Genomic DNA, 57384 nt, shown 5'->3' with positions numbered 1-57384 from the left:
GTACACCCTACTACTGCAATTTTCATAGATGATATCCCCCTTAGGATTATAGAAAATATATTATTGTGAAGTTTTTCACATATATTGTGAAATGTTTCACATATCTTTTACAATTCTTATTATACAAACATGTTTGTTCTTTTTCAAGAGATATGTGAAAAAAATCACATACTTTTTCAAAAAAATATGTTACAGGCTGATTCATATAGCTTCAACACTTGATATAACACGTTTTTTAGCTGCACTTTTCTTGCTTGTGAATATCACAACGTGCGTTTGCTGATGAGTTTTTTCATCAGCTTATTTTTTACGTAGAAACTCACTATCCAATGCATTCTCCAACAAAAAAATAAGACGGATAAAAGAGTTATCGCTAAAATAGATACAGAAATTCCACTCACAAGCAAGTCTGCTATATAAACCGCTAGAAAAGTAAAGAATATATCAACAAAAGCTACAAGTGTTACAAATAAGAGTTTATTCAGTCCAGCATTCTTTATTTAAAAAATAAGTGCCTTTGAAAAAAGCTCTGTGATAGAGCCAAAGATAAAAATAAAAAGTAGAAATAGACAAATAGCCCAGTAAGACTCATATTCGACTCCCATCACTCTAACAAAGCCTATAAAACCAAAAAAGTAGCTTCCCATTAAGATAGCTAAAATGATTAGTACCATTGCTCCTGTTATAAAAAATGCGATTAAACGATCCGTTCCCCTGCTTCTTTTTTTCATTGCTCCATGCCACCTTGTTTACTTATCGAACAAACCATATTATACCAAAAAGTGCGATACAGCGGTATCGCACTTTTCTACGTTACTTATCTTCTTTATCTTGGAGAGCTTGTTTCAAAGCATCACCCAAGCTTGAACCAAATGCTCCGTCATCGTTGTATTTGTTCAGAAGCTTTCGTTCCTCTCGTTTTGAAATCTTTTTCTTTTTGTCCTCAGCTTTTTCCGCTACTTGACATGAACGACATTGGAAATACATCCCTGCTTTTCCAGAGTGAATTTCCATTCGCTTATGACACTGCGGACAGCGTCGATTCGATAGTTTAGGGTCCTTCGCGCGTCTATAGCTGCACTCAAGGCTTGAACAAACAAGCACTCTTCCTTGCTTTGTTTTCTTTTCTTTCAAGAACGAACCGCATTCCGGACATTTAGAGCCCGTTAAATTATGGGGTTTGTACGTTTGATTACTTGTTTTTACTTGCCTAACAAGCTTTTCTGTTTGTTCGCGAATATTTGTTAAAAACTCTTTTGCATTTCCTTTGCCTTTGGCAATTGCTTCTAAGTCACGTTCCCACTTAGCCGTAAGCTCAGGCGACTTTAACTCATCCGCTACTAGGTCAATCAGCTGCTTTCCTTTTTTAGTTGCATGCAGACGGTTATTTTGGCGATCAATGGATTCATTTTGCAAAAGCTTTTCAATGATATCTGCACGTGTTGCCGGCGTACCTAAATTATGTTTTTCCATTTGTCCAAGAAGATCTGCTTCTGTGTAGCGCTGCGGTGGCTCTGTAAATGCACTTTTCATTGTTACATCCTGAATGAGCAGCTTGCTGCCTTCTTTGATATCAGGTAGCTTCACCGTTGCTTCTGATTCTCCACCAGAAACTTTTTTAAAGCCTGCATTTACGACTTGCTTTCCGCTTGCTACTAACTGTTCCCCATTTACTTCAAGCTCTGCTTTGACCACTTCATACTCATATGCAGGATAAAATAATGAAATAAATCGCTTTGCAATTAAGTCATACAGCTTTCGTTCATCTGCTGATAAGTCCTGTAAGAACACAGGCTGATCCGTTACGATAATAGCATGGTGATCACTTACTTTTTCGTTATTAACCACTCGCTTTGGCAGCTGCGCATTTCTTAAAATTGGACGAACCTCTTCTTTATATACAGCAGAGATACTTTCCAAACGCTCTTTCATTGTGGAAACCATATCTGTTGTTAAATAACGAGAATCTGTACGTGGATACGTTACTAACTTATGCTGTTCATATAACTTTTGAAGTACATTTAATGTCTTCTTAGCAGAGAAGTTAAAGCGTTTGTTAGCATCTCGCTGCAGTTCATTTAAGTCATAAGGAAGCGGCTGCGCTTCTTTATGCATTTTGCGCTTGATTGTTTTCACAACTGCTTCACCTGATAATTTTGAGTGCAGTTCTTTTGCACATTTTTCATCAAAAATGCGCTTTTCGTTGCCCTTTTGCCAAGCTGCTTCAAACGATGAAAACTGAGCTGTAAGCGTCCAATATTCACTAGGTTTGAATGTGTTGATTACCTGTTCACGCTCAATTATCATCGCAAGCGTCGGTGTTTGGACCCGTCCTGCCGATAATGGTTCTTCGTATTTAGTCGTTAACGCTCTCGTGACGTTTAAACCGATAAGCCAATCGGCTTCTGAACGGCAAACCGCTGAGTCATACAAACGATTAAACTCTTTTCCTGGTTTTAACTGTTTAAATCCATCACGAATTGCTTTGTCCGTTTGAGACGAAATCCAAAGGCGTTTAAACGGCTTGTTCCAGCGCACCTTTTCCATAATCCAGCGTGCAACAAGCTCTCCTTCACGCCCTGCATCAGTCGCAATAATTAATTCTCCAATATCCTTTCTTTTTGCTAGATCGGATACTGTGCGAAACTGAGAGCTCACTTTACGAATTACTTTTAATTTCATTTTCTCAGGCATGATTGGTAGATCTTCTAATCGCCATGTTTTATATTGGTTATCATAATCCTCTGGTGTTTGTAATTCAACTAAATGACCGAGTGCCCACGTTACGACATACTTTGGCCCTTCAATATACCCTTTTTTTGTTTGTGTGCTGCCAAGTACGCGCGCAAGATCACGTGCTACACTTGGCTTTTCTGCTAATACAAGTGATTTCATTTTATGTATACCTCCAATTCACTTGTTCCATTATACATGATTGTATACTTTTTGTACGACTTCAAGATCAAGTTTACATAATAATATTATAATAAATAAAGCTGAAGAATTTCTCTTCAGCTTCTAGCTACTTCTTTTTATAAAATAGTCGCGAGATAATTAAACCGATAGCTCCTAAGACGATAAATAACAAGGCCCGTATAGCCATTGGGATAAAAGGTAAATCATATAAAACGAGTTTAAAGAGTGTTAAGAACAAAATGCCCACGCCGATATACGTTGCTGTTTTAAACGTTTGAAGTGATCCTATTACGAATGCAGCAATGGATAGCCCTAACCAAACGGCCGTCATAATAAGCGTTTGTGGATTAGCGGAAAGATGATTGGTGCCAGCGGCCGTAACTTCCGTTGCGAAAATTAAGGAAAGAATAGAAAAAACAATACTCCCCCCAATTTTGAACGTATCATGCTCATCTTTTTCTGTTTTTTGAATGCTGATCCATATAAATACTAGAATAGAAGCTAACACAACAAGCCAATTTAATGTAGGAAGAGACACCACTCGTTCGATTGGTGTAACTAAGATATACGTTGCGCTCAGTATATAAATCGTATAAGAAAATAGTTGATGAAGTATATTTTTATACGTCATGGCTATATAGTAAACAGCAAGCCCTTGAATAACATATAAAATGACTCCTTCTCTTAAATCGATGAGCTGATGAATAAAAAACGCTACTACAACAATTAAATAGGTAATAAAAAATTCAAATTTCTCTTTAGAACTTCTTACTGCGTAAACACCTAATGCGTAAATAATAACTAACGCAAGCAGCACCATTGTGGTCGTACCATCGTCAAAAATGGCCAGTAGCCAGCCGTACGTAACCGCTAAACTCGATAGAAGGGTAAACGCATATACTTGCAGCACGGACTGTGATAGAAAAAAACTAGAAATTAAGCATAAATGCTGAATAAGAATCGCCATACCTAATAATTCTTTTACACCATTATCACCAACAAACGAGTAATAAATGAGTAGCGTAAGATTTAATAGTACCGCCGAAAGCACATATAAAATTGAATATTTTTGTTTGACTGCCACATATAAAAAGGCAATATACAGAAGCGTTTCATAGCCAATGAAAACCAGGGCATTAGGCGAATTACTTTCAATAAGAAAAGGAACTAGTACGCCTCCCACCGCGCTAATAATACCTAACGCCTGCGAACGATAAAAGACTGTCGCGATAATCCCCAGGATAATCCAACTCACATTTAGTATAAAAGCAAGCGTTGGTCCCGCTAAATGATACAGGCTATGCATCGCAAACGTCGTTAACATGAGAATAGGAATAGCTCCTCCTACAAGTACTTGCCCCAGCACCAACCTTCCCTTTTTAATTTGGAAATGACCTGTCACAGCAAAACCTATCGAAACAACAAAACCGAGAACAACTTTTGCTTTTTCATTCATTAACCCATAGTCAGAGGCTGCTTTAAATCCCCATAGCACGCCAATGATAAATACAAAAATAAAAATTCTTGGCAGCCATGTTTGAAAAAGGATTTTTTCCCAATCAACAGGTTCTTCTATCGTCTGTGAGCTTTTAGCTACTGTTTGAGCAGGACGTTTAGCGGTCTCCTGGCGCAGCTGAGAAGGAGCGTGAACTGCTTTTGGTCTAGGAGCATTCGTTTTATATACGAGCGACTTTAGCTTGGCTACGTCTTCTTCTAAACTGCTTATTTTTCGTTCAAGTTCTTCTATTCTTTCTCTTTCCATAGTTCCTCACCCTTTCTCTTTAAAGCATTTGTGATTTTTTTATATATAAATCTTACAATAACTAACTATTATACCATTAAAAGGAATAACTCTTAGAAGCATTCCATTTTTAGCAAAAAAAAATACAGCGCCCTTTTCAAAAGAAAAGTTCGTTGTATAGGATGTGCTGCATTTTTTATGTCACTTTCTCGCTGTATGTACTATGAAACCCCGCTTCGATGTGGGCTACTTGAAAACTGTGGTGACCAATTAAATATTTAACAATATCCACACGGTCAATTTTACCGGGCTTATTGTTCATTGCTTCTCGCACCATAGATTGAAATGTTTCTTTACAAAATTTCTTTTCATGAAGCAGAATCGTTTCACAATACTCTTCATGGTCTCCCTCTGAAATACGATAATAATGCATTTCTTTCACCCCTTTTTAGTGTTATACCTATTACATACCCCAAATATTGCTATTTTAACAAATTAATTTTATTATTCTTTCTTTTTCCACCTATATATTGTTTATAGGGCAACGTTCCGAAACTCATCGTTATAAATGCTAATTTGGAGCCGCTGAGAAAAACGTTCTTCTTCGATATATGTTTCAGGCATTAATCCAACTGGATATACCTTCGGGTTTTCGCCACTTCCTAATATGTATACATACATCTTTCCTTCGTTTGTATATCGAACCTTCGTCGAAATACCCCGTTGCCCTTGAAGAGGCGCATAAACAGCTCTTACGTTATCTCTTATTTCTTGTACAAATCCATGTAGTTCAATATCTGAATCATAATAATGGTTTGCTTCATACAAGCCGTAAATACGAGACTTATCGATATCACATAATATGTTCCAAAATTCAGATAAATCTGCATTGAACAATACGTGAATAAAATTTCGTGCAGCTTCTTGCTGTTCTTTTGTTAACTCTTTTGTTAGCACAAACTCTTCGTTTTTTAACATCTCAGTCACCTCCCTTATGTATGTAATACGACAAGAGATAAAAATAACCTCTTTTTTCAACTTATTAGCAAGCAATTTATTTTTCACATTAAAAATTGAAAAGCTATTTTGGCTAACGTATCAAAATAACTTTTCAATTACTGTAGAATAATCACGTAAAATACTCGATTTTCGCATTCGGAAAATATTGATCAATGTAATATTCCAATGTCTCTCTTAATTCTTGTTCTTCATCTTTCGCGTATACATACTTTCCAATTCCGTAACGCCCCCATTTGTAGCGGCGCTCTTCTTCATTCATCTCAAGCTTCGTTTTGGGATAGTTTTTTTCGATCACCCGTTTGGCTGGCTTGGTAAAGCGATGTTGAATCATTTCAAATGTAATATCATCTCTTGACTCCTCAGGTATAGAAGCATCAAGCTTTTCAAATAATTGACGATATCCCTCCTGCCATCCTTCATGAATATAAATAGGAGCAACAATAAAGCCAAGTGGATATCCAGCTTTTGCGACTTTATTAGCAGCTTCAATCCGATAATCAAGAGGAGATGTACCAGGTTCAAAGTTTTTAATAACATAATCGGCATTTATACTAAAGCGAAAGCGCGTGCGGCCATTATGCTTAGCATACAACAAATGATCCACGTGATGAAATTTAGTCACAAAGCGCAGTTGACCTAGTTCACTTTCCCCAAAATATTCAATAGCGCGCTTTAATGAATGCGTTAAATGATCAATTCCTACGATATCAGATGTACAAGCCGCTTCAAAACGCGTTATTTGAGGGGCTCTTTCCTGCATATATTGTTCTGCTTGATCTAATATTTCTTCAACATTCACGTATGTGCGAATATACGGTTTGCTTCCCATTGTTGTTTGCAAATAACAATAGTGACAGTGCCCCATACATCCTGTTGCAAACGGTATTGCATATTCCGCTGACGGTTTAGATGTATCAAATTTTAACGTTTTACGCACGCCAACCACTAAAGTCGATTTAGCGTTGCGGTATTTTTGTAAATCGTTTTTTCCCGGTATATTACGTACTTGATTATGAGAAGTTGTTTGACGAATCTCAATTCCCATCTTCTCAAACTTTTCTTTTAATTGAACACCAAGCGGATACTCCATTGCCCCTGGCTCAATGTATACTAACTGAGGTACAAAAGGTTTTATCATCATGTACACTTCCTTTTTTCTTATACTAATAGCGTTTGAAAAATAAAAAGACTATATCCTTGGTAATTATTTTTCAGACCAAAAAAGACTCTCCGTGTAGGAGAGCCTTGCGTCAATCATATTGTTCATAATCAAATATCTTGTTATACATTTTTTCGGCTTCTTCATACGTTGAATACACGGCATCATCTTCAGCTAACAAATGATAAGACTCATGTAAAAACAGCGCTTTTTCATCTTTATTTTCAGGATGTTCCACAATTTCAGCTTGATTAATATTAGCAACGTTTGCCGTATGAGGATTTCGGTAAATAACAAATACTTGATCTCCCACTTGATATTCTTTTTTCTCCACGATCATCATCCTTTTCTTCTTCCTTTACTCGTATGATGTCCGCTTTTGCTCATTTTATCCGGTAAAACCATGTGGTGAGACCCTCAAGAATTCATACACTTTCACGCTCAATAAATCGAAAAGGTAGCTCAACTTTCTGAGGCACCTTGTTTCCAACTAATGTAAAAAGCGTTTCGCCCATCTCCTTAAGAGGAAGTTCTATCGTTGTGATTTGTAAATAAGAAGAAAGTGGATGATTATCAAAACCAATGATAGCTAAATCGCCAGGAACTGAAATACCAGCTTGTTCGCACTGAGCTTTTATTCCGATAGCCACTTGATCGTTTGTGACTAAAAGCGCCTGAGGTCGATTTTTCATCTGCACCAATTTTTTTACCACTTTTTCACCATCTGTCACGTTCAAACAGTCTTGAAAAACCCATTCCGGCTGATAAGGCTGATTTATTCTTTTTACATATTCTTTGTATGCTTGTTGCCGCTGTTGACTATTTGTACCAGTCATTCTTCCAATACAATATCCAATATCCCTATATCCTTTTTCTTTTAAATACATAAGCGCCTGCTGAAAAGCTGCATAATGATCGACGTATACGGAGCGAATAGAACGATTCTGTACGTTTTCGCACACGGCTATCGGCCCGTACTGCTGATAATATTCAATTGTGCTCCAACTGCTTGCTCTAGAACAAATAATCACTCCATCAACTTGCTTTGTTTTTAGCATATGAAGCGCTTCTTCTTCTTTTTTTAAATCATAGTTCGTCTGACAAATAACAAGCTGATACTGCTTTTCTAACGCTTGAGAGGCCACTCCTTCTAAAAGCAGGCTGAAATACGGATGATTAATAAAGGGTAATACGACGGCAATCATATTCGTTTTTCCTTTTGATAAGTGAACCGCATTAATGTTTTGTTCATAATTAAGTTCTTGAATAACTTTTTCTACCAGCCGGCGCTTTTCTTCTTTTACATACGGATGATGATTTAGCACCCGGGATACAGTTGAAACAGATACACCAGCTTTTTTTGCGATATCTCGGATATTTGTCATGTTTTCACCTTTTTCTCTTGCGCTGAAACGCGTTTCATACTTTATTCTCATTATAAAGTGAAATAGCAATAAGCTAAACCCGTTACAATCGTGTTTTTATTCATTTACGTAAGGAGGTCATTTTATGGGTATTTTATTATTCATTTTATTATGCGGAATTGAGATTGGAGGAGCGGCTTATGCACTTAAACAAAATGAGACGCTTTGGAAGGAGTTAGACAAAGAAAAGCCAGCTGATTTTTTCAAACAGTAAAAAACCCTTAAAAAGAACATTCTTTTTAAGGGTTTGGCATTACGCAGCTTCTTTAGATGATTTTGATTTTTTATTTAACCGAGGAAAACCAATTACAATTGCAATGATACCGCAAACCGCTGTTAACATTGGATAGAATGTAAATGGAATAATCTCAATCGGTGACACTTTGGCAAATCCTGCTGCTAGAAGCATTTGTGCACCATAAGGGATAAGCCCTTGAACGCTGCATGAAAACAAGTCGAGCAGACTGGCTGATTTACGATTATCAATTGAATACTTATCAGAGATTTCTTTCGCTAACGGACCTGCCGTAATAATTGAAATCGTGTTATTAGCCGTTGCTAAATTTGTTAAACTTACTAATCCAGCGATACTGAATTCTCCGCCTTTTTTTGTTTGAATGCGCCGTGTTAATAAGTTCAATAAGAAATTAATACCGCCGTTATAGCGAATTAGCTCAACCATTCCGCCAATTAAAAGAGATAAAATAATTAATTCCGACATTCCGCCAATACCTTCTGTCACAGTTTTAGCAAGAGAAGAAAGCGTGTAGCTTCCGTCAGCTAATCCGATCACGCCGGCTAGTACAATGCCTCCGGTTAAAATGCTTAATACGTTTGCACCAAATATTGCCGCTGCTAGCACACCGATATAAGGCAAGATTTTAAACCAGCTAAAATCTTTAATTTCTACTGAAGACGTGTTGCCAAGCGTCATTACAAGCAATAAAATCACCGTAACGATCGCTGCAGGAAGTACAATAAAAAAGTTTACTTTTAATTTATCTGTCATATTTGTTTTTTGCGTACGAACTGCTGCAATGGTCGTATCAGAAATTACGGATAAATTATCTCCAAACATTGCACCACCAACAACGGCCGCAATTGCCAGTGTAATGGATACATGCGCTTGCTCACTGATTCCTACAGCGATAGGCCCTAACGCAGCGATTGTTCCCATTGACGTTCCCATCGAAATTGAAATGAATGCGCCAATAACAAAGATTCCGACTACCACTAAGCTTTGCGGAAGCACAGACAGAGCTAAGTTTACCGTTGAATCAACAGCTCCCATGCCTTTAGCGACTTCGGAAAAAGCACCTGCTAAAATGAAAATAAGCACCATAATAATGATATCAGGATGCCCTGCTCCTTTAGCAAAACGTTCAACTTTTACATTAAGTGAATCTTTGCGGTTCATAGCCAGCGCCACAATGGCTGCAATGATGATAGCTACTAATACCGGCAGCTTATAAAAATCTCCCGTTATAATTCCTGATCCGACAAACAGGACTAAAAAGACGCCCAGCGGTAACAGCGCCCAGCCGTTTCCTTTTTGTTGTTCCATTCTTAACACCTCTTGTTTACGTAATAAAAAAGACCTCTTCTTATTGATAAGAAGAGGTCTCTTATTTGTATCATAAGATTACCCTTCTCATCTTCCAAACGAAACATCGTCTGCTGGATTTAGCACCGCACTGCGTACAGCCAGTTGCCGAGACATCATAGGGCCAGTCCCTCCGTCTCTCTTGATAAGAAGTTTGTAGTTGTTTTAAAAATAGTCTTTCACTACTGTAATCTCTTTTTATTTAATTGTCAAATGCTATTTTAGAAAAATATATAGTGCGAAAATTCTCACATCAATTAGCTACGTCACGTTTCAAAAACGCTACCCATGCTACGCCCATAAAGAAGACAAAATGCGCTATTAAGATAAAGATTGAAAATGGAATTGTCATTCCGTCAAACATCGGCTTCATTCCGTCCATATACTGCACAAAGTCCGTGTTGGCAAATAATAAAAATTTCCCCCACCATAAATCTAGCTCCGATACTAATCGGGTTACAGCTTTCGCACCGATACTCACAACGATAGCTAAACTTGAAGCAAGCGCGCTATTTCTAAATAAAGACGACAGCATAAATGCGAACGTCATCATCATGAACGTTTCCATATACGCACTGTCATACGTAAGCGTAATATGTTTAAGCAGCTGCGCATCTCCTTCTAGACTGGTAAATCCAAAGAACAATGCTCCCCATACAAACGAAAAAAGTAAATAGCTCAGTAAATAATACAAGCTAATTAAAATGAGCGTTATGTACTTGGATGTTAAAATCGTTGAACGTCTAGCCGGGCGAATTAAAAGAAGCTTAATAGTACCTGCTTCAAACTCTTTTGAAACAATCGATCCCCCCACAGCAAGAGCGAAAAATTGAACAAGAATCAGCATACCTGAACTAAATGACAGGAAGTTCAAAATGTTTTCTTCTGTCCCTGCACTGTTTGCCACTTTCTTCATTAAAAGAGCCATACAAAGAGTTAAAATGCCAATTGTAATAAGCGTGATTTTTGTACTTCTTTTGTGAAACCATTTCATATGTTCATTTTGAATTAACTTAAGCATGGTGCTCTCCTTCCGTAACGGACATAAACGAATCTTCAAGCGTCTCATAAACAGGGGTAATTCGGTAGACTAAAATGTCGCTGTCCACTAATTTTCTATTCACAGCTGGAATTTGCTCTTTTACAATCGCTACATCGATAATATCTGATCTCATCGTCACTTCAAATTCTTGTGTTAAAAGATCCACTGCTTTTTGCGCGTCAGACACTTCAAATTCTACATACATTCCTTGATCTTGACGATTTGGAGATAGATCTTGAATTGCTTTTAACTCACCATCTTGAATAATACCAACGCGGTCACACAATGCTTCTACTTCTTTTAATAAGTGGCTCGCGATTAAGATTGAAATTCCTTCTTCTGTGCAAAGCGTTTGTAAATATGTACGAAATTCTCTCATTCCCGCTGGGTCTAGACCATTTGTTGGTTCGTCTAGTAAAAGCAATGCAGGCTTATGTAAAATAGCTTGAGCTACTCCTAAACGCTGTCTCATTCCAAGAGAATACGTCTTCACTTTTGCATGAATGCTGTTTTCAAGCTTTACTAAAGCAATCACTTCATCCAAACGTTCTGATGTGATCCCTTCATGCATATTAGCAAAGTGTTTTAAATTTTGATAGCCCGTCAGATAATCATAAAACTCAGGGTTTTCAATAATCGCTCCAATTGATTTCATAGCTGATGTAAACTGTTCTTTTAAAGGAAAGCCATTGACGGTAATCGTTCCCTTTGTTTCTTTAATCAGCCCTACTACCGTTCGAATTAGCGTTGTTTTACCAGAACCATTTGGACCAAGCAACCCAAAAATCTCACCGCGCTTAACGGATAAGGATACATCATGCAAAATGGTTTTCTTCCCAATTACTTTACTGACATGATCTACTTGTAGCACTGTTTCTGTCATCATGTACATCCTTTCTTTAATTAGCAATACGCCTTCTATTGTTTCTCTTTTTTATCTATTTGTCTACCATAACCTTATTTTTTGGTAAAGCACCCCATTCAAATCATTCGTATTATCCGCTTACATTTGATAAAATAAAACAAATATTAACTATCAGTTAGAGGAGGACTTTTACATAATGAACTTAACTGTATACCTTGCCGGGCAAATTCACGATAACTGGCGAGACGAAATTAAAAACCAAGCGGAGCAATTAAACCTTCCCCTTACGTTTGTTGGTCCGATGGCAGACCATGACCGCTCCGACAACATTGGAGAAGAAATTTTAGGAAAACAGCCTAACGCTGTTTTAAAAGATGAAGCTGCTTCCCAAATTAATAATTTACGTACGCAGGTGCTGCTGAAAAAATCTGATGTGGTCATTGCTTTATTTGGCGAAAAATACAAGCAGTGGAACAGCGCAATGGATGCTGCGACAGCCATTTCATTAGATAAACCGCTAATTTTGGTTCGCCCTGAAAAACTGCACCACCCGCTTAAAGAACTGTCAAACAAAGCGCAAGTTGTAGTCGAAACGCCGGAACAGGCTCTTCAAGCGCTTGCTTATATTTTTGAATAACAAATAAGAGCTGCCGGTTCTGGACAGCTCTTATTTACCATTTCTCCTCGAAGTTTCGTACTGAATATAGGGGGAATATTTTTTAGCCAGCTCTAAGGTTATCCTTTGGGCTTTTTTATTTCTGAGATCAAAACAAGCAAAGCTAAACTTAGATACTCACTTTTTTGATCCTGACGTTCCATAATCTTTAATTATTAATTTCACATCATAGTTAATCGGTACTTCACTAAACGTTTGATCCCAATTGTCTTTGACCCTCATCCATACCCTAGGCCTCTTAATTCTCAATTGATTTCCGAATCCGGCCACATCGACTTTATATTCTTTTTGCATTTTTTCTACTGTGTTTCTTACGAGATGCTTCACTTTTTTTTCTGAAGTTTTTTGCGCCTTCTGTAAAAATTGGTTTTTTAAAGGGTTTCCGGAGACCACCCAATTTTCAGACAGCCGTCCCTCTGATTCAATATGTACATCAAAAGAGATATTATTTCCTCTAACATGAGGTTCAATATGACTTTTCATAGATTCTATTTCATATACGATCAGCTGACTGGTCTTTTTATCAAAGGTTTTCACTAGCCCTCCTTTCCCTTTTCCTGTGATCCAAGTCAGACCATCTAGTTCTTCTTCATTCAAAAAACCAATCATTTTGTTTGTTTTCCCTTTAATTATGGCAGCACCAGCAAATTTGATTTCTCCATTTGCTGATAATACATTTTGCAACAGAAAACTAGACCCTGATTGAATCTTGCTCGCTAATTTAATAAGCGGCATAGGCGGTAAAATTCGTGTTGTTCGATATGTATTGTCTATCATTCCATACAGATGAAAAGCTGGGATCTCTCCTGCTGTTTTTGATTCTAATGTGTCGCTGGCTCTCCCTTTACTAATAAACACAAGACAACTAGGTCTAAAATCATTGTTACGAAGATTTTGATCCACTAATTGTTCTAAACTGTACGCCCGTGCAAGGGCCCCGCTGATAACCATCACTTTCATATGAGGACTGGTTAAAGGAGTGTCACTGCTCAAAGACAATTCACGAAGCATTTGGAAAGGAGAATCTCCTGTTCCAGACACATTTACGTAAGGTTTCGGTTGGGAACCTCCTTGTTTAGTGGCTGAACTTGCCACCTGGGGAGTGATCAGTTGGTAGGTTGAAGTAATTAGGTTCTTTTTGGGATACCCTTCTCCTTGCTCATCCAATTCTTTTTCAATTATGGACTCCTTAGCTTTATCAAATGCCATACCTACCCCTAAACTTTGCTCTTCAATTTCATGACTGCTCCAACAACTTGTTAGAGGCAAGAGCAAAAGAACAGAAAGCAAAACCATTAAGAACTGTACATGATTATACGTTTGTTTCATACTTTACTCCCTTTACTTTTGAAATGATGAGAAGAAGCAGCGGCAAAGCGCCAAATAAAACCAAGGCAACATTGCCAATCATATCTCCTAGTTTAAACACATCATTGATAGTTTTAGGAATCATGGAAATAAGATAAATAATGGGAAGTAAACCATACATAAATAGACGAATATCCTTCTGGAAAAGTTGTGATAGGCCTAAAGAAGCGCTATAGTGACCGATATTAAAGCAAGTAAACATCTGCATAATCCATACTACGAGCAACAAGGAATCAAATCGTTCAAAGATTAACCCAGTTAGCTCAAAACTTCGTATGAGATCAAGGGTTGGCCATGTTCTCGTGACGACTCCATCCACTGATAACGCTCCGATAACCATCACGACTGCAATGACATAAAGGCACAAAGGAATCATAACGCCAACCAGCACAGCTTTTACTGCTTTGTGCGGCTCTTTCATAAATGCCAGTATTAGCAGCATAATTTCAGGACCTGTGAATGCGAGAGCGGTTGTCTTTACCCCTTTCAGTACAGGGATGATGCCCTCCCCTAGTACCGGGCGCAGATTATCTATTTCAAATATTTTGATACTCATAAACGCTACTAACAAGAAAAGAATAACTGTGATAGGTAATATAATGTCGAACAGACGAGCAATTGGATTTATCCCCCCTCTGATTAGATAGAGACTTGCCCACATAAAGGGCATAATAATAGCCCATTTAGGGGTTCCTTCCAACAATAGATATCCTGTTACTTCTGCCAATGCACGGGCATGAAAACCACCAAGTACTAAAAAATAACCCGTAACGAAGAAACCAAATAGCTTTCCTATCCATTTCCCCACAATTTCTTGACTGTATTGATAAAAGGTTTTTTCAGGAAACCGTTGACTTAATTTCACCATGATTACTCCCGCTATCATGGCGATTATCCCACCTAAAATAACACTTAACCAAATATCAGGTGTTTTCACTTTTTCTGCAGCTGCCCGTGGCAAACTGAGAATCCCTGTTCCAAGTATAAAATTGATAACAACCACAGATGCTTGAGATGTGGTGATACGATCGTTTGAATTGATCATTACCCATGGTTCACTTCCTTTCATCGTAAGCTACCCTTTTCGTAAAGGATCTTTGGTATGCATCATCTTTGGACGTCGTTTCATCATCATAAGAGGCATACGGACCATCAAGTCTTTCCATTCGCTTAAACGATAAGGGACAGCAGGACTCATATAAGGTACGCCAAAACTTTTTAGTTTCACCAAATGACTCATCATGAAAAGGAAAAATAAAATAACGCCATATAGCCCAAGAATGGAAGCACAAAGCATGGCCACAAAGCGAAGAATACGCAATGTAATCCCTACACTGTACTGAGGAATGGCAAACGATGAAATTGCAGTTAACGCCACTATAATTACCAAAATGGGGCTAACGATCCCTGCCTGAACAGCAGCTTCTCCAATGATTAACCCACCGACAATCCCCATTGCAGGACCAATTGGCTTTGGTAACCGGAGTCCGGCTTCCCTCAAAATTTCAATAGCTACTTCCATAAATAGCGCTTCGATAAGAGCTGGAAAGGGAACCCCAGATCTCGTTCCTATAATAGAAATAGCTAACTTAGTCGGAATTAGCCCTGGATGAAACGAGATAAAAGCAATATACAAAGCCGGGGTAAAAAGAGAAAGAACTACTGCAATATAACGAAGGAAACGAATGAACGTGCCAGGAATCCACCTTTCATAATAATCTTCGGGTGACTGTAACATCATGCTGAATGTAACCGGAGCAATCAAAGCAAAAGGGGTTCCATCTAATAAAATTGCTACTCGCCCTTCCATCAAAGCAGCAATTACACGGTCAGGACGCTCGGTGTTCTGTACCTGAGGAAAAGGACTAAGATAATTATCTTCAATAAGTTGTTCGACATAACCTGATTCTGGAACATTATCAACATCAATTTTCTTAATCCGTTTTTCTACCTCTTTTACTAATTGTGGATCAACGACCTCTTTTATGTAAGCGACAACAAGGTCTTTTTTAGAACGCTTTCCTACTTGGAATTTCACTAGCGACAAATTCTCAATATCCCCATTTCCTCTTAAAAGAGATGTGTTATCACTTAAAGATTCAGTGAAGCCTACCCGTGGACCTCTCACTAAGGCTTCTGATACCGGCTCTTCAATCGTCCTTGTTTTTACTTTAGTTGTACCAAGAATTAATGCACGTGATAACCCGTCAATCAAAAGCGCAGTAGAGCCTGTTAAGACTTTTGATGTTAAATCTTTAATAGAATGAACCTCTTCTACATCACTGATTGATAATACTTGGCTTTTAATAAATTGCTTTGAAAGGTTTTCTTTTACATATGGCTGTCCCTGTTGGTATTCTGCTGAAAAATCAGCCATCAATGATGCCAAAATATGTTTATCAATAAGATCTTTATCTGATAGTCCCTCTACAAAAATAATAGCTGCCTGAATATCGGTACGTCCTATAATAAAATCCCTAAAATGAACATCTGAGTTATGACCAATTTCTTTTCTAAGTACTTCTAGATTTAAAGTGAAATCATCAGTAAAATGATTAGTTGAATCTTGAGGTACAGATTCCTGTTTGTTTTGCTTTTCGTTAGTATGGTTTCCTAGTTGTCTAATTTTGGATTTCCATTTCTTCACTTTCATCACTCTTCCTCTGAGTTGCGAATCCCACTAAATAATTTGTAAATTATATATGGGATGACAAACACCATAAACGATTGTATAAAAACTGGCCATTCTGGAAGGTAGGAAATAATTGATTTCCACATACTAATCACCCTGTTTATGTCTATATAAAAGCGTTCCTAGAAATAAGTAACCATAAAATATCGTTATTAACTCCATGGAAAATTCTTTTATTTACCAGGTAGTATTATTCTTCTTTTTGTTTCTTATACAAAGGAATACTGCATATATGTGAAAAAGAATATAAAATTGACAATTGCTCTATGCCTGAATATACTGGTTTGTCACTCAATGTTTTGGTGAATGCTAGAACAATCAAGTTTTACCGCTCAAAAAATCCCGTAAATGGTTGACGAGTGCCTAAAGTGTCGGTTACACTTTATGTTTAAAATATTGTATTCATATCGCTCTTATATAAAAAGAATGGTATAATTTTATAGATATTGAATTTGGAGGACTGCTCATACATGATTACAGTTAGTAATGTAAGTTTACGATTTGGCGACCGAAAGTTATTTGAAGATGTGAATATTAAGTTCACGCCTGGTAACTGTTATGGATTAATCGGCGCAAACGGTGCTGGAAAATCAACGTTTTTAAAAATTTTATCTGGTGAAATTGAATCTCAGACTGGTGATGTACATATGGGCCCTGGCGAACGCCTTGCTGTCTTAAAACAGAACCACTTCGAATATGAAGATCAAGAAGTTATGAAAACCGTTATTATGGGGCACGCTCGCCTTTATGAAGTGATGCAAGAAAAAGATGCTATTTATATGAAAGCAGACTTCACAGATGAAGACGGAATGAAAGCAGCTGAGCTTGAAGGTGAATTTGCTGAATTAAACGGTTGGGAAGCAGAATCGGAAGCAGCTATTCTTTTAAAAGGATTAGGTATTTCTGAAGATCTTCACACAAAAAAATTGGCTGAACTAACAGGTAGTGAAAAAGTAAAAGTGCTTCTTGCACAAGCGTTATTCGGAAAACCTGATGTATTACTTTTAGATGAGCCTACGAATAACTTGGATATTCAAGCAATTCAATGGTTAGAAGAGTTCTTAATTAACTTTGAAAACACAGTCATTGTTGTATCGCATGACCGTCACTTCTTAAATAAAGTATGTACGCACATTGCTGATCTTGACTTCAGTAAAATCCAAATCTACGTTGGTAACTATGATTTCTGGTATGAATCAAGTCAATTAGCACAAAAAATGGCGTCAGATGCTAATAAGAAAAAAGAAGAAAAAATTAAAGAGCTACAAAACTTTATCGCTCGTTTCAGCGCAAATGCATCGAAATCAAAACAAGCAACGTCTCGTAAAAAATTGCTTGATAAAATTTCATTAGATGACATCCGCCCTTCTTCTCGTCGTTATCCATACGTAAACTTCACGCCGGAACGTGAAATTGGAAATGACGTACTTCGCGTTGAAGGTCTAACAAAAACAATTGATGGCGTAAAAGTACTTGATAACGTAAGCTTTATTATGAATAAAGATGACAAAATTGCTCTTGTAGGCCGCAATGAACTTGCAAATTCCACATTAATGAAGATTTTAATGGGCGAAATGGAAGCAGACAGCGGTACGTACAAATGGGGTGTGACAACGTCTCAGTCATTCTTCCCTAAAGATAACTCCGAGTACTTTGAAAACGGAGACTTGACCTTAGTAGACTGGCTGCGTCAGTATTCACCTAATGACCAAAGCGAAAGCTTCTTACGCGGTTTCTTAGGTAGAATGCTATTCTCTGGTGAAGAAGTATTGAAAAAAGCAAACGTTCTTTCCGGAGGAGAAAAAGTTCGCTGTATGCTTTCTAAAATGATGCTAAGCGGTTCAAACGTTCTTTTACTAGACGATCCTACGAATCACCTTGACTTAGAATCAATCACGGCACTAAACAATGGACTTATCAGCTATAAAGGTTCAATGATTTTCACATCTCATGACCATCAGTTCGTTGAAACGATTGCAAATCGTGTGATTGAAATTACGCCAAATGGAGTAATTGACAAACAAACAACGTATGATGAATATTTAGAAGACAGCGACCTTCAAAAACAAGTAGCTAGCATGTACGCTTAATAAAAAACCCCCTTTCTTTAAAGAAAGGGGGTTTTTTTATATATGCACCTCTCGATTTAGCGATGACTTCGGAGAATACGTTAAAAAAGCTAAGCTAGCAAACACTAGTGCTGCTCCGCATATGTTCACCAAAGTCAGGGATTCCCCCAGCAAAAATACGCCAAGTAAAAAAGCGGTAACGGGCTCTGCTAACGATAAAGTCACGGCGGTAGACGCATGCACCGACTTAAGCGCTGTAGAAAATAATACATAAGCGAGAGCCGTAGTAAGTATTCCTAAGTGAAGAGCGATGCCTATTCCATTTAAAGAGACTAGCCAGCTCATATCGTACATAAACCAGCATGGAATCAGTAAAACAGCGGCTGCTGTGAACACAAGAGAAGCCCCCACTTGCGGATCAACATGCTGAACAATACTTTTATTAACAGTGGTGTAGCAAGCGAAAGAAGCTCCTGCTCCTATCGCCATACCCAAACCTATCACATCGATTTGACTATCTTCTTTTAACAATAAACAGCAGCACCCTATAATACCAGTACACGTAGCGATCATCCATTTTTTAGTAGGTTTCTTGCGGTACGCTATGTAATCTAACACTCCTGACAAAACTGGCGCACTGCCAATTGCCACCATTGTTCCTACTGCAACACCCGTTTTGATAACGGCTGAAAAAAATAACGGCTGATAAGCGGCCATACTTGCTGCAGCAACCGCGAGAGGTAGAATAGGAAGACGTCTTAAGTCCACTTTCTTTTTTTGAATAAGACAAGCGGCAAGAAGCGACAGTCCCCCTACAGCTAAACGCATGGCTCCAATCGCCACAGAATGCGCTTCAGCAGATGCTAAGGCTTGGGCAGTTCCTGTAGTTCCCCATAGTACAGCGGCACATAAAATAAGTATTTTTGATAATGAAGTATTCATAGTTCCATCTCCTTTCTTTTATCATAGCTAAAAGAAAGAAAAAAGTTTTTCCGCTTTTATGATGTTACTTGTCTGTTTTTAAGATACTTCGATATTGAGTAGGTGAGATTCCTTCTTGTTTTGCAAACCATTTAGTGAATGAAGACAAGCTGTGATAACCGACTTCATGCGCAATATAAGTTACCGAGTAGCTTGTCTCTTTTAACAATTCTTTTGCCTTATTTAAACGTATAAGTGCTACATAACTTTGAGGCGAATAACCCGTTTTTTGTTTAAACCAAGTAGAAAAATATGCAGGATGATAATTTTCCAGCTTAGCAAGACTTTCTATATTTAGCTCTTGATTAAAGTTAGCATGAAGGTAGTCGATGGATTTAAACGTTTGTTCTTTTGGTAAATAATGCTGAACGTAACGGACTAAATCTTCAAGAGCCCCCCTTTCAGTGCTTTTTTGAAGCTGATCAAGTAAAAGGTAGCGAATTGCCTGCCATGTTGAATCCCATTGAATAAAGGCTGCTTTTTGAGAAAGATGCGCACTTTCTGTAAATTTCAAAGGAATATCAATAACTAAACATTCATTTATATTTTTGGCTTGATACGTATGCAGCTGACGAGGAGGAATGTAAAAGCAACCTTCTTGCAGTGTTAAGTGCTGTTCACTTGCTTGAATATTAAGAGCACCTGCTAGCGGAAACAGCAGCTGACTGTAGTTATGATCATGAGTATGAGGTGAATAGCTGTAGGCTCTTTTTTCGCAAATAATTTCACGTAGCGTATCCATTTCGTTCTCCTTTCCTTATTTCCTATCTCACAGAAGTCTTTCTATACCGTTCAAAACGTTTTGCAACGCCTTTAACGATTCCACGGGAGAATACAAAACATCCAATGAATGATCGGCATTTTCAATCACTTCAATATTCATTGTGTTTGTTTTTAATTGGTAAATTGATTCATTGTAATAGTGATCACGACTCCCTATTACAATAAGACCTTTATGAGTGCTTTCTAGTAAACTTTCAAACAGTTCCGATTTGGTTAAAAGCGGAGTCAGCAAAAGCATCGTTGCGCCTTTGTAGGCGTCATCTTTCATAAGCCGCTGAATCAGCGGAATTGTGCCAATCGATTTTCCTGCAAATACTATATTTGTATAGTCAAAGTAAGATAAAACATCTTGCAGAACTAAATCAATGTCTTTCATCATAACGTCTGCAATCTCATCTGTAGACTTTGTCATGAGCTCTTTTGGATATGTATAGTGAATATGAACAACGTCAATTCCGTGTTTTAGCATCAGCATCGTTACATAATACAATAGCGGCTTTTCGTATGTATAGCCCAGGCCTGAAAACATAAAACAAATGCTAGGTCCTCCCGTTTTAATGTGTGTATAGGTAATTGTATGAGTTTGGTTGCTTACACTTTTTTTATCTACGTACATGTCACTCCTCCTTTTTAAATATTCTAACATTTAATTCCGTAAAAAAACCCCATCTTTTTCTTAAAAAAACGAGCGGGTTTCATAGTTTGTTGTTAAGCTATTGTAGAGCGGTTTAATTAACTTTCATTAGGTTCTGATTTTCAAAATATATCATTATAAATTAAATTATGTGGGGCAAAAATGGGGCATCTCTTTCTGCCCTCTTCTCTTGTAGTCATTGATACGGCTTGGAATTATAAAAATCTACGTATTCTCTTTACACAGGCATTTAATAAAATACATGTTTGTTTACTCCTATAGAAGAAAGGCAATATTAATTATAAATAAAAAAGGAGGAATAAACCATATGAACAAAAAAATGTTAACGCTATCTATCTTATTAGCTGGGGCTTTAGCGGCAGGATCTCTGACAGGATGCTCCAGTCAAGATAATTCATCTCAAAATACATCTCAAAATGAAAGCAGCTCCTCTGAAAGTAAATCAAATTTACAACAGTTTTCCAAAGATCCTGACAGTAAACAGGATGAAGATTTTGATTTAGTAGGCACTTTGGACAAAGAAACCAACGATGAGTTAACACTTGTCATTGATGATAAAAGGGTAAAGATACCTAAGAGTAATTCCTTTAAGAAGGAAAAAGATACTCCTAAGGCTATCGATGGGAAACAAGTAAAAGTAGAAGTTAATGCCAAAAATCAAAGTGCTGAAAACTTAGAATTAACAGCTCTAGCAAAAGCTGATTCAGATGGTATCTATGAAAAAGAATCCGATGGAGATCATAGCGTAATTGGTAAGTTAATTAGTGAAACAGACAAAGACCTAACTATAGAAGTTTCTAGTGGTAAAAAGACTTATAAGAAAGCCAAAGATTTTGAGTTAGATAATGATAATGTGTCTGGAGATAGTAAAAATAAAATTGTACGATTAGAAGTAAAAAAGAATGACGAAGTTGAAAGCCTCGAAATAGATCCAGAAGACCAGTGACAAGAAAGGTTTCAGTAACTTACTTCTTTTCATCACTATACATGTTTTACTTTTTTGTTAAACGGGTAAAATTTAAGTAAGATCATGTTAACTCCTTGAGTTAGCATTTTTCCCCTTTTCCAAATTATACGGGTGGATATAGACGCCCCATTAGGCGTCTTTTTTGTGTACAAAAAGACTCTTAACTAAAATAATTTTGTATTGTTGAGAATAAAATGTAGTAGAAAAACAATTCATTATAGCAGCTTTAATATGGATAATATATATTTCTTTACAACTACTTAAAAGGAAATAACTCTTGACTTTAAAATCTAAATGGCATGTAAGAATATAAGGGATACAAAAATGAACTACCATATAATTAAATTAACTTAGCAATATTTCAAATTAAATCAATATAGCTTACATAAATAAAAGGCTCTATTTTGTCAGAGCCTTTTGTTATAGTGTCAATAAAATTCTTAAACACTTTTCAATTTTCCTGGTTCATTCACTTTATTATTTTTGTATTTCTTTTCGTACGTATTAAACATGGATATATTCGCTAATATCCCTACAGCTGCCATAAGTAACGTAAGAGAAGAACCTCCAAAACTTACAAAAGGTAACGTTACACCTGTAATAGGAAGGATTCCTGTTACCGCCCCAAGGTTAACAAATGCTTGAATACCAATCATAACTGAAATACCAATCGCTACTAACGCTCCAAAAGGATCATTACACCTTCTTGATATTTTTAGCCCTTGCAATATAATAAAAAATAATAATCCTAATACAAGGAGTACACCCCAAAAGCCTAGTTCTTCAGCGATAATCGCCATAATGAAATCTGTGTGGGATTCAGGTAAATAGCCCGCTTTTTGAACACTTTGTCCTAATCCCATTCCCGTAAGACCACCACTACCGATAGCTAAGTAAGAATTCACCAGTTGATATCCATCCCCTTGCTGGTTCTCAAAAGGGTGTAGATAACCAGTAAAACGAGCTAAACGAACAGGTGAAAATACTGTATCAATATGTCCGGTTACTAATAAAACCACTAACATAATAAAGATTCCTACTACTCCTAGTAAAGCAATCTTTAGCATTGTTTTCGTCGAAATACCCGAACATAAAACGATAGCTAAAACTGTCCCTAAAATAAGCAGGATACCACCATAATCCGGCTGTAAAGCAATTAAAAAACAAATGAAAAATACTACGAGAACAGGTGGAATAATAGCGCGCTTTAAATCGTTGATATACTCTTGTTTATTCGCAAAAACTGCTGACAAATAAACAATGATGGTTAGTTTCGTAAATTCTAACGGTTGAATTGCTATAGGACCAAGTTTAAACCAGCTTTGCGCATTACCTGCCGTATGTCCAAAAGCTAAGACCAAAATAAGAAGCGTAGTAACAATGCCTAATAAGATTTTCAACACTTTTTTTTCACGATAAATTTTATAAGGAATAAATGCAGCAACACAAAAAAAGATAAATCCTGCTATAAGAGCAAGTTTTTGTTTTTGATAAAAATAATCACCTTCTACGCCATAGCGACTAACCGCTGTTACCATACTAGCACTATAAACCATAACTAAGCCGATGAGGCTTAGAACTACCAAAGCTACAATAAATTTGTAGTCATAACATTTTACAATTTTCTTAAACATAGAAATTCCTCGTTCCTTGCAAGTATAAGAATCTTATTTTTATTAGAAAAAAAAGATTCTTAGTAAATTATATAAAGTAAAAAGAAAACTCAATAATATAATAACAGTTCCCCGCGTTTTGTTCTTTCCTACGATATAATCATTTACACCATGTAGGATAAAAGATATTGAAACAACAAAAATGGCCACATTGTACCAATAATAGCTATCTAGTACCCAAGCTATACTCATACAAATAAGTAATACAATTAAAGTTGTTTTTCGAATTCGATTTTCAGTAAAAATTTGTGCGTACTTCATAAAATTCTCCCATTACAATGTCTTTTAATATATCGACATTCACATTCCATTTTTCAGTCTTCATCTCATCACATTGACTCATTTAAAACTGCGAATTTGCGAGTTTATTACCTTCTTATCTTTCAATAAATTAGGGAATGCATGAGACTTTGTTGTATAATAAGTTGTTTTTCATGTTTTAATTATAATCATTAGGAGAAAGAAAACAATAAATTACTAATCTTTTCTTAGTTTCTTTCTACTCTATTAATCGTTAAACCTATAGATAAAAAGTATTATAAAAAAAGGCTTACCTAGCGTTATTACAGTTAACAGTGAACAATAAGAAGAGGTGATATACCCTTGGGTGACATAAATAATTTCTTTCATTTCTTAATATTAGACATTATCCTAAGTTTCCTCCTCCTTTGTTGCGTTATTTTCACAGATAGATATTTTGGAAGAAATAAAGATACAAATGAAGAAAAAAGGAAAAGGTATCAAAAAAATTTTTTGATCTTGTTAGCAGTGGGTTTAATCGTTTATTTTATGTAAAATAATATACAGTATAGGATCTTTGAGAATTTGGAGGAGCAGTAACATGATTAGAACATTGGCTGTTACACAAGATTTAAATGTAAGACAAGACGTAACTCTTGATCACTTATCTGATCCTTCAATTAAATGGTTCTGGGTAGATTTTGCCTCTCCATCTGAAGAGGAAGGAAAAATATTAGAGACATTTTTTCATTTTCACCCTTTAGCTATTGAAGATTGTTTTCATTTTTTGCAACGACCCAAACTTGATTATTATGAAGGGTACAGCTTTTTAGTTCTTCATTATTTAAACAGTAAAACTTTAGATATTGAAGAATTAGACTTATTTGTGGGGGAAAATTACTTAGTGACGTTTCACTTCAAACCATTGTCAGGTGTCGAAACTGTTTGGCAACGTCTTCTCCAACACCCGAGTGGCTTTAATAAAGGGATATCGTATCTCACTTATGCCGTTTTAGATCAATTAGTAGACGATTACTTTCCAATTGTGTACGAAATTGAAGACCAGCTAAACGAAATTGAAAGTAGAGACGCAAAAAAATCAATTGCCGTACTAATGGATGATGTTTTTGATATTCGAAGTGATTTATTGAAATTGAGAAAAACGATTCTTCCTATGCGGGATTTATTATATCGAATTATTAACTCTGAACGTTTAAATATACCTGCAGATCAAAAAGCTTATTTCAATGATATCTACGATCATTTATTAAAGTTGACAAATATGGTGGAAGCCAATCGAGACATGACATCAGATATGAGAGACAATTATCTTTCCATTAATGCTAACCGGATGAACTCCATTATGATGACCCTAACTATTATCTCATCTATTTTCATTCCCCTTACCTTTGTAGTAGGTTTGTACGGGATGAACTTTGATAATATGCCTGAACTTCACTGGCATTACGGATATTATATTATTTTGGGGATTATGGGATTAATGACTATAGGTATGATTCTTTGGTTTAAAAGGAAAGGCTGGTTTAATGTTAATAAGTAATAAAGTTAATAAACAATTGTATTTTCTCAAAACTCTCCTAACAGAAAGGCAGCTACATTAATGCATAGTTGCCTTTTTGTTATGTTATATTGTAATGGTTTATATAACGATTGTGATAATCTATTCTGAAGTATATGATTGTAAAATATCTTATAGGTTTATTCATTTTTTGTTTAGGAGAAGCAGTTAATCCCAGATTTTTTTATGTTTTTTAAGGAGTCCTAGAACGTACATAAAATTAGTAAACTGCCTTCACATTCATTAGAATACGATGTTAAAAGAGATAAATTTTAGTGCATGTAAAAGAGCCCTTCTACAAAACTAAAGAGTTCTTTCATAATACCTAATGAGTTTCTACTTCTTTTAAAGTGTCACTATTATCTTTCGGATTAACTTTTACGTAAGTCCCATCTTCTTTGAGAATAAAGGTGTCATTTTGGAAGTGTGTTAAATAGGTACAATAAACTTTATTCCTTACTGAAACATCATCTTTTGCTTCCTGTTGAAAATATTTTTGAATCTCCTTAGCTACATTATTAATATAAATATTTTCAATGTTAAGCGTATCTTTACTTGTTTTATTGAGGACCATTCGTTCCCCAATGACTTTAAAAGTCAACAAAGTTTTTTGGAGGGGGACTTCACCATTTCTCATCGTTCCATTTATTTTTTTCTTTTGAAATTTAAAACGATCATGTTTTTAATTATGACATTTCACTTCACAATTGTTTATATCCAATACAAGCTCAGGAAAATTTTCAGTCTCTTTCAAATGGTCAACATCTAAACGTTTATGTTTACCTGGATCATGATTATCTGTATAGACTAATCCATTCCGCTTGCATGCTTGGCATTCATAATTATCACGTTTTAATATTTCAAGCCTTAATTGTTTCCATTCTTTTGATTTGTAAAACTTTAACTTCTGTTCTTTTGTCTTATACTCTTTCATAACAATCAATCACTCACTCATATTAAGTAAGTAATCATTTGGTGTGGTATCAATACCAACCATAGTTGTAATCTTATTCACTAACTTTGCTAACTTATATAATGATTCAATCTCAGTAGTTGTTGTAATTAGTTCATTACTTATACTCCACCTATTTACTACATCAGCATAACTATGAGAGAATACCGATGTCTAATGCACACATCAACAATCTTAAATATTATTTTAATATCATCTAGCTTCTCGTTAGTAGTATTAGATGCATAGATTGGTGTATACTTATCATTCCTCATCTACATTGCCACCTTTTCCTTTGTATTTATTATTTAACACATATTCAACTTACATATTATGGACATAATAAAAAGCCACCCACTGTGAGTGACCTAAATTTATAAAAATATTAACTTTTATTTCAGCTCTAAAAGTAAATAACTTAGCGCCCTATCTAATGCTTCAGATATAGTTTCAACCTCTTCAATCAACTTTGCACCAGATTTTAAATGATAAGCCAAACCTGTATCGAAAATTTTAATTCCACCAGCAACTTGATAGTTAGATTTTAAAACTTTGCTCAAACTCAATGTAGGTCCTTGAATTTTGAATGAAATTAAACAGTCTGGAAATGAAATTTCATTTTTTTCTTTATTAAAATTGGCTTTAGACTGTTGATTATCATTTAGCTTTACATTTAACATCTCAATGAAAGAATCAATAATATCTTGAATCAGTAACAGTTCGAAATGCTTTCCTGAAATTTTAGAAACATATGCATTAATCCAATTTTTATCGACCATATCTATTACCACCTTTTGTCTATTCTATTCGACAAAAAGTTATTTATTCTTACCTTATTATTATTTTTTTTCTTCTGTAACCATAAACTGCACCACATTATTTAAATTGATATGCACTAGCTCTTTTTCATTCGAAACAAATTTTTCATGTTTTGTTATATGACTAATGACTTCTTTCTTTGATATGGCTTCAAATTTTAATTCCTTTGTCCTACCGTTTATAAATTCAAAAACAACTTTAAATTTAAGCATATGTGTATCACCTCTTCACCTACTAGTTCGACAAAGAATGACAAATCACCTGTTTTTAATAAAAAAGGACACTGATGAATCAGTATCCTTATGCTTATTACTTCAATAGTAACCCCTGAAACTGAAAGGTATGGCAGGCCCTGAAATAGGCGTCTGTCCCCCAACCCCAAATTTTGGAGCCTTAGCAGGATAACCCAATGGATAATTCCCCCACCAACTTTCAACTTCACCACTAGAATTCAGTACATATCCAGTAGGACGTCCAAAAGAAGGCATGAAATAAGGGTAGAAAGCATAGTTAAAAGGCGTATAGAAATTAGAATAGAACATTTAATCACCTACTTTGTCTTAAAGGTGTTAATACAACTCGTAAACAAGAGCCTTCATTAAAGTATGATAGCTTTCTTGTTAGCGTGTATCATATGTTTAGGTAAAATGACGAAGGGTTACTTAGCTAAAATTGTCTACTCTAATTTTTAAAATCACATTGACCACTTCGCCTATTTCTCTAGCCCGTCTATACAAATTTGACAACCTAAACATACTTTAAGGTACATTCTATTTTCTTTATCATAATGAAAAGGTGAAAACATACGCCTTCTTATATCAATTCACTTACAATTGTTAATGTATCGGGGGAACTATTATTCTTGGCAACGTAGGTCAAGTATCCCCCCGTTACAAGTGCAAATTCCAATTCACAAACAAGCTCTTAGGATCAAACTCCAGTCCTAACTCGAATTCAACAACAGGCTCTCAAAACTCTTCTACTACGATGCCTAGTTCAACATCTCCTGCGGCACCTAGTTTTGGTAGTGGAAATCCAAATCCACTTTGAAATTTCATAATATACCCGCTTATAATAAACAAGATCATAAAGGGTTATATTGCTAATTTCCATTTGCACTGTGAACATTTGCTTAACATGTTTTTAAAATAAAAACACCCTTGGAAGAGGGTGCTCTCTGAAAAGTTTCTTCATCGAAAGGAGAAACCGTTCACCCACAAAGGGAACGGCGGATCATTTATATATAGTATGTGTGTCTTTTTAAAGTTTATACGTAAAATAGAAACAGCACCCTTAGCAAAGGTAGTGCGTCTACAATAGAGAAAAAAGGAAGTTGATTAGTAGGACCTTAAACTACTAACCAACAGTTATAAAGTTACCTATTTGATATTTCTTATACTAAGTATTTTTCGTTAATACCATAATAACCTTTCGTCTTTCTTTCATAATTCTTTCACTTTTCTCCCTTACATATAGCGGTCATACTCTAACTTTTTGGTGTAATCTTTTGCTGCTTACTATCAATTATCCTTACAACTCCAATAAATGACCTTGTAATTAAAGATTTAATAATAACACCGCCAAATGTATGGTACCATTTCCAGCCTTTATTCCATTTGATTAAATCTGTTTTTTTAACTGCCCATAACTCAACCAAAAAAGCAGGAAACGTAATTAGAACCAGTTTATAAATAATAGCAAAAGGCTTATCTTTTATTGTCATTTGGTTATATAGAACTGTAAAGGTTGGGTATATTAAATAATCAAATAAAATGTGGGTTCTAAATAGTTTTGGTAAAAAACGGGATGGATATTGAACTACTTTATAGGTAGTAAGAGCCTTATCGACTATACCATTCGTAGCAGCATTATATATATATACCAATAGCCAATCTTTTATTGGCGGTTTCCTAAGGATAAGAGGGATTATGCCAAGTAGGTTTGTAATTAAAATTACACGTAAAAAGTTTCTATCAAAATTTTTCTTTTTCATTAAAATTCACTCCTTCCCAGGGATAGTATGCTCTATAGAAAAAAATAAATGTAATAATTCTCTATTCTTCCTTATTTATCTTTTAAAGATCCTAAAAAAGACACCTTAGGTGAACTGCACCCCAATTGTTAGACAAAGAAACTCTAATAATTGGGGTGTTTTTATGTCAAGACATACATTTGCAGACAAGTTAAAGGCTCAACCTGCTTCAGTTGAAATATTTTATAGCGCCAATGGAGTGATCCATATACATAAAAATAACTAATGTTAAACACAAGTTACTTAAAGGAGGTGAAATAGAGATTCTTATCGATTGGTTTAATATTTTTTAAAGAGGTGATTAGATTGGCAAGCTATCGCCAGCGAGGAAAGAAGTGGGAATACAGAATTAGATACGTAGATCCTTCTTGTGGAAAAACGAAAGAAATATCAAAAGGTGGTTTTAGAACCAAATCAGAAGCTAAACTTGCAGCCGGTGAATTAGAAAAACAAATATATTTGGAGAAACATTCTCTTTTAGAGAACCGGGAAAAATTAATTAAAGATTGGTTTATCGAATGGCTCGAGGTATATGGTAGTCAGGTTCAGTTACGAACATTAAAAAACAGAAAAACCTACGTTAATAATCAAATTATCCCCTACTTAGGTGATTTCAAGCTTAATCAACTACCTAGACTAGAATATCAGAAATTCATCAACAGATTAACTGAGAATTATTCACTAGGTACAGTTAAAGCTATTCACTCAATTTTTTGTATTGCTATAAATAAAGCTGTAGAGCTAGAAATGCTAACTTACAACAAATATAGAAATATCTCTATAAAAAAAGAAAATGATATTTCTGAGAGAAAAATTAATTATCTTACAAGAGATGAAGTTACCATTTTTATGGATACAGCAAAACAGTGCCCTTTTTATCAATATATCGTAGCTATTACCCTTTTGCGTACAGGCATGAGGAAAGGTGAATTAATTGCCTTGCATTAGGACGATATTAATTTTAAAGAAAAAACTATTAGCATTACTAAAACACGGAGCAGTCATGGCTTGAAGCCTCCTAAAACAAACCGTATTATACGGACGATAAGTATTAATGATACATTGGTAACTGAATAAAGGTAAATGAATTAAAAAATATCAAACTTGCCAAACGAAATAAACTTAAATACGGAGCTAATTATATTGAACAACAGTACATGATTACCCAAGCTAATGGTAAAGCCCTTAGTGAATTTCGAATTAACGATATTATGAAGGCTATTACCAACAAGGCTAAACTGCATCACATAAGCCCTCATGGTTTACGACATAATCATGCAATTATGTTATTAGAGAGCGGAGCTGACATTAAATTCGTAAGCGATCGCTGGGACATACTAACATTAAAATGACAGCTGATGTATATCTTCATATTACAAAGAAATAAGAATCTGAAAACATTACTAAGCTAGATCGTTATCTAAGTAATTAGTGAGGCAAAAATGGGGCAAACGCCGATTACCCACTCTTAAACCCCTCTCATATCAATAGCTTACTCACAAGCCCCATCTTTTTCTTAAAAAAATGAGGGTTGAGGAAATAGCTCTGCAAGCAATTCATAAGACTTCTTTTTCGCTTCATAATCATGGATATTTGTAATAATTAAAAATTCGTCGTTATCGTATTTTTGCTGCAGCTGAATCAATTCTGTTTTTACTTCAGCAGGATTTCCTACGATCATACGTGGACGATTGCTGCTCACTTTTTTGAGCTCTTCTTCTGAATAAGAACGATTGTGCACTTCTTCTATCGATGAAATCGTTGTATCTCCACCTTTAGCTACTTTCAACAGCCAATCATCTAACGTTTTGGCATGCTGCTCGGCTTCTTCTGTTGTTTCTGCGCATACAACAAATACGCATACGTTAGTTTTAGGCTTTGATTGATACGAAGAAGGGATAAATTCTTGTTTATAATGACGAATGGCTTCCTGTCCACCAACTGAATAAATGAAATGTCCAAACGTAAAAGAGATGCCCAGCTCAGCAGCTGATCTTGCTCCTCTTTTGTTAATACCAAGATGCCACAGTTCTGGCTTTGTTTCACTTAACGGATAAGCCGTCACACCGTAATACGGATGATCGGATGGTAAATTATGCTCAAGATGTCCTTTTAACGCCTGAATTTGACGCGGAAATTCATTGAGACTTTTACGGACTCCATCTGTGAGCGCTAGTCGGGTCAGCGCATCTCCTCCCGGTGAGCGTCCAAGACCTAAATCAATTCGATTAGGAAACAGATTTTCAAGCAGCTGAGCATCTTCTGCTACTTTATACGGGCTGTATTGAGGAAGAAGGACTCCTCCAGACCCAATTCGGATTCGGCTCGTTTGAGAAGCCAAGTGAGTCATTAAAAGCGTCGGAGATGAGCCTGCAAGACCGTTTGTATTATGATGTTCCGCTACCCAAAAGCGATGGTAGCCTAACCCTTCTGTTAATTTAGCCAGTTCCACCGTGCGTTCCAACGCTTCCTTTGGTGTTGATCCGCTTGAAATAGGAGACTGATCCAATACGCTTAGCTTAATCATAGCTGCTTCTTCCTTTCGATTTTCAATTTCTATTGTTTCTATTGTAGGAGAAAAATATGAATTCGTCTTGAAATTTGCTTCACGCTTATAGAAAAAAGGCAAACGCTAAGCTGCGTTTGCCTTTTCTTTTTCTTATTTTGTTGCATGCATATCTTTAACACGCTTATCGCTCGGTAACAGCCATGTTAACAGCCCTAGGATTGGAAGATAGCTGCAAAACAGCATAATAAACTGAAGGCTGAATACATCGGCTAATTTACCGAATACAACAGCTCCTAAAGCTCCCATTCCAAAAGCAAGCCCTACAATCAAGCCGGAAACCAATCCAATTTTCCCCGGCATCAGCTCCTGAGCATAGACAACCGTGACGCTGAAACTTGACTGGAGAATAAAGCCGATTAACACTAAAAGAGGTGCTGCAACTCCTAGAGAAACGTGAGGCAGTAATAAAGTGAATGGTACTGACCCTAACATAGAAAACAATAAAATATTTCGTTTTCCGAAACGATCGGCAAGCGGACCTCCAAAGAATGTTCCAAATACCCCTGCAATCATAAATAAAAAAACGTAAAGCTGAGCGCTTTTGATAGACAAATTAAATTTTTCAATGATATAAAACTGAAAGAAATTGAGTATGCCTGCTCCGTACCATGAACGTGCAAAAACAAGAAAAATTAAAAGACCAACCGCAAAAATAATTTGCTTGTTCATCGTAAATGAAGCATCTGATTGCTTTTTCTTCAAGCGTTGACGATTAGCTAACTCTGATTTATACCATTTAGAGACACTATACAAAACCACTACGCCTATACCTGCAATTAATGTAAACCAAATCGTTCCAAACTGACCAAGTCCGATAAAGATAAATGCCGTAAACAGCGGAGCCATCGACTGTCCCGTATTTCCACCAACTTGATAAATAGACTGCGCCAGCCCCCGTTTTCCTCCTGCTGCCATATACGCTACGCGAGAACCTTCCGGGTGAAAGATAGCGGATCCGAATCCTACAAATAAGACAGATATAATCACAAAATAAAAATTTGGCGCTAAAGCGAGCCCAACCATACCAATCATGCTTAGACACATCGCAATTGGCAATAAAAATGGCGATGGACGCTTATCGGCAAATACGCCAAACACCGGCTGCATAACCGATGACGTCATATTTAAAGCAAAGGCAATCCAACCAATTTGCGTGTAGTTTAAATTCATCGATTTTTCAAGGACAGGAAAAAGTGCCGGTATAACGGACTGCATACAATCATTTAGAAAATGTCCTAAACTAATAGCAAATAAAATACGGTAAATCGTCGCCCGCTGCGCTTGCTGCGTTCGTGCTGCTGCTTGCATTCATAACCCTTCTTTCTTAATTTAATCTACATTATAACTGTTAAAGTCTTACAATGTCATAACTGTTAAAGTCTTACAATGTCCTTTTCTATTATACAGTGAAAGTTACGATTGTAGTTGTTTTCTTTTTATAAAAAAGGGAAAATTGCCTGTGAGGTGAGAACAGTGAAAAAACATGTGCATATGCTTGTAGATGGACGCGTTCAAGGCGTAGGGTTTCGGCACTACACGCAGCTAAAAGCAATGGAATGTTCCATTAACGGATGGGTACGAAATCGAGACAATCAAAAAGTAGAAATTGATGCTGAAGGTGAAGAAAAAAATATCCAAAAATTTATTGAAGAAATTAAAAGAGGCCCCTCTCCGTTCGCTTCTGTTAGCAATGTGGAAGTAAAGATAGTAAACACCCCTTCCTACACCCATTCTTTTCGCGTGAAATACAGTTAAAAAACTCGCTAAATCAAGATAATTTTTGATAAAATGGAAAAGTAAGCGATTTTATATAATCTACATATAAGGGGGAAAAACGATGGTTGAAAACAAAATTGTACTAATTACAGGTGCAGCTCAAGGTATTGGTTATCAAATTGGTGAGCGCTTTGCTGAAGACGGAGCCACTGTTGTCTTAACTGACTTAAATGAAGATGGCGTTAAGAAAGCAGCAGACAAATTGAACTCAAAAGGCTACGAAGCGTTAGGCATCAAAGCAGATGTGACAAATGAAAGTGATATTGAACAAATGATTGCTCAAACGGTTGAAACATATGGCCGCCTTGATGTATTAATTAACAATGCTGGCATGCAATTTGTTTCCCCGCTCGAAGAATTTCCTACTGAAAAATTTGAACTTTTAACGAAAATTATGCTTGTTGCACCTTTTGTTGCGACCAAGCATGCGTTTCCTATTATGAAAAAGCAAAAATTCGGCCGTATTTTGAACATGTCTTCCATTAACGGATTAATCGGTTTCTCAGGAAAAGCAGCGTACAACAGTGCCAAGCACGGCGTGATTGGCTTAACGAAAGTGGCCGCTCTTGAAGGTGCAGAGCATGGCATTACGGTAAATGCGATTTGTCCTGGTTATGTTGATACACCGCTTGTTCAAAATCAATTAAAAGATTTGGCACGTACACGAAATGTAGCGCTTGAAAAAGTACTAGAAGAAGTCATTTATCCTCTTGTCCCTCAAAAACGCTTGCTTGCTGTCGATGAAATTGCAGATTATGCAATGTTTTTAGCAAGTGATTTAGCAAAAGGCGTAACCGGCCAAGCTGCTGTGATCGATGGTGGATATACGGCTCAATAAAAAAGAGAGTGTCAGTTAGACTGGCACTCTCTTTTTTATTTATTTAATTTCAAATTCTCCTAAAGAACCAGTCGTCTGACCTGCTTTCACTGCTTCTGCGTATAAATAATACGTTCCTGCTGGAAGAGCTTCACCATTAATTTTTCCGTCCCACGTTGCGCTAGAGAATCCTTTTGCTACATTCGTATACGAACTTAACAATTCCCCTTTTTCTAACGTTGCATCGTAAATGTAATAGCTAAGCTTCTCTGCTCCTCCTGGCAAATAACTGCCGTATTCAAATGATCCATTTCCAAGTACATCTACATAAGCAGAAGTAACGCGAGGATAATCCGGCTCTTTTACAAATAAGATGGTTGGAACATCGTACGTTTCTTTATTGTTACTTACGGTAATTGTGCCTTCGTAATAGCCAGGAGATAATTTCCCTGCATCTACTTTTACATTTAGCTTTACTTTTTGCGTTTTTCCTGCATTAATCACTAGATCATTTGTTGATTTAACGTCAATTGCTTGATGGCTTTTCTTAAATTTTACTTTGATTGAGTATTTTTGACTGTGATTTGATAGATTTTTAATGTTGAAGCTTTGTTTTTCTACTTGTTTCCCTTTATCTTTATAAAATACACCGTACGAGTGACTTCCTGGTGTAATAAGAGTTTTCGCTTTAATTGCATCTACTACACGCATGCTTCCTGCACCTTGCGTATTATGAGGGTAAATCAGTCCATTGCGGTCACGAAGCAGTTCCGTTGTGTTCATTAGAGATGCTTTTACGTCTTCTACTTTATAATTTGGATGCGCCTGTAAAATTAATGCTGCTGCTCCTGCTACGTGCGGTGCGGCCATACTTGTTCCTTGTTTTGATCCATATCCATGAGGATTGCTTGGATCATTTGTTGGCACTGTGCTGATGATATCTACTCCAGGTGCCGAAATGTCCGGCTTAATCATCCACGTATCCACAACCGGTCCGCGAGATGAAAAGTCGGCCATTGTTTCATCGACTGTCTGATCAAATGTTGCAGTAAAAGAGCCAGTGACGGATCTTTTTGCTAAAGAAGCTACCAAAGCTTGTCCATCGGCTTGTGATAGCCGAATACTTGGCAGAGATGTACCTAGAATATCAGGGATTGTTCCTTCTACGTTGTTGTAAATCACCGTGGCAACAGCACCGGCTTTTTTCGCATTGTCAACTTTATCTACAAACGCAATGTCACCGCGAGAAATAACCGCTACTTTTCCTTTTACATCCTTTCCTTCAAAGTCTTCTGGTTTTCCAAGTCCGACAGGTACAAATTCATAATTTTTACCGCTTGCATCCAGTAACGCCTTGTCATTTGGAAAGCCCATTATTTCAGCTGAAGCATAGCTTGCGTTATCTACAGTTAATGACGTTTTATACAGATTGTAAGGAAGCTGAGTCGCACCAACTGAAATAGCTTCACGAGACGTTCCCGGAGAGCCCACTGTCCAATTAGCTGGTCCGCTGTTTCCATTTGATGTAACAGCTACTACCCCTTCTTCCATTGCCCAATCTAATGCAATACTTGTTGCCAAGTCAGGATTATTAATCGTGTCTCCAAGTGACAGGTTCATTACATCCGCCCCGTCCTCTACCGCTCGTTCAATACCGGCGATCACATCTTCTGTTGTCCCTGTTCCTCCTGGGCCTAATACACGATAAGCAAGTAAATGAGCGTCAGGAGCTACCCCTTTAATTTTCCCGTCCGCTGCAATTGTTCCCGCTACGTGTGTACCGTGCGTTGTCGCTTCTCCTTTTGGATCTCCCGCCGGCGTTTCTTGAGGGTCTTTGTCGTCGTCAACAAAATCCCATCCTTTATATTTCTCAAACGCCGACTTTAAATCCGGATGGTCATAATCGACGCCTGTATCAATAACGGCTACGGTCATATTTTTACCTGTATACCCTGATTTCCACGCTTGATCTGCTCCCACATAGTAAATGCTTTTATCCATTTCAGAACCGTATTCTTCGGCGCTCACTTCTTTCGATTTCACTTCCGTTGTATGATATTCAACGCTTGGGTAAATAGCTTTTACTCCGGGTAAACTTGCTACTTTTTCAAGATCATTAGCTGGAAGTTCCGCTGAAAATCCAGAAAACACTTGGTCATATTCTCGCTTTACTTTCGAAGTTTTAGAAGCTTTTGAAAGCTCCTTTTTCACTTCATCACGCGCTTTTTTAATCTTTCCTTTACTTTGTGCTACTCCTTTTTTCTTCGCTTCCGCTACAGATTCTTCATTTAACTCAACAATAACTTTTACTTTTTTGGCTGATTTTAAGTTATAGTCTCCTTGAATTTTGACTAAAGACGGTTCAAGCGCCGGCTTTGAATTTCCGTTAGCGGATGCTCCCATTGCAAAAGAAGATAAAGCAACCGAAAATGCTACTGTACTTAATACAGCCCGAATTGATCCTTTTTTCATCGTTTTTCCCTCTCCATTTCTCTCTATAACTCGTGCTACTATGTATGTCTTCATCCCCAGAACATACGCACCTTTTACTTAGCTAGTGAGCTAAAAATTTAGAATAGTATGGAAGTTCTATATATTGCTATAAAATCCTTGAGTCTATGGAATCATTTTATATATTCCTGCAAACTAAGCACTAATGCTCAAAAAAAGAAGAATTTTGTCTGTTCTTCATCCTTTCGAAACTTTTTTATTCCTAAAATTATGAAGAGATTAGATGAATATGCAAGAATACTGACGAATTCCTGTTAATTTAACTATTTCTATCAGGGACTCATTCCTACTTCCCTTCGTTTACTTACAAGATTTTTTTATTATTCTAAGAAAATTTTTCTTATGAGCCTTTTTATTTTAGTATTTATTATTTAGAACATAGTTTAATTTAATAAAAAATATTATACTTAATTGAATGAAATTTTTAAAAATTACGAATAATAAAGGGAGGTCGTGCAGATACTAACGTCAACGCTCGCAAAAAGGGAGGTATGATTATGATAGATTTAAATTTCATCCTACTCATCCTTGATCTTCTCTCATCTCTTGTCACTATTGGCATCTACTTTACAACCAAGTAAGTACCTAACCTTCTCTTTACTCTTCTACCGCATATACTAAGCTATTACAAAAAAGAAGCAAGCCAATTTTTACTGGCTTGCTTGAACTATATAATAAAGTAGTTAAAGTGGAAGGGATTTATCCGCGTCTTCCGCCTCTGCCACCTCGTTTTGATTCAGTGCTGCGTTTTAGCGTAGATAAATTATCTTCACTATCTTTTAAGAAACGCGCCATTTTTTGTTCGAAGTTTTCCTTTGGTTGGAAGTTGCTTTTAGAACGATTATCATTATTTCTTGCCTGACGTGGCGGGCGTTGTGAATAAGAAGATGAGGGTCTTTCAGGTTTATCTATCGCTTTTTTAATGGATAATCCAATTTTTCCGTCTTTCTCATTAACGACTTTCACTTCAATTTCTTGACCAACTTTAAGATGGTCATTAATGTCTTTTACATAGCTGTCAGCTACCTCACTAATATGTACAAGCCCAGTTTGACCTCCAGGTAATTCTACAAATGCTCCAAAATTAGTAATACCTGTTACTTTACCTTGTACCTTGCTACCTACTTCAACTGCCATAAAAAATGTTCCTCCTCAATAATATTAAAAGCACTTCATTATACCAAAGTGCGTAAAAATAACAAAGTGTGTATGAGAAAACAATTCGTTAAATTACACTTTTCTCGCCTCTTTTTTGTTTTATTAAAGAAATCGGTCAAAATAATGCCCATATTAGATATACCTAATATGGGCATTTCTCTCATTTCCACCACTCATCAAACATGCTAGCCGGTAACTGACGCTTATGTTCAGTAATACGATAGCGCTGTTCAATTTTTTCAGCCGCTTCTTGTGATACTTCTTTTCCTTCCAAATAATCGTCTAGTTCATCATAAGAAATTCCTAGTTCTGTTTCATCAGATTGACCAGGACTATTATCTAATAGGTCAGCCGTTGGTACTTTTTCGTACAATCGTTTATCTGCACCTAATTCTTTTAGCAATGCTTTTCCTTGACGCTTTGTTAATCCCGTTAGAGGCAGCACGTCTGCTCCGCCATCCCCGTATTTTGTAAAAAAGCCTGTTACTGCTTCTGCTGCATGATCGGTTCCGATAACTAAAAGGCCGTTTTCTCCTCCGATTGCATACTGTACAATCATACGCGTACGTGCTTTGACATTTCCTTTATGAAAATCAGACAGCGCTATATCCGTAGCACCTGTAAATGAACTTTCAAATGCTTCCACCGTGTTTTTGATATTAAACGTATATGTTTCATTAGGTTTAATAAATTCTAGTGACGCCTTCGCATCCGCTTCATCATGCTGCGTGCCATGAGGCAAGCGAACGGCTACAAATTTTGCTTCATATTCTTCTTTTCGCAATTCGTCTACAGCAATCTGCGCTAATCGTCCAGCTAAGCTAGAGTCCTGCCCTCCGCTTATACCTAATACAAAGCCTTTTGCATTTGCTGACTTTAGGTAGTTTTTCAGAAAATCAACGCGGGCACGAATTTCTTGTGCTGGATCAATTTCAGATTTCACATGTAACTCTTTTCTTATTCTTTCTTGCATGTCTGACATGATACATGCTCTCCTTCCATTATATGTAGATTTCTTACTGATACAATCCATGTTTTTTACTATAAAAATAACAGAGATCAGGCATTAAATATCTTGGTTCTCCGCCCCGGGCAAATTCTTGACGAATATAAGTAGAGCTGATTTCCATCGCTAGCCCTTTATCAAGAAGCTGAAACCGACCGTCGTCATAATTTCGAAGCAAGGGAGAATGACTAATAGCTTTCAACATGTCTATTCCCTCTCTTGCCATGATGATAAACTGGTTTTTACTAATAAGTTCATCTGCTTTCTTCCACTTGCCTTCACCAATATCTTGAAGTAAGTCGGCTCCCATGATAAAAAATAAGTCAGCGTGTGGAAGCAATTTTTTAAAATGTTCCATAGTGTAGTATGTGTAATGATAGCCGGGCAATACGTCTAGCTCATACGTATCGAGCAAAAATTTCGGGTTGTCTTTAATCGCTAAGCTAACCATATTTACACGGTGCTCATCGGACGTTTGGAGCTTTTTATCTGTTCGTTTGTGCGATGAAGGCAAAAAGATAATAGCATCTAACTTCTTTCGATGAGCGACCGTTGATGCCGTCCAAAGATGAACATTGGTAACCGGATCAAAAGAAGAACCATAAATTCCAATTTTCGCTCCTTTTTCTAAAAGCTTATCTATTTTCTTATCAGGATTTAGCTGTTGAAAATAAGCAAGCGTATCTGACATGTCCCCAGCTCCCTACTATTTTTTATTTAGGGCTTCCTCTACTTTATGTTTTACGTACGCAATTTGACGCGTTTTATTTTCCCAACATTTTTCACTTAAATCCACTGGATATTCTTCAGGATTGCGCGTGCGCTTATATTCATCCCAAAGCAGCTCTAAATTATCTTTTACGTACTGCTGAATTTCCTGAAGTTCTTCTGTTTCATACACAAGTTTTCCGTTTACAAAGATATCATGATGAAGTTCTTTTGCCTCAAAATTTGTGACGAATTTACTGATAAACGTATGAACAGGATGGAACATTTTTAAACGTTCTTCGCTTTGAGGATCTTCGTCTTCCATAGTGATATAATCCCCTTCAGATTTTCCGTTCAAATTATTAATAATACGATATACGCGCTTCAACCCTGGTGTACTCACTTTTTCAGGATTCGCACTAATTTTAATCGTATCCATCATCTCGCCATTTTCTCCTTCAATAGAGACGAGTTTATATACTGCTCCAAGCGCCGGCTGATCATATGCAGTAATTAGCTTAGTACCAATTCCCCACATGTCTATTCGTGCCCCTTGCGACTTTAAATGCATAATTGTATCTTCATCTAAATCGTTGGAAGCAACAATTTTTGTCTCTGTAAACCCTGCTTCATCTAACATTTGACGAGCTTTTTTAGACAAATAGGTTAAATCACCGCTGTCTAAGCGAATCGCTGTAAAATTAATTTTATCGCCTAATTCTTTTGCTACTTTAATGGCATTGGGAACTCCTGATTTTAACGTATCGTACGTATCAACTAAAAATACACAGTTTTTATGGCGACGAGCATATTTATGAAATGCAATATATTCGTCTTTATAAGCTTGCACCATCGCATGAGCATGCGTTCCTGCCACTGGAATTCCAAATTTCTTTCCTGCTCGCACGTTAGAAGTAGCACCAAATCCACCAATATAGGCTGCTCTTGTTCCCCAAATGGCAGCGTCCATTTCTTGAGCGCGTCGTGTTCCAAACTCCATTGCCACTTGATCTCCTACTACATGTTTGATTCGAGCTGCTTTCGTCGCAATCAGCGTTTGGTAATTCACAATATTCAAAATAGCTGTTTCTACGAGCTGCGCTTCAATTAATGGTGCTTCTACACGTAAAATTGGTTCATTATGAAACACAAGCTCACCTTCACGCATACATCGAATCGTTCCAGTAAACGTAAGATCTTTTAAGTAAGCTAAATAATCTTCTTTAAAACCTAATTCTTCGTGCAAGTACGTTAAATCTGATTCGCTAAATTTAAATGCTTTAATATATTCAATAATTCTTTCTAACCCAGCAAAAACAGCATACCCATTCCCAAAAGGAAGTTTGCGGAAGAAAACTTCAAAAACAGCCTTCTTTTGATGAATATTATCTTCCCAATACGTTTCTCCCATATTAATTTGATATAAATCGGTGTGTAGCATTACGCTGTCATCTGTAAACATATTCATTGATTTCCTCCACTTTTATGTCCTTAAATAATTTCTGCTCCGAGGCAAGATTTAAAATGTTCAAGCGCCCACTCATGACCTTTTTGATTAAAGCTCGCTACAGCTTTTTCATAAATATAAATAGTAAATCCTTTATTATAGGCATCTACTGCTGTATGAAGTACACAGATATCCGTACATACACCTGCTAAGTAGACATCGGTAATTTGTCTTTCTCGCAGTTTAATCTCCAGATCCGTTCCAGCAAATGCGCTGTATCTCGTTTTATCGATCACTTCTACATTTGCCTTTGATTGATACACGTTATACAGATCATTTAACTTTCCGTATAGCTCTCTTCCTGCAGAACCTTCAATATTATGAGGCGGAAACAGCCCTGATTCTGGATGTAAAGAATCATTTTCTTTATGAAAATCAAGGGCAAACACGACATACTCGTCTTGCTTAATAAATTGACGCGTGATATCGCTTATGGACGTTTCAATTTGTCGCCCTGGTTCTCCGCATGTCAAAGCTCCGTTTTCAGCTACAAAATCATTTGTATAATCGATGTTAATCAGTGCTTTTTTCATTATGTTTCCCCCTCATAAGTAAAAATTAACAGTTAACATATTGTTAATTATTTGAATTGGCAGTTTTTCTTTTAATAACGTGCTGTATAGATTGGCTTCATCACATTCATCTCAACAAACCGGTAGAGTTTTGTTGGTTTTTTAGACGTTCTCGTCGTTGTTTTTCCATCTACTTCTTCAATAAATGGCAGCATTCTTATTTTCCGCGCAAAGGCCTGATCACTTTTAATCGCTGCATCATCCGTTACGGTAAGCAGCACAGCCTGCAGCTCAGAGTATGTAAACTGAGAAGGCAGAAACTTCTGAGCAATGGTCGTTTGCAATAAATCTTTCTTAATTTCCTTGATTGCATCTCGAATGATCATTTCATGATCAAAAGCTAAAGGCAATGAAAAGATTTCATCTATTTTAAATAATTCAACTCGAGCAGCATCATCATTCGCTTTTCGCTTTATTAGACTATCTTCTGGAACGATTGCATAATGTGCGTTTGTAATGACCCATCCTCTATCGTCTCTGCCGGGCTCATCATAGACACCATAGTGTTTTAAATGAATATCTTTTACGCCAGTTTCTTCTTCCAGCTCTCTTTTAGCCGCTTCAAAAGCTGATTCATCAGGCTGGACAAATCCGCCGGGAAGCGCCCACTTTCCTGCTTCGCTGTTCTTTTCTCCCTCTGCGTTTACCATTGCTCGTTGGATAAGCATTAATTTCAAACTCATTTTAGGTGGTTTGTATGGTTCTTTTTCTTCCGTCACAATCGTAAATACAGCAATATCTGACGTATAGCCATAAGGTTTAGGGTATTCTTTTTTCTTTTGATTCGTCATTGCTTTTTTGTTCGACATTCATCATTTCTCCTGATCGCTCTTTTTACAATTAACAATATGATTAATGTTAATTATATTTGTTTTATGGAAAATGTCAATACTTTTCCCACTAATTATAAAGAGAAGGTAATTTATGTTGTAAATAACGTTATGTTTCGTATTTTTTAGATTTTATATGCATAAAAAGCTGAGTGAAGAAGTTCTAATTCGCCTCCTCCCTCAGCTTTTTTCCTTTTAATTAACGTGCTGCTAAACCAATCATCATTTTACCGTCTTTAAAATACTCAATTACATAGTCAACAGACGGACAGTAAATAAAAGCTTCTTCTGTAAGATCAGCAGTTTGTTGAAAAAACAGTAAAGCCTGAGCTAAATCGACGCTTACAGCTTTAGTCGCTCGTTTCCAGAATAAAACAACTTGATGTTCTTTTATATTCATCTCTTGAAGCCATTTTTTGATTTCTTCAATATGCCGAGTGGACTTTTTAATTAATACTTTTCTCCAATTAATTTGCATGATCGTTAAAAAAGGAAAGGTATTTGAAAGTTTTTCGAAGTAAATGCTTGTCTGTCTTTTTGTTAGTAAATCTGCACTGTTACCCAATGTTTGAATATAATGTTCTATTTTTTTCATAATCATCCCCCAGTCGAAATTGGAGTTTGCTAGAATTTCCAGAGACGCTCTCTATACAATAGATACTCTTCTTGCTAAAAATCCCGCAGCTTTCCAACTGTGCTTTTTCTCAACAATTTTGAAGTTTCACCTTTTTATACAAATTATTCAAAATAATTCGTGTATTTTAGTTTACCATAAAACTTAATCTTTGACTTTGAATATGTAAAACCTTATCTGTATTTCAACTAAAGAGCGAATTCTATAGATAAAGAAAAGCTATAAAAAAGTTGACATTAACATTTATAAAAGTTAATATACTTACCAAAAGTAACTTAATTGCATATAACAAACAAGGGGAAGAAAATGAACTATCAAACAGATGTGTGTATAATAGGAGCCGGACCAGGCGGTGCTCTACTGGCCTATCTACTGGCTAAACAAAATATATCAACTATACTTATAGAGAGATCTGATAAGCTCGGAAAAGAATTTCGAGGCGAACATTTAAATGAAGATGGAGAAATGATTCTTAAGAAACATCATATATTTGAAAGAATTGAAAGCTTAGGCCTCCTTCGAATGTCTAGAGTTGAATACTGGAAAGATGGAAATATATTCAAAATGATAGAATCTGAAAATGGACATGCAGGAATTCATGTTCCACAGCAGCATCTTCTTCAGTCTATAAATAACCAAGCAAGTACCCATCCCTCCTACAAACTTATGCTAGGCACAAAAGTAACGGAGTTGATACAGAATGAGGAAGGACAATATACTGGAATAAAAGCTCAGCAAAAAGGCCGGATTGAAATAATGGTTGAAAGTAAAATCATTATTGGAGCAGATGGTCGATATTCAACTGTTCGCAAACTTGCGCATATAAAAAACAATATCCACAATCATGGATACGATTTGCTTTGGGCGAAAATTCCTGCTCCTGCCAATTGGGATCCTTCTATTAAATTTGCACTTGTGAAGCAACAGCAGGTGGCGCTTTTTTCTCAAGCAAAAGGCTTTGTTCAAATTGGATGGAATATTGAGAAAGGCAGTTACCCTGCTCTTCGAAAACAATCATTTAAACCGTTTATTCAGCGTTTAATAGACGCTTTCCCTAGCTTAAACCTTTCAATAGAAAGGTTTATTAAATCGTGGTTAGACTTTACACTTCTTTCTGTGCAAAGCAGCATAAGCGAAGTATGGTCAAAGAATCACCTGTTATTGTTAGGCGATGCTGCTCATACGATGACTCCTACTGGCGCTTTTGGATTAAATGAGTCATTAAAAGATGCTGACTTACTCTCTGACTTACTGCATCAAGTTTTTTATCAAAACAAAGATATTTCAGAAACATTGAGACAGTTTGAAAAGAAAAGAAAGCCAAAATTAATAACTCTTGAACGCATTCAGTTTCAGCGAGAAAAAGAATTCCAATCCCATTTTATTTCTTCTTAAGTCTACAAAAAAAAGATTCCATAGATAGATGGAATCTCTTTTTTGCAATCATGATTTTCTTTTAGCAGTTGTTCTATGTAAGTTCTCTTTTATGTATATTCCGCGAAGTTAATCTTGCTTTGCCCGCTGCCATTTTTGAAATTCAAGAAATTGTTTAAACTGCTCTTTGCTTATTCCTGACTCCGCCGCTTCTTTTGCTAACTCAAGCCACTCATTATCAATATCCAACGATTCAGCTTTATCCATCGGCTCATGAATCAATCTATCAATACTCACGTTCAATGAAGTAGAAATTTTATTTAGAAATTGAATAGATGGGTTGAGCTGAATTCCTCTTTCTACTGAAGATATGTACGATTTAGCAACACCCGCTCGGTTTGCAAGTTCTGTTAGCGATATTCCCTGTTTCATTCTAAGATCTCGAATACGTTGGCCAATTGTCATTTTAATCACCCTTACTGATGCTTACTTATCGATAATAATACCATAATTTCACTTTACCGTGCATTATAAATAAACGTTCTTACCGTAAAGGGATGATTATACATCTAGTGGACATAGCTTGAAACTCGCTATAAAGGTTATCTATGCTTGTTGAATTCTTTATTCCCTTACTATTGTATGGGCTAAGAATTTGAACTAATACTTTGTAAAAATTGTCTAACTTCCTCGATGCTTATGCCTGTTTGTTTTGCTTCCATTATGAGCATAACCCACTCTAAGTCTAACGCATTTTCGTCTTTAAAATTCATAATTCGTCTCCTTCCTTCTTTTCCCGAAATTGATAACGTTTTCTTTTTACTGTTTTTGGGCAATCTCCCTTATTTCTCACTATGATTTTACAGTATAATGGATATTACTAGAACATTAGATATTTTTTAATTACTCATTAAATTTATTGATTTAGTAGAAGAAAAGGAATTCATTTATGATGAAATTGTCGATTGCTATATTAAGCTCGATAACAATGAAAAATCAGAGTACTGGCTCGATCAAAAAATGCGGTATTTATTCAAATGAAAAGGGTGTGAATACATGAATTCTTACTGTGAGATGGTGTTTAATCAAATACACGTCAACATCCATTCTCTAGCCGCAATCATTGATGACGTTACAGAAGAAGAGCTTACTTATCGTCCCCTCCCTCACAAGCGGTCTATTCAAGAACTGCTGCAGCACTTATGTCTCATTTGTACTGCAGACTATCATATTTCCTTAGGTCACTCTGCAGATAAAATGAATGAGTTTTATCTGCAGCATCCAGCTTATACAAAGCTTGAACTCAAAACAGCTTTAAGAGATGGATTCAATCAGCTAAAAGCGGCCTACTCTTCTTTTGACGAACAGAAGCTATTTTCACTACAAACATCCTATTGGGGATGCACTTATACACGCTTTGAATGGCTGCTTGAAATTCAGTCTCATTTATACCATCACCGTGCAGAACTGTATACGCTTCTAACCTGTTACCGCAGAAACGGATTCGATGTAGTGCTTTTTGAGTGATATAATTTTGAAATAGAAAAAAGCAGTGAAGCTATAGCTTCACTGCTTTTTCTTACTCTCTATATTAGATAACCTTTATTTTTGTTTTAATTGTATAATATGTATCTGCCACTAGTCCTACTGCAAGTCCGCTAATCATACCGTACGGTAATACACCAGGTACATTTTGATAAAAAGTTCCGATTAACATCGCAGCTAGTATGCCAAAAAGTACGCCTATCACAATATGCGAACCAAATTTCACCTGTTTTGCGGTATACATTCTTCCTCCTCCTCACTTTTTTTCCATTATATCACAACAGCATCTTTTGTTTAATGATAACTGAGAGAAGAATGCGAATGTAATAGAATTGTAACCTTATATAACTATTTTGGTATTACTCTTCTAGCGAATAAAATTTCATATGAGGTTTGGCTTCTTGGTAATATGTTAAGCAGTCTTGGAGCGTACCGGTATGAAATTCAAATTTATGACCGTCAGGATCCGTAAAATAAATAGATTTTCCGTCTCTCTCGTCACGATTTCTTTCCGGTAAGATGGTTACATTATGCTGTTTTAACAGTTCTTTTGCTTCATCAAAGCTTTCAATGGAAATAGAAAACGCTAAATGAGTATACGAATACTGAATTTCTGATCTAGGGATATTTTTTTCCTCGTTTAACGCCAGCCACAATCCATTCAGACTAAAGTAAGCGGTGGATTTTCCTTTCACTAAAAGTTCCGCTCCTAACACTTTATGATAAAATGTGATGGACCGTTTTAAATTTGACACCGAAAAGCACATATGATTAATTCCTTGAATCATCTCTTACCCTCGCTTTCTAGAAACAAAGTACTTTTTTATATTACATAACTTTCCTTTTAGCATCTATTTTACTGAAAAAAAATACTTTTCGCCATGTAAAAAGCCACACCCCAAATCATACATGCAGAAACCTTATTTATCCAAATCATTATTGTCCCATTTGAATCCATTTTCCCTACCGCTTTTCCTGCCAAAGCTAAGGATAAAAACCATATCCATGAAACGGATATCGTAACCAGCGTAAAAATCCATTTTTCCTTTCCGCTGTACAGTAGAGAATTTGTTCCGATTACGCCCATAATATCCATCAGCGCGTGGGGGTTTAGCAGAGATACAGAAGCAGCAAATAGAATTTGCGCTTTTACCGTCATTCCTTCCTTTAATGACGTTTTCGAAGGTTCGCTCTTCCACGTCACAAAGCCCATATACGCTAAAAAAAGAAGACCTATTCCAAAAATAAGCGTTTGAAAAAATGAAAAAGCAGCAACTACTGCCGAAACTCCCAACACTGCTACTACAATTAAAATCGTATCACAAACAGAAGCCGTCACCACCACGGGAAGCGCCTGTTTAAACGTTCGTTGATTTGCTCCTTGATTAAAAACAAACACATTTTGTACCCCTAAAGGTAAAATCAAACCGAACGCTAACAACAAAGCATGCATAACCACTGTAAACATGTTACTCTCTCCTTTCTCTTTCATCTTACAATTGACATACCCTGTTGTCTCCATCCAAGTTTTGATTTATAATACCAACCAAATTACAAAAAGGTGGTATCACATGAACTGGATTCCAGATCCGGCTAATAAAAAGCCAGTGCACAAACAAATTCAAGAATATATGAAAGAGAAAATTATAAATGGAGAGTGGCCTATTGGAACTAAAATTCCTTCGCAGCGCCAGCTAGCTGCTGCCTTTTCTGTAAATAGAAGCACGGTGGTGACAGCAACCGAAAACTTAATTGCTGAAGGACTGCTCAGTGGAAACAAAGGCGCCGGAACCAAGGTCATTAACAATACGTGGAGCTTACTAGCATCAACTTCTCACATGAACTGGAATTCTTATGTAGAAGCAGGAATATACCAACCAAATTCTCCGACTATCCGCCATATTAACGAAGCTGAATTTCAACCGGGCATTATTCGTTTAGGAACTGGAGAGTTAGCACCTGACCTTCTTCCTTCTGATCAGCTTTCTGGGCTGTTTAGCGAAATTAAACACAGAAGCGTACACTTGGGCTACGAGCACCCAAAAGGCAACGATGAACTGCGACAAGAGTTAGCGAAGCATTTAAAAAAACGGGGAATTGAAACGTCTCCTTCATCTATTTTAATTGTATCTGGCTCTCTTCAAGCGCTTCAATTAATTTCAATTGGCCTGCTGCCTCCAGGTGCCAATATTTTAGCTGAAAAGCCTTCTTATCTTTATTCTCTGCCATTGTTTCAGTCCGCACAAATGAAAATAACGGGCGTTTCATTAGACAAAGAAGGAATTCAATTATCTTCATTAAAAGACCAGCATGAAAAAGAAAAAGGCACAGTTTTATATACGATACCGAACTTTCATAACCCCACCAATGTGATGATGAGCGCACAAAGGCGTCAAGAGCTGCTTCAACAGTGTGAAATGATGCATTTGCCTATTATTGAAGATGATGCTTACGGAGAGCTTTGGTTCCATTCACCGCCTCCGCTTTCATTAAAAGCTCGGGATAAAAATGGAATGGTTCTTTATTTAGGAACGTTCTCTAAAACATTCAGTCCAGGATTTCGAATTGGATGGATTGTCGGGCCTGAACATGTAATTGAGCGATTGGCCGACCTTAAAATGCAAGTTGACTACGGAGCCAGTTCTTTGTCTCAATGGGCAGCTGCTGAAGCTCTTAAGATAGGAATCTATGACAAGCACGTTGCCAGCGTACGCTATAAATTAAAAGAAAAATCTCAGCAAACACAGGCTATTTTAGAGAAGCATTTGAAGAGTCTCGCTACGTGGAATGCTCCGAGCGGAGGTTTTTATTTTTGGCTTACGTTACATAAGCCTGTTTCGATGCGGAAGTTATTTAAGCACTGTCTCGACGAAGGAGTTCTTTTAAATCCAGGCACATTATATGATCATAAAACGGCACAGCATATCAGAATTTCCTTTTCTTATGCGACGCTTGCAGAATTTGAGCACGGTATCAAAATAGTAGCAAAAAGCCTTAAGAATCTTTACATGTGATTCTCAAGGCTTTCTTGTTTTAACGGCAGTTTTATAAAAAAAGTGAGCTTATTATGCTGACGCTCTGCTCGTATATCTCCTTGATGAAGCTGAATGATTTGTTTTGCAATAGCCAGTCCTAAACCTGAACCATTCGCGTCCGTTCTTGATTCATCTGCTCGATAAAATCGATCAAACAACTTTTCCATCTCAATTTTTTCACTGATGTTAATGCTGTTTGTAAAGGAAATAACTAACGAATCTTCGTAAATTTCCTGATTCACCTCTAATATGGAAGGCTTTCTGCTGTACTTTTTGACATTTTCGAGCAAGTTTTGAAATACTCTTACCATTTTTTCTACATCAATAAATACATTCCATTCACAAGCAAAGTTAGTCTGAACGTCAATACCTTCTCTTTTTAAAATCGGCTCGTACTCTCCTATTACCTGCTGAAGCAAACGTTTCATACCCACCTCATTTCGTTGAAGCTGAAGATCAGGACTCGTTAATTTTGTATAGTCAAACAATTCCTCTATTAAATCCGTTAAATAATTTGCTTTTGAATTAACAATATATAAATAGCTATCTAATGTTTCCTCATCCAAATTTTCTCTTTTTTTTATTAAATCGAGGTACCCCACAATGGAGGTTAACGGCGTACGCAGATCGTGAGACACACTAGATATTAGCTCATTTTTCACTTGCTCGATTTCTCGTTCACGATCAAATTTTGTACGAAGCTGTGCAGACATTTTGTTAATGTTTTGGCTTAATTCAGCTAGTTCATCTTTTCCTCTTACATGGATGGTTGCGCCTAAATCTCCATTTGAAATTTTTTGAACTTGTTCAGAGATTTCCTTAAGATAACGAATAGGGAAACGAATAAGTACTAAAAAAACAAAAACAAAGACCACAACAGCAACAAAAATAAGCCCAAACGCCAATAAATTATATGCGGAAACATTCATTTTCTCTTCTTGTATATACCTGCTCAAAACAAGCCTAGCAATTAAAATAAAAGTTAAATTGGTGACCAAAAAACTTATAATTACAGCGAAAAGAAGCTTTACGCTTATTCTCCTCATATTCTGTATCCTACGCCCCATATTGTTTTAATATGAATGGGCTTTTTCGGGTTATCCTCAATTTTTTCCCGAATCTTTGTGATATGAACCATTACCGTATTATCCGATTTAAACGCATCTTCTTGCCACACGGCTTCATATATTTTTCCCATACTCATCACCGTTCCTTTGTTACGTGCCAGCAGCTCTAAAATATCAAACTCTTTTGGTGTTAAGCGAATCTCTTGGTTGCGCACAAAGACAAGGCGGGTACTGCGGTTAATTTCCAAATCGCCAATTTGAATAATTTCACGCTCAGCACGTTCATTGTATTTTTTATAGCGTCTAATTTGTGATTTAACTCGTGCTATGAGTTCGAGAGGATTAAATGGTTTTGTTAAGTAATCATCTGCGCCTGCTGTTAAGCCGGAAATCTTGTCCATATCTTCTGACTTAGCTGACAGCATAATAATGGGCATGTTTTTTTCCTCACGTATTTTAAAAGCAGCATCAATTCCATTCACCTGCGGCATCATAATATCTAATATAATTAAATCTACCTCTTGTTCTTCTAAAAGCGCTAAGCCAGATACAGCATTAGAAACTTTCAGCGTTTCAAATCCTTCATTTTCTAAGTAAATAGCAATTAAGTTACGAATGTGCTCATCGTCATCTATAATTAAAATTCTGTCTTTCATTTATAAACTCCTTATATCTCATTCTTTGCGCATGTGAAAATGTATGCGGGAGGAACATTTCTCCACTCTTTTTCTACTTTAATCTGTGGGAAAAACGTGCGAATCAACTCTTTTTTTAAATTCGTATACTGAAACGTAATAAATTTTCCTTCATCCGCTAATACGCTACGCGTGTTTTGCAAAATACAGTCTGACACTTTAGATGCTAAAGAAGCAAAAGGAAGACCTGATAATACGTAATCTACTTTTGTAATATCATACTGTCTCAAGTACTTTTGAATATTTTCAGCTGAGCCGTTTATCACGTACACATTTTTTTCATGTTTTACTTGGTCCTTTACCTTTTCGTAAAAATGCCGATTGTATTCGATAAGAAGCAAAGTTGTCTGAGCGCTTCGTCTTCTTATTAATTCACGGGTAAAAACCCCGGTTCCTGGCCCGTACTCTACTATACAGGCTGCATGTTCAAAATCAATCCCTTTTACCATTTTTTTCGCTAAGTGCGTAGAGCTTGGCAAAAGTGCTCCTACTGTTCGCGGCTGATGAAAATATTGATACATAAAAGCAAGATTCATTTTCTATTCCTTCTTTCTATTCTTTCTTTCTAGAATAGAAAAAAAAACTAAAGAAACTTTAATTAAATTTCTTAAGAATTCTTAAGAAAACAAAAAAGAGGCTAGGACAAAAGTATTTTAGTTGAAGGAAAATCCGAACGATGAATCGAGATTCTTGATTAAGAATCAAACTCGTTCGGATTTTTTCATTGGTATGTTGAACGTAGGTTTCATGTATGTAGGTGCTTCTAGCTGTTGATTGGAGGACAAGGCGAAGACTCCTGCGGGAAAAGCGGAATAGGTGAGACCCCGCAGGAGCGTAAGCGACAAGGAGGCTCATCGGCCGCCCACGGAAAGCGAAGTCTTGCACGGAAATCAACAACGGTGTAACAAGTGATTCATACTATATCATTTTCCAATTTGTTCGTCTTTAGATTGGAGTGATTTAGTTATGTCTCAATCTCTTTTGAAAGAGTATTCAGCGTAAATAACATCCGCTATTTAGATCAAAGGTGGCTCCTGTATAATGTTTTGCTTGAGGGCTCAGTAAAAAAAGAACCGTATCTGCCACGTCTTGAGGCGTAACAAAGCTTGGAATCAGCTGATGAGCGATGTATTCATTTTTGCGCCAATCTGGAATACTTTTCATCATATCGGTATTTACCATTGTAGGTGCTACGGCATTCACCCGAATATAAGGAGAAAAATTCATCGCACAGCTTTTGGTTAATCCTAATATCGCTGCTTTAGACATTCCATATATAGCATCGGAGCTTCCTTCTATTCCTGACACGGACGATATATTAATAATCGCTCCTTCTGTTTCTTTTTCCATTAGTAATTCGCCAAAGTATTTGGAAAAATAAATATATCCTTTAATATTAATATCCATCACAAAATCTATTTCTTTTTCTTCATAATCCAATAAATTTTTTCCTAAATACACGCCTGCATTATTAACTAATCCATACAAATTTTTATCTTTTATTTGATAAAAAAGATCTTTTACGTCCTCCCCTTTTTTAACATCTACTACATACGTTTCAATATGGCCTTTTGTATCTTCAGCTAGTTGTCTCAAAGCTCCACCATTAATATCACAAGCAATAACTGAATAGGACTTTAACACAGATTCTTTTACAATTTCTTTGCCAATTCCTGAACCTGCACCCGTGACGATTATCCATTTTTCTTTCATGTTCACACCTCTTAGTTACTCTCTGTTTTGTATACATATTTGTTATGTAAATATTCAAACATTCATTATACCATTATTTTCTATATAAAAATCCTTTTCTTGCGCTCTTTTTCAGCTTACCTGACAAAGAGCGTATAGTTTTTTATACGAGTGATAACGATAAGACAGTACATTATTCCAAACAAGAAAGAGATGATAAGACGTGGCAAAAGTACTTTATATTACAGCTCATCCTCACGATGAGTCTCAATCGTTCAGTATGGCAACCGGAAAAGCGTTTATCGATGCTTACAAAGAGCACAATGCAAGTGACGAAGTTGTACATATTGACCTTTATAAAGAAAATATCCCTCACATTGATGCAGATGTATTTAGCGGCTGGGGCAAACTGCAGTCTGGCTCAGAACTCTCTTCTCATGAACAGGAAAAGGTCAATCGCCTTGCAGAATTGAGCGAACAGTTTGTAACAGCGGACAAATATGTTTTTGTAACGCCTATGTGGAACTTTTCGTTTCCACCGGTTATGAAAGCTTATTTAGACTCTGTAGCCGTAGCGGGTAAGTCATTTAAATACACGGCAGAAGGTCCTATTGGGCTATTAACGGATAAAAAAGCACTTCATATTCAAGCACGTGGAGGCATTTATTCTGAAGGCCCTGCAGCTGATATGGAAATGGGGCATCGTTATATTGGGATTATGATGAATTTCTTTGGTGTACCTTCGTTAGACGGCATTTTTGTGGAAGGGCATAACGCAATGCCAGATAAAGCCCAGGAAATTAAAGAAAAAGGAATAGCAGAAGCAAAAAAACTTGCACAAACTTTTTAATACAAAAACCCGCATAAAGCGGGTTTTTCTACGCAAAAAAGCTTTCTCTTTCCCTTTCAATCCACCTGTCCATTTCCCGATCACTTTTTTCTACAAGTCTGTTAACGAGGATATCATGCCAAATATAGTTTTCAAGCAAATTAATGTTGACTGCGTTATTTGTATAGTAAGCCATTTCTTTATGACCATAGATCATTTCTTTGCTGTCAACAGATATAATAAACCAGTTTTGATTCCCAATATTTTCGGTATAACTTGTATGGCGGTGCCGGTCAAATTCCTCCATTACTTCACTTTGTTCAAACACAATTCCTTTTAGTGTTACACTCTCTCTTAGCTGTAATAAAAGAGGTTTCAACTCATTGTAAATATCAGGCCAAAGCGAGATGACAATTTTATTTTTTGCTTTTAGCAGCAGCGACTCACAAAAAGCAAGAATGGCCTTTTCTCCTTTCATCGTCATAACCCGGCTTTCCGCTATAGACTCAGCGGCTTCAAAACGTTTAAGCGTTTCACTAACGTCTTCATACGTTTCGTTCCATTTTTTTTGCAGCGAATGCAAAAAAGCATCAACCGGCAGCGGCGTGTACTCGGTGCCATCATTACTCTCTTCTTTTAACACCATACCTTTTTCCTCTAGTGTTTGTAAAATATCGTATACACGCGCTCTTGGCACACCTGAATGTTTACTAATGCTATAGGCAGTGGAAGATCCTTTTTTGACAAGTGTCACATATACTTTTGATTCATACTGATTAAATCCAAGCGACTGCAGCTGCTGAATAATATTTTCCATAAAGGGAACCTCCCTGTTTGTTAAGTTATTTGAAATTTTCATCATTTATATATTTACAACTGCTTTTTATATAGTTACTATTTAAGTAGTCACTATATATTATGACATGAGGAAGGTGCTTTATGGAAGAATTAAGTTTACAGATTGTTCTTTTGCTTTTACTATTTGGTTTTTTAGCTGCATTCATTGACTCCGTAGTTGGCGGAGGCGGTTTAATTTCTACACCTGCTCTTTTATTTTTGGGCCTGCCTCCCGCAGCTGCCTTAGCTACAAATAAATTAGCTGGAACCATGGGCGTATTAACAAGTACGATTCGATTTGTCAAATCCGGAAAAGTCGATTTCCGCGTCGTAGGTAAATGGTTTCCTTTTGTATTTATCGGTTCTTTAGGAGGTTCAATCACCGTTCATTTTCTGTCCTCTGCTTTTTTGAAACCTGTTATTTTAATTCTCCTTGTTTTGGTCGCTATTTATACGATTTTCAAAAAAAACTGGGGTACCACGTCCACGTATAAGCCGTTGTCTATTAAGAAACTTATTTTCTTTACCGCACTTATTTTTATCATTGGTTTTTACGACGGATTTTTAGGAGCAGGCACAGGTTCATTTATTTTATTTGCTTTTTTATTTATGGGATTTGATTTCCTGCAGTCAGCAGGCAGCGCAAAATTTTTAAATTTCGGCAGTAATTTAGGTGCTTTGCTTGTATTTTTATATTTTGATTCTGTTGTATTTTCTTACGGATTAATTATGGGGTTTGCGATGGTTGTGGGTTCTTTTGTCGGATCAAATGTTGCTTTATCAAAAGGTGTGACGTATGTCCGAACGCTTTTTATCCTTGTCACTCTAAGCCTTATTAGCAAAAACATATTCGATTATGTGAATCAGTACAAATAGATCAATCATTTCTTTAGAACCATAACAATGAACCTATATATATCTATTATATTAATAAAACCACCTCTTACCATTTTCTTATTTTTGGGTAAATGTGTAAAAAAACACTAAAATTGTTGTATACTGGTCCATGTTGTTTTACATAATTAGAAATATTATACAGAGGTGAACATTTTGTTTAAGAAATTCAGGTTTTTGTGGTTTATTTTGCTGATTTTTGTACTTATTTTTGTCAAAAATACGTTCTTTTCTTCTTCAGAGAACGCTACTGAGACTCTAGCAACATCAGACGTGCCAAAAGCAGCGTCCACTTTGAAAGAGGGAAACAATCAGCAAGACGGAGTCATTATTCAAAAATATCGTAAACAGCTAGATGCAGCACAGAAAAAAGTTGACGAAAAGGCTGATAAAAAAATACAGGAAAAAATCTATGAAGACGGAAGACAGGCAGCATTGGAATTTTTACCACGCAATAAATTTCAAAGAGCTTTTTCTCAGCCTTCTAAAAAATCAGCCGATGACATTTATGACTTTCTAATTGCGCAAGTGGGATCTGGGGGATATGATTCTCTTTATCAAGAAGCAATAGCCGCAAAAAAAGAAGCAACTTCTTCTACTGATGAATTAAATACGAGTGGCATTCACGCTAAAACCGTTGCTCTTCAATACGGCACGCTAGCCCAAAGAGAGCAACTGCTTGTTACAAGTCTTGCCTATGACTTAAGCAGCGTAGGCGTCATTTCCTCCGATACAGCTAAAGATATTGATAAAAAAGCTACTCACATGCTAGAAGTTAGAAAAGAAGGCATAAATGCCGTGATGCAAGAATAGTTTTGTGAGGTGAAAAACAGCAGGTAAAAACTGCTGTTTTTTTACTCTAGATAACGTTCGGTTACTTTACTACTTTAATAACCGATCATTCAATGATAATAGTTAGAGCTTTCATACAATAATATAAAAAACGGAGGGAATTCCTATGAAAGAAGCGATTGTTTATCAATACGATGCGTTCAGCACGCGCCCTAATAAAGGAAATCCTGCGGGAATTGTGTTTAACGGAGATGATTTTTCAGCTGAAGAAATGCAGAAGATTGCTTATCAAGCACAGTTTAATGAAACTGCTTTTATCATGAACTCTTCCCGCGCTGATTTACGAATTCGATACTTTACGCCTGAACAAGAAGCAGATTTGTGCGGGCATGCTACCGTTGCTTCCCTTTATGCTTTACATAGTGAAAACAAACTTCCAAAAACTAAATTTACAGTTGAAACAAATGCTGGAATTTTGCCGATGACTGTACAGAGCCGGAACGGACAACCTGTTATCACAATGACTCAAGCTTCTCCACAGTTTCATCCGTTTTCAGGATCAAAAGAAAAACTGGCAAAAGCTCTTAATCTTCATCTTGATGAGTTTGATCAAAGACTTCCTATTGTATATGGAAGTACAGGGAATTGGACGCTTATTGTACCTTTAAAAAATTTAGATGCCTGCAAGAAGATGAAGCCTAATCAAAAAGATTTCCCGCATATTTTAACAGATATGCCAAAAGCATCTATTCATCCTTTTTGTTTTGAAACGATTCACTCAGAAGCCCATATGCATGGAAGACATTTCTCTTCACCATTTTCAGGTACGGTAGAAGACGCTGTAACTGGAACAGCGTCTGGCGTAATGGGCGCCTATTATGCGACGTATGTTGACCAGCAAGAAAACGACCGCTGGCAATTTGTTATTGAGCAAGGACAGGAAATGGATAGAGATGGCGTTGTTCATGTAGAAATCACAAAAAAAGAGAACACGTATGGTGTGGTAATCGCTGGAGAAGCTGTCTATGTAACGAAAAAAATTATTTCTTTTTCCTAATAAAAACGTGTCCGCCTGTTTGGCGAACACGTTTTTTGTTCAATAAATAATAGCTTGTACGCTCATTATTGTAACGGTTAAAATAAGAACCACGTTTCCTATAATTAACCACGGCTTTGCGCTTCCCCTTCTACCTTTAATAGCCGTGATTAGTCCAGCAATGGGCAATAAAGCCATAATGATGACCCAAATTTTACGAAGAATGCTGGAATCTAAATAAAAA

The 57384-nt window shown here is 36.5% G+C and carries 62 protein-coding genes and 1 riboswitch (2 of these 63 running past the window's edge); of the genes, 17 read left to right on the top strand and 45 right to left on the bottom strand.

Annotated elements, in window-relative coordinates; all coding sequences use genetic code 11:
- The 9 genes from M3225_RS20640 to M3225_RS20600 form a co-directional block, all read right to left on the bottom strand.
- On the bottom strand, window positions 1-26 hold the 5' portion of the coding sequence (locus M3225_RS20640; RefSeq protein WP_251396721.1) for an FAD-dependent oxidoreductase. The gene continues 1309 nt to the left of window position 1, outside the view; the window shows 26 of its 1335 coding nt (coding positions 1-26); it begins with the start codon at window positions 24-26; the stop codon falls past the left edge of the window.
- 474 nt (window positions 27-500) lie between these two features.
- Complete coding sequence (locus tag M3225_RS29975; RefSeq protein WP_374109844.1) at window positions 501-731, bottom strand: YrvL family regulatory protein; 231 nt, start codon at window positions 729-731, stop codon at window positions 501-503.
- 82 nt (window positions 732-813) lie between these two features.
- Window positions 814-2895 (bottom strand): DNA topoisomerase III, encoded by a 2082-nt coding sequence (locus M3225_RS20630; protein ID WP_251396719.1) that lies wholly within the window; start codon window positions 2893-2895, stop codon window positions 814-816.
- A gap of 127 nt (window positions 2896-3022) precedes the next feature.
- Window positions 3023-4678 (bottom strand): DUF2339 domain-containing protein, encoded by a 1656-nt coding sequence (locus M3225_RS20625; RefSeq protein ID WP_251396717.1) that lies wholly within the window; start codon window positions 4676-4678, stop codon window positions 3023-3025.
- Window positions 4679-4853: 175 nt separating this feature from the next.
- Window positions 4854-5090: a hypothetical protein gene (locus M3225_RS20620; RefSeq protein WP_013056931.1), complete on the bottom strand. Its 237-nt coding sequence runs from the start codon at window positions 5088-5090 to the stop codon at window positions 4854-4856.
- A 101-nt stretch (window positions 5091-5191) separates the two neighbouring features.
- The gene (locus tag M3225_RS20615) at window positions 5192-5635 is read right to left on the bottom strand and encodes a hypothetical protein (protein WP_251396715.1); all 444 of its coding nucleotides are present in this window, start codon (window positions 5633-5635) and stop codon (window positions 5192-5194) included.
- Between the two features lie 151 nt (window positions 5636-5786).
- On the bottom strand, window positions 5787-6815 hold the full coding sequence (splB, locus tag M3225_RS20610) for a spore photoproduct lyase (RefSeq protein ID WP_251396713.1): 1029 nt from the start codon (window positions 6813-6815) through the stop codon (window positions 5787-5789).
- Between the two features lie 112 nt (window positions 6816-6927).
- Window positions 6928-7176 (bottom strand): transcriptional regulator SplA domain-containing protein, encoded by a 249-nt coding sequence (locus M3225_RS20605; RefSeq protein ID WP_374109845.1) that lies wholly within the window; start codon window positions 7174-7176, stop codon window positions 6928-6930.
- 85 nt (window positions 7177-7261) lie between these two features.
- Window positions 7262-8221, bottom strand: coding sequence for a LacI family DNA-binding transcriptional regulator (locus M3225_RS20600; protein ID WP_251396709.1), 960 nt, complete (start codon window positions 8219-8221; stop codon window positions 7262-7264).
- Between the two features lie 124 nt (window positions 8222-8345).
- Here M3225_RS20600 and M3225_RS29670 point away from each other — a divergent pair, with 124 nt between their 5' ends.
- Complete coding sequence (locus M3225_RS29670) at window positions 8346-8474, top strand: hypothetical protein (RefSeq protein ID WP_285885812.1); 129 nt, start codon at window positions 8346-8348, stop codon at window positions 8472-8474.
- A gap of 39 nt (window positions 8475-8513) precedes the next feature.
- Here the strand turns inward: M3225_RS29670 and M3225_RS20595 are convergent, their stop codons facing one another.
- The 3 genes from M3225_RS20595 to M3225_RS20585 form a co-directional block, all read right to left on the bottom strand.
- A complete protein-coding gene (locus M3225_RS20595; protein WP_251396707.1) occupies window positions 8514-9824 on the bottom strand; it encodes a Na+/H+ antiporter NhaC family protein in 1311 nt (436 codons plus the stop codon).
- An 84-nt stretch (window positions 9825-9908) separates the two neighbouring features.
- Window positions 9909-10015, bottom strand: a riboswitch (SAM riboswitch).
- 101 nt (window positions 10016-10116) lie between these two features.
- On the bottom strand, window positions 10117-10884 hold the full coding sequence (locus M3225_RS20590) for an ABC transporter permease (RefSeq protein WP_251396706.1): 768 nt from the start codon (window positions 10882-10884) through the stop codon (window positions 10117-10119).
- On the bottom strand, window positions 10877-11788 hold the full coding sequence (locus tag M3225_RS20585; protein ID WP_251396704.1) for an ABC transporter ATP-binding protein: 912 nt from the start codon (window positions 11786-11788) through the stop codon (window positions 10877-10879). Before M3225_RS20585 ends, M3225_RS20590 begins: the two co-directional genes overlap by 8 nt.
- 178 nt (window positions 11789-11966) lie before the next feature.
- On the opposite strand from M3225_RS20585, the gene M3225_RS20580 reads away from it, so the two are divergent.
- Window positions 11967-12407, top strand: coding sequence for a YtoQ family protein (locus M3225_RS20580; RefSeq protein WP_251396702.1), 441 nt, complete (start codon window positions 11967-11969; stop codon window positions 12405-12407).
- Between the two features lie 156 nt (window positions 12408-12563).
- Here the strand turns inward: M3225_RS20580 and M3225_RS20575 are convergent, their stop codons facing one another.
- The 3 genes from M3225_RS20575 to M3225_RS20565 are packed head-to-tail and all read right to left on the bottom strand — an operon-like array spanning window position 12564 to window position 16467.
- Window positions 12564-13775: a Ger(x)C family spore germination protein gene (locus M3225_RS20575; protein WP_251396700.1), complete on the bottom strand. Its 1212-nt coding sequence runs from the start codon at window positions 13773-13775 to the stop codon at window positions 12564-12566.
- Complete coding sequence (locus M3225_RS20570) at window positions 13759-14883, bottom strand: spore germination protein (RefSeq protein WP_251396698.1); 1125 nt, start codon at window positions 14881-14883, stop codon at window positions 13759-13761. The genes M3225_RS20575 and M3225_RS20570 overlap by 17 nt, the downstream gene beginning before the upstream one ends.
- 6 nt (window positions 14884-14889) lie before the next feature.
- Window positions 14890-16467 carry a spore germination protein gene (locus tag M3225_RS20565; protein ID WP_251396696.1) on the bottom strand — a complete coding sequence of 526 codons (1578 nt, stop codon included), beginning with the start codon at window positions 16465-16467 and terminating at the stop codon, window positions 14890-14892.
- A gap of 509 nt (window positions 16468-16976) precedes the next feature.
- Between M3225_RS20565 and M3225_RS20560 the strand changes: the two genes are divergently transcribed.
- Window positions 16977-18596 carry an ABC-F family ATP-binding cassette domain-containing protein gene (locus M3225_RS20560; RefSeq protein ID WP_251396694.1) on the top strand — a complete coding sequence of 540 codons (1620 nt, stop codon included), beginning with the start codon at window positions 16977-16979 and terminating at the stop codon, window positions 18594-18596.
- Window positions 18597-18632: 36 nt separating this feature from the next.
- On the opposite strand, the gene M3225_RS20555 is transcribed toward M3225_RS20560, so the two are convergent.
- The 3 genes from M3225_RS20555 to M3225_RS20545 all read right to left on the bottom strand — a co-directional run bounded on the left by M3225_RS20555 (window position 18633) and on the right by M3225_RS20545 (window position 20955).
- Window positions 18633-19517: a DMT family transporter gene (locus M3225_RS20555; RefSeq protein WP_251396692.1), complete on the bottom strand. Its 885-nt coding sequence runs from the start codon at window positions 19515-19517 to the stop codon at window positions 18633-18635.
- A 64-nt stretch (window positions 19518-19581) separates the two neighbouring features.
- Window positions 19582-20298, bottom strand: a complete 717-nt coding sequence (locus M3225_RS20550) for a helix-turn-helix transcriptional regulator (protein WP_251396690.1) — start codon at window positions 20296-20298, stop codon at window positions 19582-19584.
- 27 nt (window positions 20299-20325) lie between these two features.
- Complete coding sequence (locus M3225_RS20545) at window positions 20326-20955, bottom strand: alpha/beta family hydrolase (protein ID WP_251396688.1); 630 nt, start codon at window positions 20953-20955, stop codon at window positions 20326-20328.
- Window positions 20956-21301: 346 nt separating this feature from the next.
- Here M3225_RS20545 and M3225_RS20540 point away from each other — a divergent pair, with 346 nt between their 5' ends.
- Window positions 21302-21940 carry a hypothetical protein gene (locus M3225_RS20540; protein WP_251396686.1) on the top strand — a complete coding sequence of 213 codons (639 nt, stop codon included), beginning with the start codon at window positions 21302-21304 and terminating at the stop codon, window positions 21938-21940.
- 461 nt (window positions 21941-22401) lie between these two features.
- Here M3225_RS20540 and ftsW read toward each other — a convergent pair whose 3' ends face one another.
- The gene (ftsW, locus tag M3225_RS20535; RefSeq protein WP_251396684.1) at window positions 22402-23595 is read right to left on the bottom strand and encodes a putative lipid II flippase FtsW; all 1194 of its coding nucleotides are present in this window, start codon (window positions 23593-23595) and stop codon (window positions 22402-22404) included.
- An 880-nt stretch (window positions 23596-24475) separates the two neighbouring features.
- Here ftsW and corA point away from each other — a divergent pair.
- The gene (gene corA, locus M3225_RS20530; RefSeq protein WP_251396682.1) at window positions 24476-25435 is read left to right on the top strand and encodes a magnesium/cobalt transporter CorA; all 960 of its coding nucleotides are present in this window, start codon (window positions 24476-24478) and stop codon (window positions 25433-25435) included.
- A gap of 343 nt (window positions 25436-25778) precedes the next feature.
- Here the strand turns inward: corA and M3225_RS20525 are convergent, their stop codons facing one another.
- From M3225_RS20525 to M3225_RS20505, 5 genes are all read right to left on the bottom strand, one after another.
- A complete protein-coding gene (locus tag M3225_RS20525) occupies window positions 25779-26090 on the bottom strand; it encodes a hypothetical protein (protein WP_251396680.1) in 312 nt (103 codons plus the stop codon).
- Between the two features lie 45 nt (window positions 26091-26135).
- Window positions 26136-26387, bottom strand: coding sequence for an HNH endonuclease (locus M3225_RS20520; RefSeq protein WP_251396896.1), 252 nt, complete (start codon window positions 26385-26387; stop codon window positions 26136-26138).
- A gap of 410 nt (window positions 26388-26797) precedes the next feature.
- The gene (locus M3225_RS20515; protein WP_251396678.1) at window positions 26798-27184 is read right to left on the bottom strand and encodes a hypothetical protein; all 387 of its coding nucleotides are present in this window, start codon (window positions 27182-27184) and stop codon (window positions 26798-26800) included.
- Between the two features lie 60 nt (window positions 27185-27244).
- Window positions 27245-27436 carry a hypothetical protein gene (locus tag M3225_RS20510; RefSeq protein ID WP_251396676.1) on the bottom strand — a complete coding sequence of 64 codons (192 nt, stop codon included), beginning with the start codon at window positions 27434-27436 and terminating at the stop codon, window positions 27245-27247.
- 1274 nt (window positions 27437-28710) lie between these two features.
- Complete coding sequence (locus tag M3225_RS20505) at window positions 28711-29217, bottom strand: CBO0543 family protein (RefSeq protein ID WP_251396674.1); 507 nt, start codon at window positions 29215-29217, stop codon at window positions 28711-28713.
- 345 nt (window positions 29218-29562) lie between these two features.
- On the opposite strand from M3225_RS20505, the gene M3225_RS20500 reads away from it, so the two are divergent.
- Window positions 29563-30204: a site-specific integrase gene (locus M3225_RS20500; protein WP_251396672.1), complete on the top strand. Its 642-nt coding sequence runs from the start codon at window positions 29563-29565 to the stop codon at window positions 30202-30204.
- A gap of 209 nt (window positions 30205-30413) precedes the next feature.
- Window positions 30414-30608 carry a tyrosine-type recombinase/integrase gene (locus tag M3225_RS20495; protein WP_251396670.1) on the top strand — a complete coding sequence of 65 codons (195 nt, stop codon included), beginning with the start codon at window positions 30414-30416 and terminating at the stop codon, window positions 30606-30608.
- Window positions 30609-30772: 164 nt separating this feature from the next.
- Here M3225_RS20495 and M3225_RS20490 read toward each other — a convergent pair whose 3' ends face one another.
- Together M3225_RS20490 and M3225_RS20485 are read right to left on the bottom strand one after the other, a co-directional pair.
- Complete coding sequence (locus M3225_RS20490; protein ID WP_251396668.1) at window positions 30773-31783, bottom strand: LLM class flavin-dependent oxidoreductase; 1011 nt, start codon at window positions 31781-31783, stop codon at window positions 30773-30775.
- A 132-nt stretch (window positions 31784-31915) separates the two neighbouring features.
- Window positions 31916-33133: an MFS transporter gene (locus M3225_RS20485; RefSeq protein WP_251396666.1), complete on the bottom strand. Its 1218-nt coding sequence runs from the start codon at window positions 33131-33133 to the stop codon at window positions 31916-31918.
- A gap of 165 nt (window positions 33134-33298) precedes the next feature.
- Between M3225_RS20485 and M3225_RS20480 the strand changes: the two genes are divergently transcribed.
- On the top strand, window positions 33299-33580 hold the full coding sequence (locus tag M3225_RS20480) for an acylphosphatase (RefSeq protein WP_251396664.1): 282 nt from the start codon (window positions 33299-33301) through the stop codon (window positions 33578-33580).
- 82 nt (window positions 33581-33662) lie between these two features.
- Complete coding sequence (locus M3225_RS20475) at window positions 33663-34439, top strand: 3-hydroxybutyrate dehydrogenase (protein WP_251396662.1); 777 nt, start codon at window positions 33663-33665, stop codon at window positions 34437-34439.
- A 39-nt stretch (window positions 34440-34478) separates the two neighbouring features.
- Here the strand turns inward: M3225_RS20475 and M3225_RS20470 are convergent, their stop codons facing one another.
- The 8 genes from M3225_RS20470 to M3225_RS20430 form a co-directional block, all read right to left on the bottom strand.
- The gene (locus M3225_RS20470; RefSeq protein WP_285885801.1) at window positions 34479-36890 is read right to left on the bottom strand and encodes a S8 family serine peptidase; all 2412 of its coding nucleotides are present in this window, start codon (window positions 36888-36890) and stop codon (window positions 34479-34481) included.
- Window positions 36891-37628: 738 nt separating this feature from the next.
- Window positions 37629-38066: a S1 domain-containing RNA-binding protein gene (locus tag M3225_RS20460; RefSeq protein ID WP_013056909.1), complete on the bottom strand. Its 438-nt coding sequence runs from the start codon at window positions 38064-38066 to the stop codon at window positions 37629-37631.
- Window positions 38067-38247: 181 nt separating this feature from the next.
- Window positions 38248-39069, bottom strand: a complete 822-nt coding sequence (gene nadE, locus M3225_RS20455) for an ammonia-dependent NAD(+) synthetase (protein ID WP_251396661.1) — start codon at window positions 39067-39069, stop codon at window positions 38248-38250.
- Between the two features lie 34 nt (window positions 39070-39103).
- Window positions 39104-39784 carry a nicotinate (nicotinamide) nucleotide adenylyltransferase gene (gene nadD, locus M3225_RS20450; protein WP_029321572.1) on the bottom strand — a complete coding sequence of 227 codons (681 nt, stop codon included), beginning with the start codon at window positions 39782-39784 and terminating at the stop codon, window positions 39104-39106.
- Between the two features lie 15 nt (window positions 39785-39799).
- The gene (locus tag M3225_RS20445; protein ID WP_251396660.1) at window positions 39800-41269 is read right to left on the bottom strand and encodes a nicotinate phosphoribosyltransferase; all 1470 of its coding nucleotides are present in this window, start codon (window positions 41267-41269) and stop codon (window positions 39800-39802) included.
- Window positions 41270-41292: 23 nt separating this feature from the next.
- Window positions 41293-41841: a cysteine hydrolase family protein gene (locus tag M3225_RS20440; protein WP_251396659.1), complete on the bottom strand. Its 549-nt coding sequence runs from the start codon at window positions 41839-41841 to the stop codon at window positions 41293-41295.
- A 71-nt stretch (window positions 41842-41912) separates the two neighbouring features.
- Window positions 41913-42689 carry an NUDIX domain-containing protein gene (locus M3225_RS20435; protein WP_251396658.1) on the bottom strand — a complete coding sequence of 259 codons (777 nt, stop codon included), beginning with the start codon at window positions 42687-42689 and terminating at the stop codon, window positions 41913-41915.
- A 220-nt stretch (window positions 42690-42909) separates the two neighbouring features.
- Window positions 42910-43305, bottom strand: a complete 396-nt coding sequence (locus M3225_RS20430) for a CDI toxin immunity protein (RefSeq protein ID WP_251396657.1) — start codon at window positions 43303-43305, stop codon at window positions 42910-42912.
- Window positions 43306-43650: 345 nt separating this feature from the next.
- Here M3225_RS20430 and M3225_RS20425 point away from each other — a divergent pair, with 345 nt between their 5' ends.
- The gene (locus M3225_RS20425; protein ID WP_251396656.1) at window positions 43651-44739 is read left to right on the top strand and encodes an FAD-dependent monooxygenase; all 1089 of its coding nucleotides are present in this window, start codon (window positions 43651-43653) and stop codon (window positions 44737-44739) included.
- Between the two features lie 108 nt (window positions 44740-44847).
- On the opposite strand, the gene M3225_RS20420 is transcribed toward M3225_RS20425, so the two are convergent.
- A complete protein-coding gene (locus M3225_RS20420) occupies window positions 44848-45183 on the bottom strand; it encodes a helix-turn-helix domain-containing protein (RefSeq protein WP_028413477.1) in 336 nt (111 codons plus the stop codon).
- A 182-nt stretch (window positions 45184-45365) separates the two neighbouring features.
- Window positions 45366-45491 carry an anti-repressor SinI family protein gene (locus tag M3225_RS20415; protein WP_013056900.1) on the bottom strand — a complete coding sequence of 42 codons (126 nt, stop codon included), beginning with the start codon at window positions 45489-45491 and terminating at the stop codon, window positions 45366-45368.
- A gap of 283 nt (window positions 45492-45774) precedes the next feature.
- Here M3225_RS20415 and M3225_RS20410 point away from each other — a divergent pair, with 283 nt between their 5' ends.
- Window positions 45775-46245, top strand: a complete 471-nt coding sequence (locus M3225_RS20410) for a DinB family protein (RefSeq protein WP_251396653.1) — start codon at window positions 45775-45777, stop codon at window positions 46243-46245.
- 64 nt (window positions 46246-46309) lie between these two features.
- On the opposite strand, the gene M3225_RS20405 is transcribed toward M3225_RS20410, so the two are convergent.
- From M3225_RS20405 to M3225_RS20395, 3 genes are all read right to left on the bottom strand, one after another.
- The gene (locus M3225_RS20405) at window positions 46310-46507 is read right to left on the bottom strand and encodes a hypothetical protein (protein ID WP_098979922.1); all 198 of its coding nucleotides are present in this window, start codon (window positions 46505-46507) and stop codon (window positions 46310-46312) included.
- A 115-nt stretch (window positions 46508-46622) separates the two neighbouring features.
- The gene (fosB, locus tag M3225_RS20400) at window positions 46623-47051 is read right to left on the bottom strand and encodes a metallothiol transferase FosB (protein ID WP_251396651.1); all 429 of its coding nucleotides are present in this window, start codon (window positions 47049-47051) and stop codon (window positions 46623-46625) included.
- A gap of 68 nt (window positions 47052-47119) precedes the next feature.
- The gene (locus M3225_RS20395; RefSeq protein ID WP_251396649.1) at window positions 47120-47731 is read right to left on the bottom strand and encodes a LysE/ArgO family amino acid transporter; all 612 of its coding nucleotides are present in this window, start codon (window positions 47729-47731) and stop codon (window positions 47120-47122) included.
- Between the two features lie 103 nt (window positions 47732-47834).
- Here M3225_RS20395 and M3225_RS20390 point away from each other — a divergent pair, with 103 nt between their 5' ends.
- Entirely contained in the window at window positions 47835-49277 is a 1443-nt protein-coding gene (locus tag M3225_RS20390; RefSeq protein WP_251396647.1) for an aminotransferase-like domain-containing protein, read from the top strand.
- On the opposite strand, the gene M3225_RS20385 is transcribed toward M3225_RS20390, so the two are convergent.
- The 3 genes from M3225_RS20385 to M3225_RS20375 form a co-directional block, all read right to left on the bottom strand.
- Window positions 49268-50227 carry a HAMP domain-containing sensor histidine kinase gene (locus M3225_RS20385; protein WP_251396645.1) on the bottom strand — a complete coding sequence of 320 codons (960 nt, stop codon included), beginning with the start codon at window positions 50225-50227 and terminating at the stop codon, window positions 49268-49270. The genes M3225_RS20390 and M3225_RS20385 overlap by 10 nt on opposite strands.
- A gap of 113 nt (window positions 50228-50340) precedes the next feature.
- Window positions 50341-51021, bottom strand: a complete 681-nt coding sequence (locus M3225_RS20380) for a response regulator transcription factor (RefSeq protein WP_251396643.1) — start codon at window positions 51019-51021, stop codon at window positions 50341-50343.
- A gap of 11 nt (window positions 51022-51032) precedes the next feature.
- The gene (locus M3225_RS20375) at window positions 51033-51596 is read right to left on the bottom strand and encodes a class I SAM-dependent methyltransferase (RefSeq protein ID WP_251396640.1); all 564 of its coding nucleotides are present in this window, start codon (window positions 51594-51596) and stop codon (window positions 51033-51035) included.
- A gap of 234 nt (window positions 51597-51830) precedes the next feature.
- Between M3225_RS20375 and M3225_RS29665 the strand changes: the two genes are divergently transcribed.
- Complete coding sequence (locus M3225_RS29665; protein WP_285885794.1) at window positions 51831-51965, top strand: hypothetical protein; 135 nt, start codon at window positions 51831-51833, stop codon at window positions 51963-51965.
- Window positions 51966-52053: 88 nt separating this feature from the next.
- Here M3225_RS29665 and M3225_RS20370 read toward each other — a convergent pair whose 3' ends face one another.
- Complete coding sequence (locus M3225_RS20370; protein ID WP_251396638.1) at window positions 52054-52773, bottom strand: SDR family NAD(P)-dependent oxidoreductase; 720 nt, start codon at window positions 52771-52773, stop codon at window positions 52054-52056.
- Between the two features lie 202 nt (window positions 52774-52975).
- Here M3225_RS20370 and M3225_RS20365 point away from each other — a divergent pair, with 202 nt between their 5' ends.
- Window positions 52976-53602 carry an FMN-dependent NADH-azoreductase gene (locus tag M3225_RS20365; protein ID WP_251396635.1) on the top strand — a complete coding sequence of 209 codons (627 nt, stop codon included), beginning with the start codon at window positions 52976-52978 and terminating at the stop codon, window positions 53600-53602.
- A gap of 28 nt (window positions 53603-53630) precedes the next feature.
- Here the strand turns inward: M3225_RS20365 and M3225_RS20360 are convergent, their stop codons facing one another.
- Window positions 53631-54398 carry a TrmB family transcriptional regulator gene (locus M3225_RS20360; protein ID WP_251396634.1) on the bottom strand — a complete coding sequence of 256 codons (768 nt, stop codon included), beginning with the start codon at window positions 54396-54398 and terminating at the stop codon, window positions 53631-53633.
- A 122-nt stretch (window positions 54399-54520) separates the two neighbouring features.
- Between M3225_RS20360 and M3225_RS20355 the strand changes: the two genes are divergently transcribed.
- The 3 genes from M3225_RS20355 to M3225_RS20345 all read left to right on the top strand — a co-directional run bounded on the left by M3225_RS20355 (window position 54521) and on the right by M3225_RS20345 (window position 57161).
- Window positions 54521-55294 (top strand): sulfite exporter TauE/SafE family protein, encoded by a 774-nt coding sequence (locus tag M3225_RS20355; RefSeq protein ID WP_251396633.1) that lies wholly within the window; start codon window positions 54521-54523, stop codon window positions 55292-55294.
- A gap of 165 nt (window positions 55295-55459) precedes the next feature.
- Entirely contained in the window at window positions 55460-56125 is a 666-nt protein-coding gene (locus M3225_RS20350; protein ID WP_251396632.1) for a hypothetical protein, read from the top strand.
- A 145-nt stretch (window positions 56126-56270) separates the two neighbouring features.
- Window positions 56271-57161 carry a PhzF family phenazine biosynthesis isomerase gene (locus tag M3225_RS20345; protein WP_251396631.1) on the top strand — a complete coding sequence of 297 codons (891 nt, stop codon included), beginning with the start codon at window positions 56271-56273 and terminating at the stop codon, window positions 57159-57161.
- Between the two features lie 39 nt (window positions 57162-57200).
- Here M3225_RS20345 and M3225_RS20340 read toward each other — a convergent pair whose 3' ends face one another.
- On the bottom strand, window positions 57201-57384 hold the 3' portion of the coding sequence (locus M3225_RS20340; RefSeq protein WP_251396630.1) for a hypothetical protein. It continues 95 nt past the right edge of the window; only the last 184 of its 279 coding nucleotides appear in the window; its start codon lies beyond the right edge, outside the window — the gene reads right to left on this strand; it ends in the stop codon at window positions 57201-57203.

The organism is Priestia aryabhattai, assembly GCF_023715685.1.
Lineage (GTDB): Bacteria > Bacillota > Bacilli > Bacillales > Bacillaceae_H > Priestia > Priestia aryabhattai_B.
The sequence above is the reverse complement of the archived record's forward strand: the minus strand, read 5'-3'. Positions and strand labels throughout refer to the sequence as shown.

Coding starts and splice junctions, on each gene's coding strand:
- M3225_RS29975 (WP_374109844.1), bottom strand. CDS start 731: ATGAAAAAAAGAAGCAGGGGAACGGATCGTTTAATCGCATTTTTTATA.
- M3225_RS20630 (WP_251396719.1), bottom strand. CDS start 2,895: ATGAAATCACTTGTATTAGCAGAAAAGCCAAGTGTAGCACGTGATCTT.
- M3225_RS20625 (WP_251396717.1), bottom strand. CDS start 4,678: ATGGAAAGAGAAAGAATAGAAGAACTTGAACGAAAAATAAGCAGTTTA.
- M3225_RS20620 (WP_013056931.1), bottom strand. CDS start 5,090: ATGCATTATTATCGTATTTCAGAGGGAGACCATGAAGAGTATTGTGAA.
- M3225_RS20615 (WP_251396715.1), bottom strand. CDS start 5,635: ATGTTAAAAAACGAAGAGTTTGTGCTAACAAAAGAGTTAACAAAAGAA.
- splB (WP_251396713.1), bottom strand. CDS start 6,815: ATGATAAAACCTTTTGTACCTCAGTTAGTATACATTGAGCCAGGGGCA.
- M3225_RS20605 (WP_374109845.1), bottom strand. CDS start 7,176: ATGATCGTGGAGAAAAAAGAATATCAAGTGGGAGATCAAGTATTTGTT.
- M3225_RS20600 (WP_251396709.1), bottom strand. CDS start 8,221: ATGACAAATATCCGAGATATCGCAAAAAAAGCTGGTGTATCTGTTTCA.
- M3225_RS29670 (WP_285885812.1), top strand. CDS start 8,346: ATGGGTATTTTATTATTCATTTTATTATGCGGAATTGAGATTGGAGGA.
- M3225_RS20595 (WP_251396707.1), bottom strand. CDS start 9,824: ATGGAACAACAAAAAGGAAACGGCTGGGCGCTGTTACCGCTGGGCGTC.
- M3225_RS20590 (WP_251396706.1), bottom strand. CDS start 10,884: ATGCTTAAGTTAATTCAAAATGAACATATGAAATGGTTTCACAAAAGA.
- M3225_RS20585 (WP_251396704.1), bottom strand. CDS start 11,788: ATGACAGAAACAGTGCTACAAGTAGATCATGTCAGTAAAGTAATTGGG.
- M3225_RS20580 (WP_251396702.1), top strand. CDS start 11,967: ATGAACTTAACTGTATACCTTGCCGGGCAAATTCACGATAACTGGCGA.
- M3225_RS20575 (WP_251396700.1), bottom strand. CDS start 13,775: ATGAAACAAACGTATAATCATGTACAGTTCTTAATGGTTTTGCTTTCT.
- M3225_RS20570 (WP_251396698.1), bottom strand. CDS start 14,883: ATGAAAGGAAGTGAACCATGGGTAATGATCAATTCAAACGATCGTATC.
- M3225_RS20565 (WP_251396696.1), bottom strand. CDS start 16,467: ATGAAAGTGAAGAAATGGAAATCCAAAATTAGACAACTAGGAAACCAT.
- M3225_RS20560 (WP_251396694.1), top strand. CDS start 16,977: ATGATTACAGTTAGTAATGTAAGTTTACGATTTGGCGACCGAAAGTTA.
- M3225_RS20555 (WP_251396692.1), bottom strand. CDS start 19,517: ATGAATACTTCATTATCAAAAATACTTATTTTATGTGCCGCTGTACTA.
- M3225_RS20550 (WP_251396690.1), bottom strand. CDS start 20,298: ATGGATACGCTACGTGAAATTATTTGCGAAAAAAGAGCCTACAGCTAT.
- M3225_RS20545 (WP_251396688.1), bottom strand. CDS start 20,955: ATGTACGTAGATAAAAAAAGTGTAAGCAACCAAACTCATACAATTACC.
- M3225_RS20540 (WP_251396686.1), top strand. CDS start 21,302: ATGAACAAAAAAATGTTAACGCTATCTATCTTATTAGCTGGGGCTTTA.
- ftsW (WP_251396684.1), bottom strand. CDS start 23,595: ATGTTTAAGAAAATTGTAAAATGTTATGACTACAAATTTATTGTAGCT.
- corA (WP_251396682.1), top strand. CDS start 24,476: ATGATTAGAACATTGGCTGTTACACAAGATTTAAATGTAAGACAAGAC.
- M3225_RS20525 (WP_251396680.1), bottom strand. CDS start 26,090: ATGAGAAATGGTGAAGTCCCCCTCCAAAAAACTTTGTTGACTTTTAAA.
- M3225_RS20520 (WP_251396896.1), bottom strand. CDS start 26,387: ATGAAAGAGTATAAGACAAAAGAACAGAAGTTAAAGTTTTACAAATCA.
- M3225_RS20515 (WP_251396678.1), bottom strand. CDS start 27,184: ATGGTCGATAAAAATTGGATTAATGCATATGTTTCTAAAATTTCAGGA.
- M3225_RS20510 (WP_251396676.1), bottom strand. CDS start 27,436: ATGCTTAAATTTAAAGTTGTTTTTGAATTTATAAACGGTAGGACAAAG.
- M3225_RS20505 (WP_251396674.1), bottom strand. CDS start 29,217: ATGAAAAAGAAAAATTTTGATAGAAACTTTTTACGTGTAATTTTAATT.
- M3225_RS20495 (WP_251396670.1), top strand. CDS start 30,414: ATGATTACCCAAGCTAATGGTAAAGCCCTTAGTGAATTTCGAATTAAC.
- M3225_RS20490 (WP_251396668.1), bottom strand. CDS start 31,783: ATGATTAAGCTAAGCGTATTGGATCAGTCTCCTATTTCAAGCGGATCA.
- M3225_RS20485 (WP_251396666.1), bottom strand. CDS start 33,133: ATGCAAGCAGCAGCACGAACGCAGCAAGCGCAGCGGGCGACGATTTAC.
- M3225_RS20475 (WP_251396662.1), top strand. CDS start 33,663: ATGGTTGAAAACAAAATTGTACTAATTACAGGTGCAGCTCAAGGTATT.
- M3225_RS20470 (WP_285885801.1), bottom strand. CDS start 36,890: ATGAAAAAAGGATCAATTCGGGCTGTATTAAGTACAGTAGCATTTTCG.
- M3225_RS20460 (WP_013056909.1), bottom strand. CDS start 38,066: ATGGCAGTTGAAGTAGGTAGCAAGGTACAAGGTAAAGTAACAGGTATT.
- nadE (WP_251396661.1), bottom strand. CDS start 39,069: ATGTCAGACATGCAAGAAAGAATAAGAAAAGAGTTACATGTGAAATCT.
- nadD (WP_029321572.1), bottom strand. CDS start 39,784: ATGTCAGATACGCTTGCTTATTTTCAACAGCTAAATCCTGATAAGAAA.
- M3225_RS20445 (WP_251396660.1), bottom strand. CDS start 41,269: ATGAATATGTTTACAGATGACAGCGTAATGCTACACACCGATTTATAT.
- M3225_RS20440 (WP_251396659.1), bottom strand. CDS start 41,841: ATGAAAAAAGCACTGATTAACATCGATTATACAAATGATTTTGTAGCT.
- M3225_RS20435 (WP_251396658.1), bottom strand. CDS start 42,689: ATGTCGAACAAAAAAGCAATGACGAATCAAAAGAAAAAAGAATACCCT.
- M3225_RS20430 (WP_251396657.1), bottom strand. CDS start 43,305: ATGAAAAAAATAGAACATTATATTCAAACATTGGGTAACAGTGCAGAT.
- M3225_RS20425 (WP_251396656.1), top strand. CDS start 43,651: ATGAACTATCAAACAGATGTGTGTATAATAGGAGCCGGACCAGGCGGT.
- M3225_RS20420 (WP_028413477.1), bottom strand. CDS start 45,183: ATGACAATTGGCCAACGTATTCGAGATCTTAGAATGAAACAGGGAATA.
- M3225_RS20415 (WP_013056900.1), bottom strand. CDS start 45,491: ATGAATTTTAAAGACGAAAATGCGTTAGACTTAGAGTGGGTTATGCTC.
- M3225_RS20410 (WP_251396653.1), top strand. CDS start 45,775: ATGAATTCTTACTGTGAGATGGTGTTTAATCAAATACACGTCAACATC.
- M3225_RS20405 (WP_098979922.1), bottom strand. CDS start 46,507: ATGTATACCGCAAAACAGGTGAAATTTGGTTCGCATATTGTGATAGGC.
- fosB (WP_251396651.1), bottom strand. CDS start 47,051: ATGATTCAAGGAATTAATCATATGTGCTTTTCGGTGTCAAATTTAAAA.
- M3225_RS20395 (WP_251396649.1), bottom strand. CDS start 47,731: ATGTTTACAGTGGTTATGCATGCTTTGTTGTTAGCGTTCGGTTTGATT.
- M3225_RS20390 (WP_251396647.1), top strand. CDS start 47,835: ATGAACTGGATTCCAGATCCGGCTAATAAAAAGCCAGTGCACAAACAA.
- M3225_RS20385 (WP_251396645.1), bottom strand. CDS start 50,227: ATGAATGTTTCCGCATATAATTTATTGGCGTTTGGGCTTATTTTTGTT.
- M3225_RS20380 (WP_251396643.1), bottom strand. CDS start 51,021: ATGAAAGACAGAATTTTAATTATAGATGACGATGAGCACATTCGTAAC.
- M3225_RS20375 (WP_251396640.1), bottom strand. CDS start 51,596: ATGAATCTTGCTTTTATGTATCAATATTTTCATCAGCCGCGAACAGTA.
- M3225_RS20370 (WP_251396638.1), bottom strand. CDS start 52,773: ATGAAAGAAAAATGGATAATCGTCACGGGTGCAGGTTCAGGAATTGGC.
- M3225_RS20360 (WP_251396634.1), bottom strand. CDS start 54,398: ATGGAAAATATTATTCAGCAGCTGCAGTCGCTTGGATTTAATCAGTAT.
- M3225_RS20355 (WP_251396633.1), top strand. CDS start 54,521: ATGGAAGAATTAAGTTTACAGATTGTTCTTTTGCTTTTACTATTTGGT.
- M3225_RS20345 (WP_251396631.1), top strand. CDS start 56,271: ATGAAAGAAGCGATTGTTTATCAATACGATGCGTTCAGCACGCGCCCT.